At 69.2% G+C, this 55,663-nt stretch carries 55 protein-coding genes, 1 tRNA gene and 1 pseudogene; 29 read left to right on the plus strand and 28 right to left on the minus strand.

The genetic code is table 11. The features are described from left to right. Positions 1-183 precede the first annotated feature (183 nt). Positions 184-795, minus strand: a pseudogene (locus ABZX22_RS33215) (transposase); the annotation flags it as partial. 34 nt (positions 796-829) lie between these two features. On the opposite strand from ABZX22_RS33215, the gene ABZX22_RS33220 reads away from it, so the two are divergent. The 3 genes from ABZX22_RS33220 to ABZX22_RS33230 all read left to right on the plus strand — a co-directional run bounded on the left by ABZX22_RS33220 (position 830) and on the right by ABZX22_RS33230 (position 2,918). Then, on the plus strand, positions 830-1,186 hold the full coding sequence (locus tag ABZX22_RS33220) for a replication initiator (protein ID WP_354916856.1): 357 nt from the start codon (positions 830-832) through the stop codon (positions 1,184-1,186). Between the two features lie 45 nt (positions 1,187-1,231). After that, the gene (locus ABZX22_RS33225) at positions 1,232-1,831 is read left to right on the plus strand and encodes a DUF6461 domain-containing protein (RefSeq protein ID WP_354916859.1); all 600 of its coding nucleotides are present in this window, start codon (positions 1,232-1,234) and stop codon (positions 1,829-1,831) included. 346 nt (positions 1,832-2,177) lie between these two features. Continuing rightward, complete coding sequence (locus ABZX22_RS33230; RefSeq protein ID WP_354916862.1) at positions 2,178-2,918, plus strand: restriction endonuclease; 741 nt, start codon at positions 2,178-2,180, stop codon at positions 2,916-2,918. A 577-nt stretch (positions 2,919-3,495) separates the two neighbouring features. On the opposite strand, the gene ABZX22_RS33235 is transcribed toward ABZX22_RS33230, so the two are convergent. Beyond that, entirely contained in the window at positions 3,496-3,681 is a 186-nt protein-coding gene (locus ABZX22_RS33235) for a helix-turn-helix domain-containing protein (protein WP_354916865.1), read from the minus strand. A gap of 1,856 nt (positions 3,682-5,537) precedes the next feature. Here ABZX22_RS33235 and ABZX22_RS33240 point away from each other — a divergent pair. Together ABZX22_RS33240 and ABZX22_RS33245 are read left to right on the plus strand one after the other, a co-directional pair. Next, entirely contained in the window at positions 5,538-6,662 is a 1,125-nt protein-coding gene (locus ABZX22_RS33240; RefSeq protein WP_354916868.1) for a DUF4365 domain-containing protein, read from the plus strand. 330 nt (positions 6,663-6,992) lie between these two features. Further along, entirely contained in the window at positions 6,993-7,649 is a 657-nt protein-coding gene (locus ABZX22_RS33245; RefSeq protein ID WP_354916871.1) for a hypothetical protein, read from the plus strand. Between the two features lie 207 nt (positions 7,650-7,856). Here the strand turns inward: ABZX22_RS33245 and ABZX22_RS33250 are convergent, their stop codons facing one another. Both ABZX22_RS33250 and ABZX22_RS33255 read right to left on the minus strand, forming a co-directional pair. Continuing rightward, entirely contained in the window at positions 7,857-8,687 is an 831-nt protein-coding gene (locus tag ABZX22_RS33250; RefSeq protein WP_354916875.1) for a hypothetical protein, read from the minus strand. A gap of 438 nt (positions 8,688-9,125) precedes the next feature. Next, positions 9,126-9,956: a hypothetical protein gene (locus ABZX22_RS33255; RefSeq protein ID WP_354916878.1), complete on the minus strand. Its 831-nt coding sequence runs from the start codon at positions 9,954-9,956 to the stop codon at positions 9,126-9,128. Between the two features lie 190 nt (positions 9,957-10,146). Between ABZX22_RS33255 and ABZX22_RS33260 the strand changes: the two genes are divergently transcribed. Beyond that, positions 10,147-10,920: a L,D-transpeptidase gene (locus ABZX22_RS33260; protein ID WP_354916881.1), complete on the plus strand. Its 774-nt coding sequence runs from the start codon at positions 10,147-10,149 to the stop codon at positions 10,918-10,920. 685 nt (positions 10,921-11,605) lie between these two features. On the opposite strand, the gene ABZX22_RS33265 is transcribed toward ABZX22_RS33260, so the two are convergent. Further along, entirely contained in the window at positions 11,606-12,574 is a 969-nt protein-coding gene (locus ABZX22_RS33265) for an aminoglycoside phosphotransferase family protein (RefSeq protein ID WP_354916884.1), read from the minus strand. Positions 12,575-13,090: 516 nt separating this feature from the next. On the opposite strand from ABZX22_RS33265, the gene ABZX22_RS33270 reads away from it, so the two are divergent. Beyond that, positions 13,091-13,885, plus strand: coding sequence for an inositol monophosphatase family protein (locus ABZX22_RS33270; protein WP_354916887.1), 795 nt, complete (start codon positions 13,091-13,093; stop codon positions 13,883-13,885). A 77-nt stretch (positions 13,886-13,962) separates the two neighbouring features. Here ABZX22_RS33270 and ABZX22_RS33275 read toward each other — a convergent pair whose 3' ends face one another. After that, positions 13,963-14,727, minus strand: coding sequence for a neutral zinc metallopeptidase (locus tag ABZX22_RS33275; RefSeq protein WP_354916890.1), 765 nt, complete (start codon positions 14,725-14,727; stop codon positions 13,963-13,965). A gap of 232 nt (positions 14,728-14,959) precedes the next feature. Here ABZX22_RS33275 and ABZX22_RS33280 point away from each other — a divergent pair, with 232 nt between their 5' ends. Genes ABZX22_RS33280 through ABZX22_RS33295 form a run of 4 tightly spaced genes read left to right on the plus strand, consistent with a single transcriptional unit; the run spans position 14,960 to position 18,855 of the window. Next, on the plus strand, positions 14,960-17,452 hold the full coding sequence (locus ABZX22_RS33280; protein WP_354916894.1) for a nitrate- and nitrite sensing domain-containing protein: 2,493 nt from the start codon (positions 14,960-14,962) through the stop codon (positions 17,450-17,452). After that, entirely contained in the window at positions 17,449-17,880 is a 432-nt protein-coding gene (locus ABZX22_RS33285) for a roadblock/LC7 domain-containing protein (RefSeq protein WP_354916897.1), read from the plus strand. The genes ABZX22_RS33280 and ABZX22_RS33285 overlap by 4 nt, the downstream gene beginning before the upstream one ends. Next, positions 17,877-18,275: a DUF742 domain-containing protein gene (locus ABZX22_RS33290; protein WP_354916900.1), complete on the plus strand. Its 399-nt coding sequence runs from the start codon at positions 17,877-17,879 to the stop codon at positions 18,273-18,275. The genes ABZX22_RS33285 and ABZX22_RS33290 overlap by 4 nt, the downstream gene beginning before the upstream one ends. Then, positions 18,256-18,855, plus strand: coding sequence for an ATP/GTP-binding protein (locus tag ABZX22_RS33295; protein ID WP_354916903.1), 600 nt, complete (start codon positions 18,256-18,258; stop codon positions 18,853-18,855). The genes ABZX22_RS33290 and ABZX22_RS33295 overlap by 20 nt, the downstream gene beginning before the upstream one ends. Before the next feature lie 91 nt (positions 18,856-18,946). Here the strand turns inward: ABZX22_RS33295 and ABZX22_RS33300 are convergent, their stop codons facing one another. Then, on the minus strand, positions 18,947-19,165 hold the full coding sequence (locus tag ABZX22_RS33300) for a hypothetical protein (protein WP_354916906.1): 219 nt from the start codon (positions 19,163-19,165) through the stop codon (positions 18,947-18,949). Between the two features lie 142 nt (positions 19,166-19,307). On the opposite strand from ABZX22_RS33300, the gene ABZX22_RS33305 reads away from it, so the two are divergent. The 3 genes from ABZX22_RS33305 (at position 19,308) to ABZX22_RS33315 (ending at position 21,604) form a co-directional block, all read left to right on the plus strand. Then, the gene (locus tag ABZX22_RS33305; protein ID WP_354916909.1) at positions 19,308-19,544 is read left to right on the plus strand and encodes a hypothetical protein; all 237 of its coding nucleotides are present in this window, start codon (positions 19,308-19,310) and stop codon (positions 19,542-19,544) included. Positions 19,545-19,733: 189 nt separating this feature from the next. Then, on the plus strand, positions 19,734-20,957 hold the full coding sequence (locus ABZX22_RS33310) for a sensor histidine kinase (RefSeq protein ID WP_354916912.1): 1,224 nt from the start codon (positions 19,734-19,736) through the stop codon (positions 20,955-20,957). Next, positions 20,945-21,604 carry a response regulator transcription factor gene (locus tag ABZX22_RS33315; protein WP_354916915.1) on the plus strand — a complete coding sequence of 220 codons (660 nt, stop codon included), beginning with the start codon at positions 20,945-20,947 and terminating at the stop codon, positions 21,602-21,604. Before ABZX22_RS33310 ends, ABZX22_RS33315 begins: the two co-directional genes overlap by 13 nt. Before the next feature lie 89 nt (positions 21,605-21,693). Here ABZX22_RS33315 and ABZX22_RS33320 read toward each other — a convergent pair whose 3' ends face one another. Further along, positions 21,694-22,182, minus strand: a complete 489-nt coding sequence (locus ABZX22_RS33320) for a YcxB family protein (RefSeq protein WP_354916918.1) — start codon at positions 22,180-22,182, stop codon at positions 21,694-21,696. 66 nt (positions 22,183-22,248) lie between these two features. Between ABZX22_RS33320 and ABZX22_RS33325 the strand changes: the two genes are divergently transcribed. Next, entirely contained in the window at positions 22,249-23,307 is a 1,059-nt protein-coding gene (locus ABZX22_RS33325) for a pentapeptide repeat-containing protein (protein WP_354916921.1), read from the plus strand. A 130-nt stretch (positions 23,308-23,437) separates the two neighbouring features. Here ABZX22_RS33325 and ABZX22_RS33330 read toward each other — a convergent pair whose 3' ends face one another. Then, a complete protein-coding gene (locus ABZX22_RS33330) occupies positions 23,438-25,057 on the minus strand; it encodes an amidohydrolase (protein WP_354916924.1) in 1,620 nt (539 codons plus the stop codon). Between the two features lie 175 nt (positions 25,058-25,232). After that, positions 25,233-26,612 carry an APC family permease gene (locus ABZX22_RS33335; protein ID WP_354916927.1) on the minus strand — a complete coding sequence of 460 codons (1,380 nt, stop codon included), beginning with the start codon at positions 26,610-26,612 and terminating at the stop codon, positions 25,233-25,235. Between the two features lie 117 nt (positions 26,613-26,729). On the opposite strand from ABZX22_RS33335, the gene ABZX22_RS33340 reads away from it, so the two are divergent. Continuing rightward, the gene (locus ABZX22_RS33340) at positions 26,730-27,326 is read left to right on the plus strand and encodes a TetR/AcrR family transcriptional regulator (RefSeq protein WP_354916929.1); all 597 of its coding nucleotides are present in this window, start codon (positions 26,730-26,732) and stop codon (positions 27,324-27,326) included. Here ABZX22_RS33340 and ABZX22_RS33345 read toward each other — a convergent pair whose 3' ends face one another. Both ABZX22_RS33345 and ABZX22_RS33350 read right to left on the minus strand, forming a co-directional pair. Then, positions 27,327-27,740 (minus strand): TIGR03668 family PPOX class F420-dependent oxidoreductase, encoded by a 414-nt coding sequence (locus ABZX22_RS33345; protein ID WP_354916932.1) that lies wholly within the window; start codon positions 27,738-27,740, stop codon positions 27,327-27,329. Positions 27,741-27,748: 8 nt separating this feature from the next. Next, positions 27,749-28,822, minus strand: coding sequence for a DUF3800 domain-containing protein (locus tag ABZX22_RS33350; RefSeq protein ID WP_354916935.1), 1,074 nt, complete (start codon positions 28,820-28,822; stop codon positions 27,749-27,751). 286 nt (positions 28,823-29,108) lie between these two features. On the opposite strand from ABZX22_RS33350, the gene ABZX22_RS33355 reads away from it, so the two are divergent. Further along, a complete protein-coding gene (locus ABZX22_RS33355) occupies positions 29,109-30,164 on the plus strand; it encodes an SDR family NAD(P)-dependent oxidoreductase (protein ID WP_354916938.1) in 1,056 nt (351 codons plus the stop codon). Beyond that, complete coding sequence (locus ABZX22_RS33360) at positions 30,161-30,937, plus strand: MBL fold metallo-hydrolase (RefSeq protein ID WP_354916941.1); 777 nt, start codon at positions 30,161-30,163, stop codon at positions 30,935-30,937. Before ABZX22_RS33355 ends, ABZX22_RS33360 begins: the two co-directional genes overlap by 4 nt. A gap of 39 nt (positions 30,938-30,976) precedes the next feature. Here ABZX22_RS33360 and ABZX22_RS33365 read toward each other — a convergent pair whose 3' ends face one another. After that, positions 30,977-32,209 (minus strand): ATP-binding protein, encoded by a 1,233-nt coding sequence (locus ABZX22_RS33365; protein ID WP_354916944.1) that lies wholly within the window; start codon positions 32,207-32,209, stop codon positions 30,977-30,979. Next, positions 32,206-32,865 carry a response regulator transcription factor gene (locus tag ABZX22_RS33370; RefSeq protein WP_354916947.1) on the minus strand — a complete coding sequence of 220 codons (660 nt, stop codon included), beginning with the start codon at positions 32,863-32,865 and terminating at the stop codon, positions 32,206-32,208. The genes ABZX22_RS33365 and ABZX22_RS33370 overlap by 4 nt, the downstream gene beginning before the upstream one ends. 124 nt (positions 32,866-32,989) lie before the next feature. Here ABZX22_RS33370 and ABZX22_RS33375 point away from each other — a divergent pair, with 124 nt between their 5' ends. Continuing rightward, positions 32,990-33,475 carry a hypothetical protein gene (locus ABZX22_RS33375; protein WP_354916949.1) on the plus strand — a complete coding sequence of 162 codons (486 nt, stop codon included), beginning with the start codon at positions 32,990-32,992 and terminating at the stop codon, positions 33,473-33,475. 49 nt (positions 33,476-33,524) lie between these two features. Here ABZX22_RS33375 and ABZX22_RS33380 read toward each other — a convergent pair whose 3' ends face one another. Together ABZX22_RS33380 and ABZX22_RS33385 are read right to left on the minus strand one after the other, a co-directional pair. Beyond that, a complete protein-coding gene (locus ABZX22_RS33380; RefSeq protein WP_354916952.1) occupies positions 33,525-34,574 on the minus strand; it encodes a hypothetical protein in 1,050 nt (349 codons plus the stop codon). Positions 34,575-34,646: 72 nt separating this feature from the next. After that, positions 34,647-35,084 (minus strand): hypothetical protein, encoded by a 438-nt coding sequence (locus ABZX22_RS33385; protein ID WP_354916955.1) that lies wholly within the window; start codon positions 35,082-35,084, stop codon positions 34,647-34,649. A gap of 222 nt (positions 35,085-35,306) precedes the next feature. Between ABZX22_RS33385 and ABZX22_RS33390 the strand changes: the two genes are divergently transcribed. Both ABZX22_RS33390 and ABZX22_RS33395 read left to right on the plus strand, forming a co-directional pair. Next, entirely contained in the window at positions 35,307-35,843 is a 537-nt protein-coding gene (locus ABZX22_RS33390; RefSeq protein WP_354916959.1) for a peptidylprolyl isomerase, read from the plus strand. 113 nt (positions 35,844-35,956) lie between these two features. After that, on the plus strand, positions 35,957-36,817 hold the full coding sequence (locus ABZX22_RS33395) for a rhomboid family intramembrane serine protease (RefSeq protein WP_354916962.1): 861 nt from the start codon (positions 35,957-35,959) through the stop codon (positions 36,815-36,817). Positions 36,818-36,853: 36 nt separating this feature from the next. Here the strand turns inward: ABZX22_RS33395 and ABZX22_RS33400 are convergent, their stop codons facing one another. After that, on the minus strand, positions 36,854-37,099 hold the full coding sequence (locus ABZX22_RS33400; RefSeq protein ID WP_354916965.1) for a cell division protein CrgA: 246 nt from the start codon (positions 37,097-37,099) through the stop codon (positions 36,854-36,856). 131 nt (positions 37,100-37,230) lie between these two features. On the opposite strand from ABZX22_RS33400, the gene ABZX22_RS33405 reads away from it, so the two are divergent. From ABZX22_RS33405 to ABZX22_RS33415, 3 genes are read left to right on the plus strand one after another with little or no spacing between them, the layout of a single operon-like run. Further along, the gene (locus ABZX22_RS33405) at positions 37,231-37,851 is read left to right on the plus strand and encodes a class E sortase (protein ID WP_354916968.1); all 621 of its coding nucleotides are present in this window, start codon (positions 37,231-37,233) and stop codon (positions 37,849-37,851) included. Position 37,852: 1 nt separating this feature from the next. Then, the gene (locus ABZX22_RS33410) at positions 37,853-38,011 is read left to right on the plus strand and encodes a hypothetical protein (protein ID WP_354916971.1); all 159 of its coding nucleotides are present in this window, start codon (positions 37,853-37,855) and stop codon (positions 38,009-38,011) included. Then, a complete protein-coding gene (locus ABZX22_RS33415; RefSeq protein ID WP_354916974.1) occupies positions 38,008-38,574 on the plus strand; it encodes a gamma-glutamyl-gamma-aminobutyrate hydrolase family protein in 567 nt (188 codons plus the stop codon). Before ABZX22_RS33410 ends, ABZX22_RS33415 begins: the two co-directional genes overlap by 4 nt. Before the next feature lie 382 nt (positions 38,575-38,956). On the opposite strand, the gene pknB is transcribed toward ABZX22_RS33415, so the two are convergent. From pknB to ABZX22_RS33450, 7 genes are all read right to left on the minus strand, one after another. Beyond that, positions 38,957-40,798, minus strand: a complete 1,842-nt coding sequence (gene pknB, locus ABZX22_RS33420) for a Stk1 family PASTA domain-containing Ser/Thr kinase (RefSeq protein ID WP_354916977.1) — start codon at positions 40,796-40,798, stop codon at positions 38,957-38,959. 82 nt (positions 40,799-40,880) lie between these two features. After that, positions 40,881-42,338 (minus strand): serine/threonine-protein kinase, encoded by a 1,458-nt coding sequence (locus ABZX22_RS33425; protein ID WP_354916980.1) that lies wholly within the window; start codon positions 42,336-42,338, stop codon positions 40,881-40,883. Continuing rightward, complete coding sequence (locus ABZX22_RS33430; RefSeq protein ID WP_354916983.1) at positions 42,335-43,792, minus strand: penicillin-binding transpeptidase domain-containing protein; 1,458 nt, start codon at positions 43,790-43,792, stop codon at positions 42,335-42,337. Before ABZX22_RS33430 ends, ABZX22_RS33425 begins: the two co-directional genes overlap by 4 nt. Continuing rightward, positions 43,789-45,138 carry an FtsW/RodA/SpoVE family cell cycle protein gene (locus ABZX22_RS33435; protein WP_354917108.1) on the minus strand — a complete coding sequence of 450 codons (1,350 nt, stop codon included), beginning with the start codon at positions 45,136-45,138 and terminating at the stop codon, positions 43,789-43,791. The genes ABZX22_RS33430 and ABZX22_RS33435 overlap by 4 nt, the downstream gene beginning before the upstream one ends. A 30-nt stretch (positions 45,139-45,168) precedes the next feature. Then, on the minus strand, positions 45,169-46,446 hold the full coding sequence (locus tag ABZX22_RS33440) for a Stp1/IreP family PP2C-type Ser/Thr phosphatase (RefSeq protein ID WP_354916986.1): 1,278 nt from the start codon (positions 46,444-46,446) through the stop codon (positions 45,169-45,171). After that, positions 46,443-46,913, minus strand: a complete 471-nt coding sequence (locus ABZX22_RS33445; protein ID WP_354916989.1) for an FHA domain-containing protein — start codon at positions 46,911-46,913, stop codon at positions 46,443-46,445. The genes ABZX22_RS33440 and ABZX22_RS33445 overlap by 4 nt, the downstream gene beginning before the upstream one ends. A gap of 17 nt (positions 46,914-46,930) precedes the next feature. Then, positions 46,931-47,671, minus strand: a complete 741-nt coding sequence (locus tag ABZX22_RS33450) for a DUF3662 and FHA domain-containing protein (protein WP_354916992.1) — start codon at positions 47,669-47,671, stop codon at positions 46,931-46,933. Between the two features lie 162 nt (positions 47,672-47,833). On the opposite strand from ABZX22_RS33450, the gene ABZX22_RS33455 reads away from it, so the two are divergent. Further along, positions 47,834-47,916: transfer RNA gene (locus ABZX22_RS33455), tRNA-Leu, on the plus strand. Between the two features lie 297 nt (positions 47,917-48,213). Here the strand turns inward: ABZX22_RS33455 and ABZX22_RS33460 are convergent. Then, complete coding sequence (locus ABZX22_RS33460) at positions 48,214-49,233, minus strand: hemolysin family protein (protein ID WP_354916995.1); 1,020 nt, start codon at positions 49,231-49,233, stop codon at positions 48,214-48,216. Beyond that, a complete protein-coding gene (locus ABZX22_RS33465; RefSeq protein ID WP_354916998.1) occupies positions 49,230-50,561 on the minus strand; it encodes a hemolysin family protein in 1,332 nt (443 codons plus the stop codon). Before ABZX22_RS33465 ends, ABZX22_RS33460 begins: the two co-directional genes overlap by 4 nt. A 242-nt stretch (positions 50,562-50,803) precedes the next feature. On the opposite strand from ABZX22_RS33465, the gene ABZX22_RS33470 reads away from it, so the two are divergent. Continuing rightward, the gene (locus ABZX22_RS33470; RefSeq protein WP_354917001.1) at positions 50,804-52,042 is read left to right on the plus strand and encodes an LCP family protein; all 1,239 of its coding nucleotides are present in this window, start codon (positions 50,804-50,806) and stop codon (positions 52,040-52,042) included. A 65-nt stretch (positions 52,043-52,107) separates the two neighbouring features. Here ABZX22_RS33470 and ABZX22_RS33475 read toward each other — a convergent pair whose 3' ends face one another. Then, complete coding sequence (locus tag ABZX22_RS33475) at positions 52,108-52,767, minus strand: GPP34 family phosphoprotein (protein WP_354917004.1); 660 nt, start codon at positions 52,765-52,767, stop codon at positions 52,108-52,110. Between the two features lie 66 nt (positions 52,768-52,833). On the opposite strand from ABZX22_RS33475, the gene ABZX22_RS33480 reads away from it, so the two are divergent. The 3 genes from ABZX22_RS33480 to ABZX22_RS33490 all read left to right on the plus strand — a co-directional run bounded on the left by ABZX22_RS33480 (position 52,834) and on the right by ABZX22_RS33490 (position 55,059). Next, a complete protein-coding gene (locus ABZX22_RS33480; RefSeq protein ID WP_354917007.1) occupies positions 52,834-53,424 on the plus strand; it encodes a DM13 domain-containing protein in 591 nt (196 codons plus the stop codon). Between the two features lie 10 nt (positions 53,425-53,434). Then, entirely contained in the window at positions 53,435-54,040 is a 606-nt protein-coding gene (locus ABZX22_RS33485; RefSeq protein WP_354917010.1) for a TenA family protein, read from the plus strand. 140 nt (positions 54,041-54,180) lie between these two features. Beyond that, positions 54,181-55,059 carry a DNA-formamidopyrimidine glycosylase family protein gene (locus ABZX22_RS33490; RefSeq protein ID WP_354917013.1) on the plus strand — a complete coding sequence of 293 codons (879 nt, stop codon included), beginning with the start codon at positions 54,181-54,183 and terminating at the stop codon, positions 55,057-55,059. Positions 55,060-55,065: 6 nt separating this feature from the next. On the opposite strand, the gene ABZX22_RS33495 is transcribed toward ABZX22_RS33490, so the two are convergent. Continuing rightward, positions 55,066-55,386 carry a rhodanese-like domain-containing protein gene (locus tag ABZX22_RS33495; RefSeq protein ID WP_354917015.1) on the minus strand — a complete coding sequence of 107 codons (321 nt, stop codon included), beginning with the start codon at positions 55,384-55,386 and terminating at the stop codon, positions 55,066-55,068. Between the last annotated feature and the right edge of the window lie 277 nt (positions 55,387-55,663).

The following is a 55,663-nucleotide window of genomic DNA, read 5'->3' on the forward strand; positions in this document are numbered from 1 at the left end:
TATAAATCTGAGGCGTTAAATTCCCTTATCTGCTATTTGTCCGAATATGATGAGTGGGGCAAGGCATCGAGTGCGAAGTCGAGATGCCTCCGGCGGGGGCACTCCGGCTCCGGGATGATCATTGGTCGTATCCTGAAGGCCGTAGCTAGTGCGGTGACCATGAACGTTCGCCGGGTCGGGTGATCACGCGGCCCGGTGCGCTGGTCGTCCCCAACGTCGTTGTTTCTCGCTGCGGATGCGGGCGCGTTCACGACGTTGGGCGTCCAGCACGTCAGGGTGGCGAGCATTGGCATTGCGCCAGCGCAGATAGGCCTGGAGCTTGCGGGTCTGCACCGTGTGGTTGGGATGGTGGGAGTTGCTGATCACGAAGGTGCGCACCGGGCCGAACTGAGCCTCGATGGGGTTGGCCCAGGAGGCGTAGGTCGGGGTCAGGCACAGCTCCACCCGGTTGGCTGCGGCCCAGGCGCGGATGGCGGGGGTGGTGTTGGCCGACAGGTTGTCCAAGATGACGTAGATCGGGGCGCCATCTGGGCGGGCTTTGCGGATGCTCTTGAGCGCGGCCAGCGTGTTGGCGCCGCTCTTGCGCGTCCGGACCACGCCCCACAACTGGTCATCGCCCAGGCTGTAGCAGCCGTGGAAGTAGCGCACGCCATGTTCGCGCCGGTAGGTGGCCGGCCACCGCTCGGGGCGGGCCTCGGGTGCCCAGCCGGAGCCGGGCTGCGGCCGGATCGACAGCGGCCCGAACTGGTCGAAGGCGAAACACCTGTTGGGGAAGCGGCTGGTCACCTCCTCGATGCCCAACCTCACCCACCCACATGCCATAGCCGGAATGATTTCTCGGCTCGACGATCCCCACTACGCCCGCTGGGCCGCCCAGATCCGCCGGACCGGCGGCTGCCGCCAGCCGATCCACCTGCGGGGCAAGGTCCAGCACATCGACCAGATGACCAGCGAGCTCCTCCACTCCTACAGCACGCACCTGGAGCCGAATGGCGTCCTCCGTGTCCCGTGCAAGACCCGGCGAGCGACCCGTTGCCCGGCCTGTGCCGAGGTCTACCGGGCCGACACCTACCAGTTGATCCGCGCGGGCCTGGTGGGCGGCAAGGGCGTCCCCGAGACGGTCACCAGCCACCCGTGCCTGTTCGTCACCCTCACTGCCCACAGTCAGCAATCCCCTCGTCGGTGAACTACCGGCGCCCGTTGTGTCGGTCGCTCCTGCGAGCATCGCGTCATGATCGCGACTCCTGACGACTACGCCTGGCTCGCCGAAGCGGCGGACAATTGGTGCTTCACCTACGTCCGCGGCCTGACGCCCGAGCAAGTGGTGATCCGGCGCGGCGGCCGCCCGGAGGGCTTCACGCCCATGACGTACGACGAATTGGGCGATGCCGCCTTCTCTAATTTCTCCGGACCCGGAGCGTTCATCGGCGTGACGACCATCGGCGACTGGGCGTTCGTCATCGAGCCCGACTGGAACGGCATCGCCGAGGGGGTGATCATGCCGCTGTCAGCGGGCACCCGCCTCGTCTCCCACTACCTCATGACAATCAAAGCCCTCGACTACTTCTACTGGATCGAGGACGGCGAGCTCCGGTTCTGCTTCGTCGCCCAGGAGGGCTACATGGAGAAGGTGCCGGACGAGCTCGTAGAGACCATGGGACAGATCGATTCCGTCCATTCCTCCTTCCCCAACCTTCACGACGGGCCGGCGTTCCTCCTGGCCGAGCGCCTCACCGGGATCACGCTGACGCCGCAGCTACTGGAGGAGTCCACCTATCTGTGCGGCGTCGTCCCCGAACCCCGGTCTTGGAGGATGCCCAGCCCGTGGTGAGCCGGATCCAGCGGGTACAGCCCTGGCCGGTCAAGATCATTAAAGCTCGCGGGCTGCGGATGAGAACTTTCTCTACGTCTTCAAGCCGCCGCCCGATGGGCGGCGGGCGGCCGGGCGGTCCGGGCGGGCGTGCGGCCTCTCCGGGCCGGTCCCGCCCGGCCACCCCGCCGCACCACCAGCCGCGCGGATCGATAGAGGAAAAGTTGCTCAACGAGCTGCACAATGTGCTGACGTGGTCGCAGGGGCCAGCTTGGCATGTCTGCCGCACTTGTACGGGTGCATGGGAGCACAAGATGCGCATCGCAGGGCAGACATAGGGACCAGTTGCATCACTACGCTTTGGGGCGTGGCCATCATTCTTCCGTTCGACAATCTGGACGACACAGAGTTCGAGCAGGTCTGTTTTGATCTGCTACATGAACTGGGGTTCATAAACCTCGACTGGCGCAAGGGCACTGGTCTCGCTTCCAGCCCTGGCGACTCTGGCCGAGATATCGTCGCTCAGCCACCTCGCGAGGAGTTGGATGGCCACCAGTACTACGAGACATGGTTCGTTGACTGCAAGCACTACAAGCGAGGCATACCACCGGAGAAAGTAACAGGCCTGCTGGCCTGGACGGGCGCTGAACGCGCAGACGTAGCACTGATCAACGCCAGCAACTACCTATCCAATCCCTGCAAGGATTTCCTGAAGCAACACGAGAGAAACAACAGACCGCCCTACCGCATTAAGTACTGGGAGCGCCCAAATCTAGAACGTCTATTAGAAGGTCGAGACGAGTTCATCCTTCGCTACCTGCAGTCATCCATGCGTACCGAATCCGAAATCATCCAGGCCGAGCAGGAGTTCTTCGATCGAATTTGGTACGACCGGTCGATGTCGAGCCAAGACTATCGAACGGCAAGAGGTGAAGACCTGTCAGAAGATATCAGACAAGGGATGCTTCGAAACCGTCGCAGGGTCGAAGAGACTTACGGCAGGGAGAGCCTCGGGCCATACAGTGATTTTGAATGGGGGATGATCAACGGAAAGCTCTCGGCTCTACGGTGGGTGATGGGCGATGATTGGGATTTTCTCGATACATAGCAATATCGTGTGCCCTGGTATCGGAATTGCAGATCGCGAAGGTCCAGCTAAGAGCCCTTTCCCTCAGTCTGGCCTCGGCCTCCCGGATACGGCGCATATCGCCCACAAGCCACTCAGACATTCATCCTGTACCGGATAATAGTCTCGCCACTTGCATTCCGAGAGGGGAGTAAATCTGAGTGCGATCCGTTTTCTTCCGTCAGTTCTAGGTTCTTGGCTGCTGGGTCCAGGCCGTGACGATCGCTGACTTCGGTTCTCGCTGTTGCGGGCTTGGGCGATCGACTGCCGCGCGGCTTCCGTTCCTCGGGCCTGGCGGCCCTGCGGTACGGGTCCGCTTGCCACCGGGCATGCGAGTTCTCGCCGCTGCTGTACAGAACAGAAGAACAGCAAAGCAACCTCACGAGTCCGTCCGACGCCAGGCACCTTCAACCTGGCCAAACCGGAGACGCGTTCGCCATAGTGCCCATTCCTACGGATCAGGAGGTTCGGGTTTCGAGCACATCCAGCTGTGCACTACGTACGCAAGTCGCCGACCGAAGTCTATAGTGAGCACTATGTCTAGCGCCCGAATAGGCGATCAGCGCCGACTCGCGGATACGGACGGGCCGGCCGTACTTGACAACAGCCCCGTTTCGATCCGCGAGATCGTCGGCTGAGTCACGCCAGCTCGTGATGCCGGATCCTTGCCGGTGAGGCCGGCATCCTTGCGCAGTCGTCGGAGCAACTCACCCAGCGCCCGCAGGCGGTCCCGACGATCGTCCACACCCAGCGTTCTACCACCAGCAAGACGACCAGTTCAGATGCTGATCCAGATCACTGCCGAGTTGTTCTCATGGGGTATCAAGCGGCGGCGCTCTGCGCCGCCACGCGGCCCGAGCTCGCAGGCCGCACGCTGCGCGTGCGGCCTGGCGGGCCGTTCTCGCGCACGGCCCGCAATTCGGGCCGCACTCATGGCGGATGCCCCTTACGCGCCAGAGGCTACCCGGCTTGCGCTCCCACCTGTAGCTGTCGCACACTGGGATCCGGCCGGAAGGCGGCCTGTCCGACACCTCCGCCCCAACTTGGGTGTCGCCACGGATAAAGAAGCCCTCGCTCCACCTTTCAATCGACCTTCGAACGCGCCAAGCAGGCGCACTGATTAGTTGTCGAGCGCTGAGGGGCGGAAGTGCTTGGGAACGGTCGTGCAATGCCTGCTAAGGGACGAATCGCAAACAGGGTCCGTACTCGACGCCTTTTCACAGGCGAGCCCGCATGTTACGCGCGCGAGCAACTCCTTAAGCGTCACTCTCTACTGCCTTCTGCAATCGGCACACAGGCTCAACTTGAGTCGAAGGTGATGATGCATCTAGGCGTGGGCCGCCAGTACTGGGCCCACCCTCTAGGGATCGCTAGCGTACTGATCGACTCACGAGGGCTGATCCTCACTCTGGACACGCATACAACCCTGGCTGGAAAGCGTTTCGAGATGAACGAACACGCTCTTCAGCTCCTACTGCCATGTGCAGAAGTCGGAATTCAAGTCAACGGTGCACTAAATCTGCGCGTAAAATACGCACGAGGGAACGACCTCTACTTGACGCTAGCCGGGCGCGGCGGTCAAGTAATACTCCGTGGGGCACATCCAACCGATTGGCGTCGTGTAATCGATCGACATCATGAGTCGTGTGTTCAAGCCGACCTAATACCGCTCTGGGATCTCCCCGGCCAATCGGATTACGAGAAGAAAGACGAGCTAGCCTATCCCCGCGTCACAGGGCACAGCGAGAGACTAGCCTGGCTAGGGTCTGGACTCCTTCGGAGAGTCGCACTGTTTCACAACCTCAGCACTGCCTATTCCACTAGTTCATGGATTTCGGACGACTGGATCTTTGAGCTGGACGCTTGCTTTCAGGTAGGAAACAACTACGCCCCCATACTCAACAGTCTGACAGACGGGATATGGGGTCTTGGCCTCAAGATAGAAGACTTCACCTGTCAGTGCGATCTTCCCTGGGAAGAATCCAAATACGCTATTAAAGCCTGCTACTACTACCTCTCCCACCCCGACCTGGATAAATGTGGGAGACTGCAACTTAGATTTCGCACACTTGGGCCAGGGCATACCGGTGCCGATCGGGATGATTTCATAGAGGTTGGAGCAGATCCTGTATGGCTCGATAAGGTGCTTCCTCCCACCAAGGGGACAGGAGCGTCTCAATGAGCTGGGAAAATCTTACGCTCATGGTCATCGCCGGTGCAGGCCTAGTCACTCTGCTTTTGTCTCAGGTTCGCGACATCCTGATCAAGGTCGGCGAAGTACTTGACGCCTGGAAGGCGCTACGGTCCAAGGCAAGGCCCAAGAATAGGACACCTTAAGCCACCATGCCTTCCTCGGGGGTGCTCCGGCTCCGGGGGTGGCGGCAGCTCGAGGAGCGAGGTCTGTGTGAGGGGCTGTCGCATGCCCAGGTCAGCGGCTCCACGAGGCATGATCCATGCGAAGCCCAAGCTGACAGTGCAGGTTCGTCACCCATTCCATGAAAGGCGCCTCGGGCGGAAGTAGCTTCCGACAGTCACAGGCGAGGGGGGTCCCGTAAAGCAGTGACATGTTCCCTCAGGAGCATTCGCGGCACCGTCCTGTCGGTGGCGGTGATTAGAGTCATCTCGCGATGGACGAGGGGAGAAGAGTTGCCGAATATTCCCAGGAGTCGCAGGCCAGGCCGTGCCGCCGTCAATGCTCTTCGCACGCTACTGGAAGAGCATGATCATGTCGTTCAGGAGATCGACGGCCAGAACGACTTCGGTGAAGACCTGCACGTCACCTTCACCGAGAGTGGACGCGTCACGGGCGACATGATCAAGATTCAGGTCAAAGGAGGGAACTCCTGGCGCAGGATAGAGGGTTACGGCGTTCCGGTCGGTCACCACGCCGACACCTGGGCCGATGGCAATGTGCCCGTGTTCTGTGTCGTCCACGACCCGGAGGCTGGTGCCCTGTACTGGGCCAATGCCACGGAACAACTGCTTCAAGCCCGTCGGAAACGAGCGACACTTACAACTATCAGGATCGACTCCACCGATCGGCTGGATGATGCTTCCCTCGCCGCTTTCGTCCTGCAGGCTCGACAGTACGCGAACCGCTACCAGGGTAATCAGGCGCTGCGTATACGGCTGGGCGAGATGGCGGGTGTTGAGTTCGGGGCGTCCGACCTCGTAATGCACTTTGTCAACCGCTGGGGCGAGGACCTGATCTTCTGGCAGCGTCGAGGCGAGGGGTACGCGAGGTTGCTCCATTGTGACCTCGATTGGGAGCCGCGCTGTATCTGGCCGGAGGTTTTGCGGTTCACTAGCTCTTTCCGATCAATTGGGGCTGCGCCTACGGTCGCGGACGTGATCCTCAACATGGCGGAGGCCTTCTGGCTGGCTGCCTGCTTCGAAGCAACCGATTGGGCTCGTGAGCCCCTACCCGGGCACGAGCCGGCCGAAGCTGGGACCGGGATTCGGGGCGAGTACGGCTTTTCGGCGCGCGTCGGATGGCCGAGCGATAAATTGACCCCCCGGAGAGAACTCGTTACGGCCAAGGAGCTCGTGGCGGGTGACCGGATCTACTGGCTGAGCCAACGCTGGAAGGAACGGGGACGGCTCGTCTCCGAAGTCTGGGACTCTACTGAGGTGCCCGGCGCCGTCTGCGTCCGCTTCGATCAATTGATGCTGGGGGACACCTTCTGGCCAGACGAGCGCTTCGCTCGGCTGAATCGGGAACGTTAGACCCGATCAGCGGTCCTCGTCCTGCCTTAGTCCTATGGGCGAACCCGTTCGGCATCGCCGAACTCTGGTCCGAAGGCTGTGACTCCCTGAAGCCTGGGTGGATGGGGAACGTACTGAACGGCTGTGATCCGAGCTGTCCAGGTAGCGGTTTGGCAAACGGCCACTCGCTGGTCGGCATGCCGGCCAGTCGCTCCCGTTTGCAAGCAGGATGTCAGGAGTTCGAATCTCCTAGGCGCCACTCACAGAAAAGCCCAGGTCAATCAGAAAATCGTGGCACGACCCTGCATGATGGCGCTTGCAGTGTCAGGGTCGTGCAGTAGATATCTCCTCATGAAGAACGTGCACGAGGTGGCTGCTGCCCTGCCTTCCGTCGAGATTCTGCGCGACCACTGCCGCGCACTGGCCATGGTGGATGCGATACGGATCCCGGAGTGGGAGTACCGCGAGTACTCTTTCGATGCTCACTGGGCGCCCGGGGAAGAGATGGCCTCATGGCGTAGTGGTGCCGGCGATGACTACTCCATCGTGTTCTGCCCTGCCGGCGTTTACATCCGCGGATTTGATCACGAGTCGCCCGTCTCGCCGTTCGCCAGCGATGACCTTCGCCCCTGGCCGGGTGTGGTCGACGACGTTCCCGAGGTGTTCAGGCCGCAACTCGAGGAGGTGGCGTTCACGCTCGAGGACGTCCCCCTCATCACCTGCTGCCTGTGGCGGAGCACATCAGACGACGGCTGGCGCACGGGGCGGGTCACCTACGAGAGGGACGGCTCGGACCAGATGTTCGACCTGCTGATTGATCGTTCACCGGAGGCTTACGTGGCATGGGCGGCCACTGACGAGGAGGCGCCGCCCGTGCCGGTGGAGCCGGTCGCACATATCTTCGCGCTCCGGCCGCTGACAGAAGAGGTCGTCAGAGCGCTTAACCCGGAAATCGGCCTGCGCAACGTCCGGGCCGACCTCCAGGAGATCGGCTATCCGTCTGCGTAGCATGAGTACGGTTGCGCCGTGAGGGCGGCGCCGTTATCTGGCACCGCCCTTCCCCGACCAGCAAAGCCTCTGGCCGGGCGCTCCGGCTCCAGGATGGCTGAGCTGGAGGCCTGATCGTCCCGTGCGCCACCACCGACCCGGGACAGCCGAGCAGACAAGGGCCACAGGGGCAAGGTCGTTCGTCCCGTGGGACGTTCCGCTGTGAGGCTATTCGCCAGAAAGCGAAGGCGGCGAGGGGGCTTCAGGACTCGGTTTCCCCAGGTCCTCCCACGTCACCACCTCGTCGGCGGGTGGAGGAGTGATGTGGGTCTTGGTGCCCCAGCCGGTCACGCGAGTATCGAAGACATAGGAGTACGTGGTTTCACCCCTGTCTCGGGACGTTCTTCTCCATGTACCCACGGCCCTGCGCACCAACTGGTCCTCGCCGAGCCAGAGCTTCCAGGCGACCTTGATTTCCGCGTCCCTTCCACGAGGCTTGCCATCGAGCCCGAAGGGGAATGCGAGAGAAGCCTTGTGGAGCTCACCGAAGGTGATGGTGCCTTGGTGGAGCGTGGTCCGCGTGCCGTCGTAGACGCCTGCGGGGCGCTTGACTTTGGTGGTGGCCAGCACTGCCTTCAGCGCCACGGGGTTGGCGATCTCGATCCAACCGGCCTTCAACGCGGGGCGGATCGCCTTGTTCTCATCGAGGAGCCAGCCCTTGACCCGCGCCAACGTCTTGTCCTTGCGATAACTGCGGCCCGTAAAGGTGATGATCCGTTCAGGATTCCACCTGACCTCAGAGTCGAACGTGATGTCGGTGGAGATGATCTTTTCCTTACCGAATTGGGCGACACCCTTCTCCCAGAACTTCACCCTCTCGCCCTCGACTGTTGTGGTGTGAACGTTCGACATCTTCACACCTCGGTTCTCGACGAGCTGGCGCTTGAGCGCGCCGACAGGGTCCAGCGGCGCGATCCGGGCATGCGCCGAGGGGCCGGAACCGGCGACCACGGGCGACAGGGCCAGTGTGATGGCCGTCGTAGCGATCCATCGCCTCATCAGTAGGTGTCCTCCTGCTCATACCCTGGCTCTCGGCCACGAGCTGCCGTGATCTTGGCACACCGAAATCTCGCGCGAATCACGTTGGGCGGGCGAGGCTGTCGCCGGGCCATTCAGGGAGGTCAACCACGGTCAATCGGAGGTGCTCCCGGAGCCGAGCCTGCCCGGTCGAAGTCCATATCCAGCGTGATCATGACGATTCACAAGCAGGATGTCAGTGCCCGTTGCGTGACGATGGCTTCTTGAGCGTTCCTCTGGAGAGGTGGTCGCGCTTGTCGTTCGATCTCCGGGTCATCGACGGCGACTTCGGTTCGCTGTTCCTTCTTCGACGTGAACGCGATGTCCGCGGATCCGGCGGCGCATGCTCGTCTGGAGCTGAGAGACGACAGAGGGCCCGGATCGTGGTGATCCGGGCCCTCCGTCGTTCGGTGTCGCGTGTCAGCCGGTGACCGGGATGTCGGTCTTCACCGGCGTCGGGGTGGGCGCGGGCTTGGGCTGGTCCTGCGTCTCCGGGACGGTCTCGTCCCACTCGAGCCAGTCGCTGGTCACCGTCTCGCGATCTCCCTTACCCGGGTGGGTGGGGGCCGGCGTGTTGCTCGGCGTCGGCGTCGAGGTGGAAGTCCGCGAGGGAGTGGGGCTCACCGTGGGGGTCACCGTGGGGGTCACCGTGGACGTCGCGGTGGGTGTGGAAGTCGGAGTCGTGGTCGGAGTGACCGTCGGGGTGGGCGTCTGGGAGGGGGTCACCGTCGGGGTGGGCGTCTGGGACGGCGTCACCGTCGGGGTAGGCGTCTGGGACGGCGTGGGCGTTCCGGAGGGGGTTCCCGTCGGGGTAGGGGTCTGGGTGGGCGTGGGCCCACACTTGACCCAGAACACCTTGTGCTTGGGCGCGCCGTGCTTCCCAGCGAATGTCCAGAACAGCTTGTAGTGCCCGTTCGGCAGGGTCATGTCGACGGTACGGCCATGCCCGTCCTCGTCGAGCACGAGGGTGCCGCTCTTCACAGTGGTCCGGTCACCCGTGGGCGGCCAGGACTTGATCTCCCAGCTCACCTGCTCGGCCGCGTCGAAGTTGAAACCGACCAGGTAGAACACGCAGACGCGCGGCTCGTTGCGCTGGTCGTTCTCCGGCGTCGTCCACTTGTGGATCTTGACGTCGCCGTTGTCGCCGGGCGGCTTTCCCTGGACCGCTCCCGCTGAGGCCGTATGGGAGACGGCGAGCACTGCAAGCGCCGCCACTGCGAGCATGAGCGCCGCTGCAATCCAGCGACGCACTGAAGAGAGTCTGGGGGGTGTCACGACCGCACCTCGGGATGTATGAGAGAGCTTGAGCCTCATAGGACTCATCTGTGTAAAAATGTCACACCCACTGGCCCGGCGTGTTCAACCGTTCCAAACCGTTATCTAGCTCGCCAGATGGTTACGCGTTCGTGTCGTATGTGTCATAGCACTTCAGGAGCCGATCGTGCCGCTCGCTGCCCCCCGCCGACTCATTGGCGCCGCCCTCGTCGCCATGAGCGTCGTCGCCTCGTCCCACGCCAGCGTTGCCGCATCGCCCGTCGCCGCAGGCGCCTCGGTCACGGCGGCCGCACTTCCCGCGGCCACCACGTTCACGGAGCTGAGCGGCCTCCCGCAGGACACCGACACGTACGGCAAGCTGAGCGGCCTTGTGGTCCATCCCGCACGCACGGTGGCCGTCTATGCCCAGCCCGGCGGCACACCCGCGGCCACCCTTCCGGCGAAGCAGCTCGGCAGCCAGACCTGGGTCCCAGTGGTGGAGGCGCGCAAGGGCTGGTACCGCGTGCTCCTGCCCAGCAAGCCCAACCACGTGACCGGCTGGATCAAGGCCACAGGCCTGAAGAAGGCGCGCAGCCGCTACCGCGCCGTCGTGAAGCTGGGCACCAGGCAGCTGACCGTGATGAACGCGAACAAGAAGCTCGGCACCTGGACGGTGGCTGTCGGCGGCCCTGAGACGCCCACCCCGGTGGGCAGGACCTTCATGCTGGCCCTGATGTCGCCGAAGAAGAAAACCTACAGCCCGCTGGTCCTGCCGCTCGGCACGCACTCGGCGACGCTCGACACCTTCGGCGGCGGTCCCGGTACGGTCGCCTTCCACGGCTGGCCGGACCGGAAGGTGTTCGGCAAGGCGGTCACGCACGGCTGCGTCCGGGTGCCTGCTTCCGCGCTCAAGGTGCTGGCAGGACTGCCCTTGGGGACTCCGGTTCTGATCGCTCCCTGAGGATGAGGTCGGCGGCCGCCGGGGTCCTCCCGTGCACCTGCGCGAGCTCGTGCATGTGGCGGAAAGAGACGACGGCGGCGTCAGCGACGGTCAGCACGCTCGTGGCCGTGAGCGTCGGTCCGGCGTCAGACGGTCAGCACGCTCGCGGCCGTGAGCGTCGGCGATCGTCTGGCCGGCGTCGCGCGTGGAGTGCTGGTGGATGAGCGTGGCCCGGCCGCTGTCATGTCCCATGCTCGCCTGGCGATCGGCGGGACTCGCGCCGGACGGCTGAGCCACGCCGGCCCGCGAGGTCAGATTCTTCTCGTTAAGGGCAGGTCACGGGCGGGAGCCGCGCGGAAGTCTTCCCGCCTGACTTGCCGTTGGGCAGTCTCCGGAGCTCAGAGCTTGGTCCAAGCCCGGTGTCGCGTACGACCGACCACGTTGATGATCGAGGTCACGAAGCCGATCCCGATGCCGGTCCACATGTGCCATGACGGCCATGGCTTGCTGAGATCCGATAACGCCAAGCTCAGTCCCGATGCCACCCACCCAAGGTCGAAGATCGTCAGAAACAGGCAGGATCTGTACCAGAGAGATCGCCGATATTCGTCCACGCGGCAATGTCCCACGCATGGATCACGGTCAACAAGGGCCCTCCTGCGTGGGCGCTCGGTCCCGGGATGATCGCGAGGCAGCCCCGCCTGGGTCACTGTCCGATGCCCCACAACACCTGGGCGAGTTCGGTCAGGTCGGTGATCTCGCGGAGGTCCAAAGGGGTCTTCTCGAACACCTCGAAGTCGTGCAGGAAGGTGTAGACGAGCATCTCCTCGGCGAAGCCGGCCGAGACCGGCCAGTTCGCGTGGCGCAGCGCCGTGGCCAGCAGTTCGCGATCGGCGCGGAAGGTGTCCAGGTGCAGTCGCACCAGGCCGTAACGAAAGTCGGCCGCGTACACGTCGTTGAAGTCGAGCAGCCCGGTGAGCGCCGTGCGCTCGGGGGCGACGAACAGGTTCTCGCCGTGCAGGTCGCCATGGACGAACTCCGGCGTCACGCCGCCGAGCAGGTCATCGACGTTGGGCAGGAAATCGTCGACCGCGTCGAGCAGCCGGGGGGACAGGTATCCCCAGGCGCGATGGTCGGCGACCGTCTGCATCCTGCGTTCGCGCAGCACGTCACCGAAGGCCGCCGAATCCGGGCGCAGGCTGTCGGCGCCGGTGAGCGGGACCTCCCGGAGCCGCCCCAGCAGCGTGCCGACCTGCGCGGCCAGCTCCAGCTCGGTCGCGCGGTCCGCCTCTGCGACCACCTGCCGCCAAGAGTGTCCGGTGACCTCGGACAACACGAGGAACGGCCACCGCCAGCCGGGGGAGTCCCGCAGCAGCTCGCCACGCCCGAGCAACTGGGGAACGGGCAGCCCGCGCCCGGCGAGCACCTCGTAGGCCTCGGATTCGCAACACAGGCTGGCCGGGCCACACCAGTATTCGCCGTACAGCTTCACCACAATGCCGTTGTCGCCGACCAGCACCGGGTTCGTGCTTTCGCCCGGGATCCGGAAGGTGCTCGGTTGGGGGAAGCCGAGCGATTTCAGGCCGTGCCTCGCCCAGGGGGCCCAGAACGCGAGGTCGTTCCGCCGGGCGGCGTACGACTCAGCCGACTGGATTTCGCGCAGGTCGGGGAGCATGGCCATCAAATTAGGGGCTCCGGCGGCCGGTGAGGAACCCGTTTTGTGCTCCGGCGGACCGGCGTCACATCCTGCGTGGTGCTGCCCTTCAGGTGTTACCGGCCCGAGGGCAAGGGGGTGAGAAAACGATGCGTCTGTCATTCGTCGGCGCGAACAAAACCGCACTATGGGTCGCCGGCGAGCCAAGCCGGGGACTGGGCCGGCGTGAAGTGGTGGCCCACCAGATCGCCGAATGTCACCGCACGGGAAACGGTCGGCTGCCGGGTTAACCGGCGGGCGCAGGATCCGATATCCCGGCCGGACCACGAACCGGCGGGCGCAGGATCCGATATCCCGGCCGGACCACGAATGACCGTATGGGGTGCTGGACGTGGGCAGACGCGCGCTCGTGCTCCTTTCTCGGGGCGACAATCCGCGGGCGCTCCCTGTCCGCCGCGAGATTCACGGTTCCCGTACGAATGGTCGGTGAGCCATGGTGGGCCCATCCCGGAATGGCGCGGGGCTATGGTCGGGGTCATGTGGATCGACAAGGTGACCGAGATACTCCTCGACGCCGCCGAGATCGCGATCAGCCCCCGGTTCCGGGCGCTGGCCGATGGCGAGGTGGCCGAGAAGTCGCCCGGCGAGGTGGTCACCGTGGCCGACCGTGAGGCTGAGGAGCTGATCAGCCGTGGGCTGCGCGGCGTGGTGGATGCCCCGGTCGTCGGTGAGGAGGCGACCGCCGGTGATCCTCGGCTGCTCGAGGCGCTGCGGGAGGCGCCGGCGGCCTGGCTGGTCGATCCGCTGGACGGAACCTCGAACTTCGTCGCCGGTCGTCCCGAGTACGCGGTGATGGCGGCGCTGGTGCGCGACGGGGAGACGGTCGCCGCGTGGATCGTACGGCCGGCCGACGGCCGCGTCTATGTCGCCGAGCGAGGGTCAGGGGCCTGGCGGGACGGGGTTCGGGTGCGCAGGGAACCCGCTCCCGCCGATCCGGCCGCACTACGCGGGGCGGCACTCACCAGGTTCCTCGATCCGCCGGCGAGAGCACGGGTGGAGGCGGCAGCGCCTCGGTTCGCCGCTCTGGGACCGGGCACAGGCTGCGCGGGCGTGGACTATCCCCGGCTGCTGGACGGCGAGCAGGATTTCGTCCTGTTCCACCGGACCCTGCCGTGGGACCACGCCCCTGGTGTCCTGCTGCTGACCGAGGCGGGCGGTTTCGCGCGCCGTCCCGATGGCAGTCCTTATCGGCCGGCCGATCCGCGCCCCGGCTTGCTCAACGCCGCGGACGTGGACTGCTGGAACCTCGTGCGGCCCCTCCTGCTGGTCTGATCTGCCGGGATTGTCAGGTCGGCGCAATGCGTCACCTCTGTGCGTTGACGACCGACCCGCATGGCTCGCGAGGGTGGTCAGGCGACCTTGGACGAGGAGGCCGTCCAGGTGTTGCACACCTGCGGGGACGTCGCACGGAAGCCCTTGTCGAGCCAGGCGGCGATGTTGTGTCCCTTGCCGTGGGTGACGTCGCCGCTCTTCCGCATGATCTCCCGCAGGACTTCCCAGTCCTCTTCGTCGCGATCCTTCAGGGAGTCCCAGACGCTGCCGATGAACATCCCGCTCAAGCATTCCGCCTGCAGCTCGACGCGGCGGCTCTGCTCGTTCAGTTCCTTCTTGTTCCGGTACGGATGACGGTCGTAGGCGCGGTCGATCCCGGTGAGGTACTGCACATGGTGCCCGTACTCGTGCGCGACCAGACGGAACAGGTACAGGTCGGATGGGTCTTCGAGCAGGGAATCGTCCAGCAGCACGAGGAAGCGCTGCTCGGCGTAGCAGTAGGTGGCCGAGGCGTTGCCCCAGGCGTCTCCGCAGTACTTGCGTGGTTTGGTGATGAATCCGATCCTGGGCCTGGTGAAGGGCAGGCCCGCCCGCTTGAAGTGCGCGCCCCACGACCGGTTGAGACAGTTCAGCACCGCGATCAGGTACCGCTTGGCGGCGGCGGCGTCGTTCGGCCGGACATCGCGCTCCGCGCACCGGCTCGCCTGGAGTTCGCCCGTACGGTACAGCTCGTTCGCGGTCAGCGCGCGATCCTTGATGGGGTAGGCGGACGCCGCGGGTGCGGTGCCGGATAACAGCAGGCAGGCGAGCACGGTCGCGGCGAGGAGGGGAGCAGGACGCATGATCGGCATCCTAGAGGGAGACGGAACCCCGCTCGGTGGCCGCCGAACAGGCCCTCACGCGGGCAACCGTCTCCCGCGTCCGCGCGAGATCCGACCGGCCGCCTGACGCAGAGCCGCCCCGGCGGAACCCCGCCGCCCCGCCCGCGCACGCGGCCGGGCCGGTGAGGCGGGGGCTTTCGACGCAACTTGCCGTATGGCTACTATCGGGCCACCTCTTTTGGTGATTTTCGTCATGGCCGCACCGATCGGTGAGGAGAGTGTCCTGCACGTGGCTGGATGGGGCAGGGTCGGGCGACGACGAACGGGAATCGGCGACGGGACCGGGTTATCGGGGCCGACCGGCAGCGGGCCGCGGCGACTGGCCGGTGCCCGCCGGCTGCCGTTGCGTACCGTGCTGCTCATCGTGGTGTTCGTGCCGAGCGTGACCTTCGCTCCGCTGCTGGCGTCGGGCATGTTCCAGCTGTCCAGCCAGTGGCGGGCGGAAAAGGCACAGATGGATCTGGCCACCACGACTGTCGGCAGACCCGCGGCCAACCTGTTCCTCAGCCTCGACCAGGAGCGGCGGCTCACCGCGGAGGCGCAGGCCGACCCCCGTGGCGCCGCCCGCGACAAGCTGGCCAAGCAGCGCGCGGTGACCGACCGGGCCGTGAGCGCCTTCCGTCCGCTGACCTCCCTGGACACCGTCAAGGGACCGGACGGGCTCTCCGAGGCCATCGCCCGGACCGTACGCGACCTCGGTCTTCTCGACCAGCAGCGCCGGGCGGTCGACGACGGCTGGTCCAGCCCGCAGAAGGCGTTCGACTACTACAGCGGCGTCCTCGAGTCGGACCTGAGCGTCCTGACCGTTCTCAGCCACACCGACCACGGGGAGGTGAACAGCAAGGCGGAGACGCTGATCGACCTTTTCTGGGTCGTCGACATGCTCGGCCGCGAGGACGCCGTCCTGGCCCGTGGCTGGGAGAGCGGGCGCCTGACCAGGGAGGAGTACGCCCTGGTCACCGACGCCATCGGCACCAGGAAGCACCTGCTGCGGTCCCGGGTGATCCCCCATCTCCTCGACAACGAGAGCCGGTACGCGACGCTGACGACCAGCAAGGCGTGGGAGACCATGACCGCTCTGGAGGGGCGGCTGGTCGCTTCCGGGGTCGGCGCCGAGAGCGACAAGGTGACGCTCCGCGAGGTCGGTCCCGCGTGGCGCTCGTCGGTGGACACGGTCAGCGCGCAGCTGCTGCAACTCCTCAGCCTCCGGCTCGACAACGTCAGCGCGGTCGGCTACGGCCACGCCGACCAGCTCTTCGTGATCTTCATCAGCATCACCAGCGTGGGCCTGCTCGCCCTGGGCCTGGTGATCGTCACCAGCTGGCGCCTCACCGCCATTCTCCGCCGGCGCATCCTCCACCTGCGCGAGGACGCCCACCACCTCCAGGAGCGGCTGCCCGACGTGGTCGCCCGGCTGGAGCGCGGCGAGGACGTCGACGTGGACGCGGAAGTACGCACGGTCGAGCCCACCCCCGACGAGCTCGGCGAGCTCGGGCAGGCCCTCAACCTGGCCAGCCGCAGCGCGGTGTTCACCGCCGTACGGCAGGCCGAACAACACCGCGGCTTCCAGCGCATGCTCCAGCGCATCGCCCGCCGTACCCAGATCCTCATCGGTCTTCAGCTGAAGAAGCTGGACGAACTGGAACGCAAGCACGAGGATCCCGAGGTGCTGGAGGGCCTGTTCGACCTGGACCACCTCACCGCCCGGCTGCGCCGCTACGAGGAGAACCTGGTGATCCTCGGCGGCGGCCAGCCGCAGCGCCGCTGGCGCAAGCCGGTACGGCTGCTCGACGTGCTGCGCGCCGCGCAGGGCGAGGTCCAGGACTACCGGCGGATCTCGATCGACGTCGAGGGCGAACCCTGGGTGGCCGAGCGCGCGGTGGGACCGCTGGTCCACGTCCTGGCGGAACTGATGGAGAACGCCACCACCTTCTCCAAGCCGCTGACCCCCGTCGAGGTGCGGGCCGCACCGGTCAGCCGGGGCATCGCCGTGGAGATCGAGGACCGCGGCCTGGGCATGGAACCCGAGCAGTACACCGCCGCCAACGCCCTGATGAAGTCGCCGCCGCAGCTCGATGTGATGACCCACGCCGACGACGTGCGTCTCGGCCTGTACGTGGTCGCCCGGCTCTCCGCGGGGCTGGGTCTCCAGGTGGAGCTGCGGCCGTCGGCCTTCGGCGGCACCCGTGTCATCGTGCTGCTCCCGGAACCGCTGGTGGTGGACCGCCCTCGTGCGGTCCCCGGGCCGGTCGCGCTTCCCGAGGAGGTCGCGCAGGACCCCACCGGTCCGCAGCCGTACCCGCGGGAAGGTGCGGCCGGTCCCCGCCCGCCCCACGAGGACGCGCAGTTGCCGACTCGCTCCAGAGGGCGCGCGATGGCCTCCGTGACGACGCCCGCCGGCGCATCACCGGATCGGGACGACGCGCAGCCGCCGGCCGACCGCAGGCCGCTGCCCCAACGGGTGCGCCAGGCCAACCTGGTCACCGAGCTCAGGCTCCCGGCGGACCGGGATGAACAGCCCGACCAGGAGAGCTGGGCCCTCCGCGACCAGCCCCGCCGATCCAGTGCCACGATCGGGGCGTTCCAGAGGCAGTCCCGCAGGCGCCGGACCGGTGAGGACGCCGCCCAGCCCGGGCCGAACGGAACCCCCGACCCCAGTTCCCCTACGACGGAAGATCGAAGATGACGCAGCGCACCACCGCCACCGACACGGACCTGGACTGGCTCCTGGACGGCCTGGTCGATCAGGTCGCGGGCACCCGGCACGCCATCGTGCTGTCCGACGACGGCCTGGTGATCAGCCGGTCCCGGACCATCGAACGCTCGGACGCCGAACGCCTCGCCGCGATCGCCACCGGCCAGCAGAGCCTGGCTCGTGGTGTCGGACAGCTTTTCAGCGGCGGACCGGTTCACCAGGTCATCATCGAGATGGCCGACCTGTGGCTGTTCGTCACAGCGGCGGGCCGCGGCACCCATCTGGCCGTGGTCGCCTCCCAGGAGGTCGACGCCGAACTGATGACCGTCGCGATGCACACCCTGGTCCAGCAGGTCGGCCAGAAGCTGGGGACCGGCACGCGTACCCCGCGGCCCGACGATGCGGGGAGACACGGATGAAGCACTGGACGGAGGGTTTCGACGACGATCACGCCGACGAGACCCTTGTCCGTCCCTACACGATCACCGGCGGGCGGACCCGCTCCGAGCGTGACGATCTCGCGCTGATCACCCTGGTGACGACGATGTCCGAGGTCTCTCCGGAGACCGGTCGCGGCCTGCGGAGGATGCAGCCGGAGCACCGCACCGTTCTCGCGCTGTGCAAGCGGCCCCTGGCGGTGGCCGAAGTCGCCTCCGCGCTGAACCTCCCGGTGTCGGTGACCAAGATCCTCATCGGTGACCTGATCGAGGCCGGTCAGCTGCGGGCCCGGCCACCGCTGGCCTTCGCCCAGGCGAGCGGGCTTCCCGACATGGCAATCCTCGAGGCGGTGAGGGATGGGCTACGCAAGCTCTGACCACGGGGGCGCTGCTCCCCTGGCGGTGAAGATCCTGATCGCCGGTGGTTTCGGCGTCGGGAAGACGACCCTGGTCGGCGCGGTGAGCGAGGTTCCTCCCCTCCGAACGGAGGAGTACCTGACCCACGCCAGCGTCGGCGTCGACGATCTGGAAGGGGTGGGCGACAAGGCCACCACCACCGTCGCGCTGGACTTCGGGCGCATCACCATCAGCGGCGAGCTCGTGCTCTACCTGTTCGGCACCCCCGGCCAGGAACGCTTCTGGTTCATGTGGAACGACCTGGTCAACGGAGCGATGGGCGCGGTCGTCCTGGTCGACACCCGCCGGCTGGACGTGAGCTTCGCGTCGATCGACTTCTTCGAGAGCCGCGGCATCCCCTTCGTCGTCGGTGTCAACTGCTTCCATGGCGTCAGGGACCGGACCCCGGAGGAGATCCGCAAGGCGCTCGATCTCGATCCGCAGGTGCCGCTGGTGCTCTGTGACGCCCGCGACCGTACGGCGGGCCGCGACGTGCTGCTGGCGCTCATCGACCACCTGATGGCCGGTCAGTCCCGTACGGCACCGCACCCCGTGGCCTGACCGGCGCCCGCTCGGGGCTCACGTTGTACGGTGCGGAGGAGAAGGGCGGACGCCATATGGGAGACGAGCAGATCACGACCATCGGCCGATGTCATGGATGCAAGCGCACCTTCGGCTTCATCCCCGCGACTGTCACGACCGCCACGATCGACCCCGAGACCGGGCTTCCTCCGGACATGACGGTGTTGGGCACCCACCGCGAGCCGACACCGGAAGCCCTGGCCAGATCCGTCAAGGCCCCCATCTGCCCCGACTGCGTGACCAGGGCGAAGCAGTTCAGGGATTCGATGCGGCCGACGCCGTTCGACACATGGCCACCAGGCAACCCGGATCGTGACTGATCCGCGGTCCTGACGGCCGCGACCGAGCCGCGCCTACTACAGCGGGCTGTACCGTCCATCCGGCGGCTGGCGTTATTCTTCCGGACGGCGGGCGCTTCTAGCGTGGGACTCATGAGCGATCTGTACCGAATTGACCCCGCGATCCGCCCGTCGCACCGCCCTCGGACGCGGCGCCGTCTGCTCCGTGCCCTGCTCTGGGTGCTGGTGGTGGTCGGTGTGACGGTGAACCTGGTGTCCAACATCGCCATGGCCGGCGATGTGACGCTGGTCGGGCTGGCGGGTGGCGTGGCCGGCGTGGCGGGCATCGCGGGCCTGATCGCCCTCGCCGTCGCCGGACGCCGTTCGTGACCTCTGTCGTCAGCCTGCACCGGGTGACCAAGGCGTACGGCGAGGTGGCGGCGCTCGCCGAGGTCTCCCTCGCCTTTCCCGTGGCGGGTTCGTGGCGGTGACGGGGCCGTCGGGCTCGCGCAAGAGCACGCCCTGGTGTTGATAGTGTGCCTGGCCATGGAGCTTCCTGCCCGAAAGATCCTTCGTTAGGTGGTACTGACGTATCTGTGGCGGTGCATCCGCTACCACCTGGTGCTGCTGCCCTCCGCCATGGCGACGGTGATCGCCCTGCCGCTCCTGGTGATCGCCGTGCTGGCTCCGGGCGGTCTGGTGGCGGTTCCGCGCATGATGGCGATCCTGCGCAGGTGGGCCGAGTGGAACCGGGGGCGGGCGGCGGCGCTCCTCGGCGTCCCCGTGTCCCCGAGGGAAGCACGCCTGCCGAAGGGCGTCGGCGCCCAGCTGCGGGAGCTGCTCCGGAGTCCGGAGAGCCGACGCGACCTGCGGTGGGCCGTACGGCACGTCGCGACGGGCATTCCTGCCGGACTGGCCGCCCTGACCGTCGTCGGCCTCGTCGTGAACGCCGTCCTGGAGGCGCCGCTGTGGTGGCTGTTCCCCGCCGACGACCCGCTGCGGCTGATGGTGGCGTTCCCGGTGACGGGATGGTCGCAGGCGCTCGGCCTGGGCCTGGCGCAGATCGTCGTGGGAGCGGCGCTCACCTGGCGGATCGTGCCGAAGCTGGCCCGCATGCACGCCGACGCCTGCCTCGCCGCGCTGGCGCCGTCCTCGGAGGACCGGCTCGCCGCGCGGGTCGACGAGCTGACCGAGAGCAGGTCGGGCGTGCTCGACGCGCACGCCGCCGAGCTGCGCCGGATCGAGCGCGACCTGCACGACGGCACCCAGGCCAGGCTGGTGGCCATCGCGATGCGACTGGGCGTGGCCAGGGAGGCGCTCGGCGACGACAGCGGGACGGTCGGCAGGCTGCTCAAGGAGGCCCATGAGGGTACCGAGGCGGCGATGGCCGAGTTGCGCCAGGTGATCCGCACGATGTATCCGCCCATCCTCGCCGACCGGGGGCTGGCCGGCGCCCTGAACGCCGTGGCGGCCCAGGCGGGCCTGCCCGTCGAGGCGGACCTGGACCACCTCGGGCCGGTCCCCGCCGCGGTCGAGACCGCCGCCTACTTCATCGTGTCCGAGGCGATCACCAACGCCACCAAGCACAGCGGTGCCACCCGGGCGACCGTACGGCTGGCCCGGAGAGACGACACCCTCCACGTCGAGGTCGCCGACGACGGGCGGGGCGGCGTCGACGAGAGGCGTGGCACCGGCATCGCCGGCATCCGTAAGAGAGTCGCCGCCTTCGACGGGGCCGTGGGCGTCGACAGCCCGCCGGGCGGCCCCACCACCATCACCGTGGAGCTGCCGTGCGCGTCGTGATCGCCGAGGACAACGTCCTGCTGTCGGCCGGGTTGGAGCTGCTCCTGGGCAGCAAGGGCATCGAGGTGTCCGCGGTGGTGCCGGACGCGTCCGGCCTGGCCGACGCCGTCGCCACGCACCGGCCCGATCTGGTCATCGTGGACGTACGGCTCCCGCCGTCCTTCCGGGACGAGGGCATCAAGGCCGCCGTCGCGCTCCGCCAGGCCGACCCCGCCCTGCCGGTCCTGGTCCTTTCCCAGTACGTCGAGCGGCTCTACGCCCGCGAGTTGCTCGCCGACGGCTCCGGAGGAGTGGGATACCTGCTCAAGGACAGGGTCAGCCGGGTGAGCCAGTTCATCGAGGATCTCCGGCGGGTGGCGGCGGGCGGCACGGTCATGGACGCCGAGGTCATCTCCCAGCTCATGATCGGCCGCAGGAGCGGCCTCGACATGCTCACCGGCCGCGAGCGGGAGGTGCTGGCGCTGATGGCCCAGGGCCTCAGCAACACCGAGATCGGCCAGCGGCTGACGGTCACCGACAACGCGGTGCACAAGCACATCGGCAACATCTTCGCCAAGCTCGGCCTGCCGCCTTCAGACGGCGGCCATCGCAGGGTTCTCGCCGTGCTGACCTTCCTCGACAACGAGCGACCGCCTTCTCCGGCCTGACCGGCGCCCGTGGTACAAACCGCGTGAAACGCAACATCCACGACCGGGGGAGCGGGCCACCGGGGTCCGGCTGTCTCCCGCTGACGACGTCAGGCCCTCGCTGACCGGCGTGCTTCCTCTCTGACCGCGAAGAGCCCGTCGAGTTCGGCCTGCTGCCCGTCGCTGAACGCGCGTCTCGGGAGGAACCCCGTGAACTGCCTGTTGACGAAGAACAGCCAGAACTCGGGAGTGGTCTCGATCCGGCTGAACAGGGACCACCGCGTCGCGGTGGTGGACTGGTCGGTTCGCGTCTCGTAACCGTCGCCGGTCACCCGCAGCGTCGTGGGGACGCAGAGGTAGGTGAGCTGCCGCTTCGCCATCCGGCGGATCACCACGCTCAGCACGAGGGGGAAGGCGACGGCGCCCGCGAGCATGCCGGCCCCCATCCCGACGGCGCCGACGGCGAGGCACGCCAGCCCCGACGCGGCCAGGACCAGCGGCACTGCCAGGGAGACGAGCTTGAGCTGCCGCATCACGCCCTGCTGGAGCGCTCGTGACACGTCGTCGGGTGTGGGTTGGTAGCTGATGGTGAAGTCCATGGTGCAGACCATCATTCGGGGTCGTGCGGGGACTCGCAAGATCGCCGTGTCTGATTGTCTATGGGCATGACACGCTCGAGGATGACGCGCTGGTTCGCCGCACACCCGTCGGCGGCCAGGTCGCTGCTGGGGCTGTTGGCCGCCGCGGCCCTGGTGGGCGCCGTCGTTCTCGTCCTGGGGCCGTTGTCGTGGCTGATCGCGGGCGACGCCGTGAGCGCGTTGACGGGCAAGGAGCAGGCGGATGCGATCAACGCGGTCCGCCAAACGGTGCTGGCGGCGCTCGGTGGCGCCTCCGCCCTGATCGCCCTCGGTTTCACGGTGCGTACCTACTATCTTTCGCGGCGCGGACAGGTGACGGACCGGTTCGGCAAGGCGGTCGGCCAGCTCGCCTCCGACAAGCTCGAGGAGCGGCTGGGCGGTGTTCACGCGTTGGAACACGTGATGTCCGAATCGGCGGTCGATCACACGGCGGTCATCGGTGTCCTGTGTTCCTTCGTCCGGGCGCGCACGATGCGCGAGAGGAACGCGGAAGGGGAATACGTCGCCGAGGACGACGATCCGGAACTCGCCTGGATCGAGTTGCCCGCTGACGTCGACGCCGCGATGACCGCCCTGGCCCGCAGGCCCAGGAGGGACGAGCCGAACCGGCCCGATCTGCGGGCGGCGAAGCTCGTCGGCCTGTCCGCGCGGAGCATGGACTTCTCCGCTCCACCCCGGTTGACCAGGATGTTCCTCACGTCGGCGGATCTGCGGCGGGCGGACCTCCGGGGCGCGGACCTGCGCGGCACGATCGCCTCCGCCGCGGACCTGCGACACGCTCTGCTGCACCGGGCCGACCTGCGGCGCGCCTCGTTCAGCGGCGCCGATTTCCGCGGGGCCCATCTGAACGGCGCGCTCCTGGCGGGCGCGATGTTCGAGGGCAGCGACCTTCGCGACGTGACCGGACTCACCGCCGGGCAGCTGTCGGAGGCCTATGTCGACACGGAAACCCGCTTCTCGCCTGAGCTCGCCGACGATCCGTGGGTTCAGGCGCGGCTGGCCGACTGCGTCGAGTGGACCGAGGCGCATGACGACCCGTGGGCCTGTCCGCCGCCCACGCGATGGCCGTCCGCGGCGGACACCTGAAAGACCGCCCCTGGCCGCGGAGCCGCCCCGGCGGAACCCGGGGGCGGCCCCTCGGCAGAACCCGGGACGGTCCCACGGCAGAACTCCGGGACGGCCCTGCCCACGGCGCCGGGTGGGGCCGTCCGCCCGGTCAGCTCCGCTGGTGGACGACCTCCCCGCCCACCACGACGAGGTCCGCCCGGACCCCCGGGATCTCCGCCACCGGGATCGCGAACAGGTCGTCCGAGAGAACCGTGAAGTCGGCCAGCTTGCCCGGGGTGAGCGAGCCCCTGTCGTGGTCGCAGAAGTTGGCGTAGGCCGACCCCAGCGTGTACCCGCGGATGGCCGTCTCCAGGCTGACCGCCTCCTCCGGCATCCACGCGGGTCCACCCGCGAGCCCCTGCCGGGTGACGGCCGTGTAGATGCCGACCATGGGGTCCATCTCGGCCACGTTCCAGTCGCTGGAGAAGGCCAGGACGGCGCCCGCCTCGTGCAGGGAGCGCATCGGCCACGCCTTGGCCCAGCGGGCCGGCCCCACCGCCTCCGCCCAGTCGCGTCCCGGCCCGGCGATGTCGGGGGAGCAGTGCCGGGGCTGCATGCAGGCCACGACGCCGAGCTCGGCGAAGCGCGGCACGTCGGCCGGGTCGAGGCATTCCACGTGGACCACCTGGTGGCGGGCGTCGCGCGGGCCGTTCACGCGGCGGGCGTGCTCGACGGCGTCGAGGACCGTGCGGATGCCCCGGTCGCCCGTGGCGTGGACGAACGCCTGGAAGCCCGCCGCGTCGAGCGAGGCCAGCAGGTCCGCGAACTCGCCCGGCGGGTAGAACGTCTCGCCCCGGTGGTCGCCGTGCCCGCAGTACGGCTCCAGCAGCGCGGCGGTGCGCGGCTCCACGACGTCGTCGATGTAGAGCTTGAGCGGTCCGACGCGCAGCCGGTCGTCGTCGTAGGCGGCGGCCGCCCGCGCGAAGTCGGCCAGGTCGGCGGCGGACGTCCCCCGCGGGTGGAACAGCGCCGCGATCAGGCGGGAGCGCAGCCTGCCCTCGGCGCGGGCGCGCTCGAACAGCCGCAGGTCGTCCAGGGAGTTCTGCGGCTCGACGATGGTCGTGATGCCGTGTCCGGTCGCCATGTCGAGGCTGGCGAGCAGCCGGGCGTACTGCCGGTCGGGGCCGGCCCACGGCACCCCGAGCGCGGCCAGCGCCCGATGGCCCTCCCGGGACAGCCCGCGCACGGCGAACTCGGTGACGAAGCCGGTCGGCGTGCCTGTGGCGTCCACCTGGGCCACGCCGAACGGCAGCTCGGTGTGGTCGCGGTCGATGCCGAGGCGGCGCAGGGCGGCGGTGTTGGCCCACAGCGTGTGCACGTCGTAGCCGAACACGATCGTGGGGACGGCGCCGGTGAGGGCGTCCAGGTCGGCGGCGCGGGGCGGGCCGGGGACGGCCGTGTAGTCGAAGCCCTCGCACTCGATCCAGGTGGCCTCGGGGTGCTCGGCCCGCCACGCGCCGATCCTGCGGCCGATCTCGGCCAGGTCAGCGGCCCCCGCGAGCTGCACGCACGCGTCGTCGGAGCCGAGCCGTACGTGGTTGTGCGCGTCCACGAAGCCGGGCAGCACCAGGCGGCCTCCGGCGTCGACGGTCTCCGCCGCCGCGGGCGCGTCGGCGTCCGCGCCGACCCACACGATCCGGCCGTCCCGTACGGCCAGCGCCTGCGCGCGGGGCAAGGCGTCGTCGACGGTGTGGATCCTGGCGTTCCGCACGGTCAGATCGGCGGTCATCGTTGTCCGTCCTCCTCGACGGGTAGTCATGCGAGGTCAGCCCCCGGAGACGGTGGCGCCCCCGGTGGGTGGTGCGGCGAGGTCGCAGGGGGTCGGTGGCGCCCCGGTGGGTGGTGCGGTGAGGTGGCAGGGGTCGGTGGCGCCCTGGTGGGTGGTGCGGTGAGGTGGCAGGGGGTCAGTCCTCGGGCACGGTGACGACCCAGTGGGTGGCGTGGCGAGGTCGCAGGTAGAGCAGGTAGTAGGCGGCGAACAGCGCGACGACGCCGCCCGCGACGACCAGGTCGGTGACGCTCTGCTCGAGCAGCGCGTAGCCCAGGGCCGCGATCACGACCAGCGGCGGAAGCGGCCACAGGGGCATGCGCCAGGCCCGCTCCTCCCGGTGCCGTGCCGTACGGGAGCGCAGCGCGGCCGCGGCGAGCAGCAGTGAGACGACCGTCACGATCACCGAGGTGAGGCCGAGCAACTGCTCGATGTCGAGCAGCGCGGCCATCGCCACGCCGGGCAGCCCGATGGCGAGCGTCGCCACGTACGGCGAGCCCCAGCGCGGGTGGATGCGGGTGAGCGCGGCGCCGACGGGAGCGGGCCAGGCGCGGTCGCGGGCGGAGGCGAACACGACGCGGCCGTTCTGGAGCACCATGACCAGGACGGCGTTGCAGATGGCGATGGCGATGCCCAGGTTGACCGCGGTGGCCACGCCGTCGCCGGCCCAGGTGCGCACGTAGTCGGAGAAGGAGCCGTTGACCAGGTCGTCGAGGGAGCCGACGCCCAGCACGGTGGCGATCACCGGCACGATGATGACGACGGCCGCCAGGCCGAGCGACCAGAACACCGCGCGGGCGATGTCGCGGCGCGGTTCCTTGATCTCCTCGGCCAGGTAGGTCGCGGTGCCGAAGCCGTTGACGACGAACATCGCCACGGTGAGCCCGGCCATCAGCACGGCGATCCCGAACGGAGAAGCGCCGCCCTGCCCGTCGGGCACGACGGGGGACAGGAGGACCTCCGGGCCCCGCTGGGCGTGCGTGAAGCCGAGGGCGGCGACCACGCAGGCGGCGACCACCTCGATGGCCAGGAAGACGCCGGTGATGAGGGCGTTCGACCGGATGTCGAGCACCGCGAAGGCGGTGGCGGCGAGCATCACGACGGCGCCGGCGCCGGCCCGGTCCACCGCGAGCAGGTCGCTCAGGTAGTCGGCCGTGCCCAGCGCGATGATCGGCGGGATCACGATCAGCAGGGTGATGGACAGGCCGAAGGTGAGCCAGCCGCACAGCCGGCCGAGCATCGCCGTCACCATGGCGTACTCGCCGCCGGAGCTGGGTCTGAGCGTGCCGAGTTCGGCGTAGCAGCAGCCGACGGCGATCGAGACGGTCACCCCGGCCAGCAGGGTGAGCACCGCGCCGCTGCCCTGCCCGGCGAGAACCTCGGGAACGATGATGAACAGCGAGGACGCGGGCGTGATGCACGACAGCGTGAGCATGACGGCGCCGAACAGGCCGAGCATGCGGGCGAGAGAGGGAGGGGCGGGAGCAGCGGCGGGGGCCGTTGGCGGCTGGATCATGGGCGCTCCTGGGCCGATCTTTGAATGCCGTTCAAACTGTTTGAATGGCATTCAAAATGCACTGCCGTAGATTGGTCCGTCAAGGACTCGTCAACGACCGTTATCGCAAGGTGAGCTATGGCGCGGGGGCATCGCCGGCTGGACCGGCCACGGGAACAGGTGCTGGAGGCGGCGATGGCCGCCATCGCCGAGCACGGCCTGGCCGACCTCACGATGGCCGGGCTGGCCCGGCGGCTGGGCACCAGCGGAGGCCACATCCTCTACTACTTCGGCAGCAAGGATCAGGTGCTGGTGGAGACGCTGCGCTGGAGCGAGGAACGGCTCGCCCCCCGGCGCGCGGAGATCGTCGAGCGCGCCGCTCCGGCCGGTGATCGGCTGGCCGGCTACATCGACCTCTACCTGCCCAGCGGCACCGCCGATCCGCGCTGGCTGCTCTGGGTCGACGTGTGGAGCCGCACGCTCGCCGTTCCCGAGCTGCGGGAGACACAGGCCGAGCTGGACCGGCGCTGGCACGAGGATCTGGTGCGGGTGGTGGACGACGGCGTGCGCGCGGGCGAGTTCGTCGCCACAGACGCGGAGGCCTTCTCGGTACGGCTGCGCGCGATGCTCGACGGGTTCAGCACCCAGATCGTCATCGGCGTGCCGGGCGTGGACCGCGCCGCCTTCGCCGCGCACGCCTTGGACCACTGCCGCCGGACGCTCGAAGCCCGCTGATCATCCGGCGGCGGACCAGCCGCTCCACCGCTCCACCGCGATCGTGACCACGGGCCCCTCGGGCGGCCGGGACCGGTAGGGCGCGTAGCGTTCGGCCAGCCGGGCGATCCAGCGCGCGCTCTCGGCCGGGTCGCCCACGATCGCCGCCCTGCCGTCCGCGCGCGCCCACCACAGCCGCGACCAGTCCTCCTCGTAGTGGTCCACCAGCAGGCTGACCCGCTCGTTGACGGCGATGTTCCGCAGCCTGCGCAGGTCCGTGGACCGCTTCGGCTTGTGATCGACCGCGAACGCGATCAGGTCGTCGTGGGCGGCGAACACGATCGGCACCAGGTGCGGCACCCCGCCGGTGTCGGCCGTGGCGAGCGTGGCGGTCCGCGCCGTCATGAATCTGTCCCTGGCCGAGAGCGCGTCCATGGAGGCATTCAACCAGCGCGGGCCGGCCCGAAGCCGTCCATCCAGATGGAGGCCGGGGCGATGTATGGGCGGAGCAGTTCGGTGAGCTCGGCGTCCCCGCGCCCGTCCAGCTCGTCCTCGGCGATCTTCCTGGCCGCGCCGGCGAGCAGGTCGGCGACCTGGATCCGGGGATCGGTGCGGGAGTCGACGAGCCTGACATCGGCCAGCCGGCCATGCGCGGAACCTCGGCGGACGACCGGATGTGCCCTGAGCTGGGCGATGCGCTCGTCCGTCAGCATGGTCTGCCGGTCGTGCACGATGGACAGGACGCCGTCGCCCTCGGCCCAGCGGTCGACCGCCTGGACGATGGCCGGGACCAGCGGGTCGAGCACGGGCATCTGCGGCGGATCGCCGAGCAGCCGCGCCCTGAAGGCCTCCACGAGGGGTCGCGCCGCGGCGAGCCGGTCCATGACGGCCCCTGTCGGGCCGCCGACGCCGGCCGTCCGCAGGGACTCGACCAGGTGGAAGACCTCCTCGACGGACACGCCGGGACCCCGGCCGTTTCTGGTGCGCAGCAGGTCGTTGCAGGCCGCCAGGAACGCGGTCCAGCGCGCGTGGCCGAGCGCGCCCTGGCCCTCGCGGTAGAAGGCGGCGGCCAGGTCGGCGGGATCGTCGCCGTCGGCGGGAAGCAGTTCGATCACGGTGCGGACGACGAAGAACGCCTTGTCGATGAGGTAGACGTGGGCGTTGCCGAGGAGCGGCCCCGAGGGCCCGAGCAGCCACGCGCGGGCCTGGCGATGCTTGCTCCGGAGCAGGATGAACGCCTTGTACTCCGTCGTCGGTGACGGCGCCCGGTCCCGCACCGCTCGCATGCACGCGGCCGCCGACTCGACGTCGAGTCCCAGGCCCGCGTGCGCGAACACCTTCGTGTTGCCCCCGACGAGCTTCTCGCCTTCCGACCCCGACTCGTCGCAGGCGATCTCACGGTGTGGCCCCTGCGGCGCGCCGGTGGACGGGCGCGGTCGCGGCCGGCCGCCGGCAGGAGACCCAGCCGACAACCCAGCGGGCAACCGGTCCGTCCGCCCAGGATCGGGTCTGATCACGCATCGGACATTACGCAGCCGCCGTGACCGGACGAAAGGTGTTTTCCGGCCGGGCGGAGAGTCATAGCGGCAAAGGTCGAGGAAGCGCCGTGTGTCTCCGTTGACCCTTAGGAGGGGCCTGAATAAATTCCGACCCGTTCTGCGGCCGAGGGGGAGCGGCCGATCGGTGGCGGGGGTGGCCGGCCGATACCCGGGAGGGCCTGAGGAGCGCGCCGGACCGACCGGACCGACCGGGTCGCCGGAGGAGGGTGCAACGAGGGTGGGGGGAGTTCGGGTGCGGAGTGCGGTGCGTTGCTTCGGTGAACGGCTGGTGCCCTTCGACGAGCCGGTCGAGGAGAGTCGCGCGGTGGTCGAGCCGTCGCCTGGCGAACTGCTCGCCGCCGCTCGCGGAGCCGTCGCCGAGGGGAGACCGCTGCTCGTCGCGGCGCGGACCGACGCCTACGCGGGATTCCTGCGCACGCTCTGGCTCGAGCACCCGGAGCTGGCGGTCGCGCTGGTGATGACGAACGGCCGCGTTCTCGCGCCCGAGCGGCCCGTTCCCGGCTACCACGAGCTGGTCGTCGACGAAAGGGGCGGGACGTGGCGGCGGGAGAGCGTGCCGGTGGAACTGCCGGCCGAAGGGCGGATCCCCCTCGATTCCGGCGATGTGGTGCTGGTCAGCGGCGGCGGTAAGGGGTTCGGCCATGAGTGCGCGAAGGCGCTCGCCGGCGCCACGGGCGCCAGGCTCGCTCTCCTCGGCAGGTCCGAGCCGGACGACGATCCCCTGCTGGCCGCCGCTCTCGCCGACCTCCCGGGGGAGCACGCCTACGAACCCGCCGACCTCGGCGACTCCGCGGCGGTGGCGCGTGCCGTACGGGCGTTGGAAGGGCGGCTCGGGCGGGTGACGGCGATCGTGCACGCGGGCGGCGTGAACCGTCCCGCGCGGTTCACCGAGCTGACGGACGGAGAGATCGCGCTGCACGTCGCGCCGCGGGTCGGTGGGTTGGACGCGTTGCTGGCCGCCGTGGAGCGCCCCCGGCTGGTGGTGACGTTCGGCTCGGTGGCCGGCAGGTACGGCAAGGCGGGCGCCGCGCACGTCGCGCTCGCCACCGGGCTGATGCGGGAGCGGCTGGGCGAGTTGCGGACCGAGGCGCTCAGCGGGGAGGGCGGCCGCGACGGCGTGCCGACGCGGTTGCTCACCGTCGAGTGGGGCGACGAGGACGCGACGGGGCACTGCGCCCTGCTCCTGCGCCTGCTGGCCGTCCCGGACCTCGCGGGCACCTTCTCCGTCCGCGCGGCCTCCGGCCACGAGGAGGCCGGGCCGGCACACGAGCCGCTCGTATCCGCCAAGATGAGGACATGAACGAGCAGTGGCTGGAGATCGGCGACCGGGTGTTCGTCCGTCGGCACGAGTCCTACGACCTGAACGTCGGCCTGGTCGTCGGTGACGGCCAGTGCCTGGTCCTCGACACGCGGGAGTCCCACCCCAAGGCCGCCGACCTGATCGAGGCCATCAGGAGGATCACTCCCGACCCGTGGACGGTCGTCAACAGCCACGCCCACTTCGATCACTATTTCGGCAACGCGCTGTTCGTGCCCGCCGAGTTCTGGGCGCACGCGCGGGCGGTCGAGGAGATCAAGAGGGACGGCGAGGGCACCAGGGAGCGGGTGGCGGCCGGCCGGGATCCCGAGGCCGCCGACGTGGAGATCGTGGTGCCCGACCACACGTTCACCGACCGGGCGACGCTGGACATCGGCGGCAGGCCGGTGCACCTGCGGTACTTCGGCAGGGGACACACCGACAACGACATCGTCGTGCACGTCCCGGACGCCGGTGTGGTCTTCGCCGGCGACCTGGTGGAGGAGGGGGCACCGCCCGCCTTCGGCGACGCCTACCCGCTCGACTGGCCGGGCACGCTGGCGGCGTTGCTGGCCGAGCTGCCCGAGCAGGTCATCGTGCCAGGGCACGGCGCGGTGGTCGACCGCGCGTTCGTCTCGGCCCAGCTGAACGACCTGGCGGTCACGGCCGATCTGGCCCGCCGGGCGCACGTCGAGGGCCTGCGCGACCTGGTCTCCCAGATGCCCTACCCGGAGGCGATCGAGCGGGCGTTCCTGCAGCTCGACCGCGACGCCTGAGCCCGGCGGCCGGGGCGGGTCCGACCCGCCCCGGCCGCGTCAGTCCCGGTGCGCAGGGAACCTCGCCACGAACTTGCCGTCCCGTACGGCGAGCGTCCCGCCGTGCAGCGTCGCGATGTCCCTGGCGATCGACAGGCCGAGCCCGGCCCCTCCGCCGTCCCTTGCCCTGGCCTCGTCCAGCCTGGTGAAGCGGTCGAAGACGGCCTCCCGGTGCTCGGGCGGGATCCCCGGCCCGTCGTCGAGCACCTCCAGGACCGCCTCGCCGTCCTTCTCGTACGCCCTGACCTCGACCGCCGTCGCGGCGTGCCGTACCGCGTTGTCCACCAGGTTGGTGACCAGCCGCGAGAGGTGGCCGCGCGAGCCGCTGACGACCACGTCGGGGCTGATGTCGAGGGTGACGGCCGCCCCCGGGCGGGCGCTCCGCTCGGCGACGACCTGGCCGAGATCCACCTCCTCCCTCCGCAGCGGCTCGCCGGCGTCGAGCCTGGCCAGCAGCAGGAGGTCGCCGGACAGCCGTTGCAGCCGTTCGACGTCGGCCAGCGCCTCGGTCGACAGCTCGGTGGGCTCGGCCAGCTCCATCCGGGCGCGCAGGGTCGCGATCGGGCTGCGCAGCTCGTGCGCGGCGTCGGCGACGAACTGCTTGTGCCGCTCGACCGCCGTCTCCAGCCGGTCGAGCGTGGCGTTCACCGTGACGGCGAGCCCGGCGATCTCGTCGCCCGATTCGGGGACTGGCACGCGCTGGTGCAGGTCGCGCGCGGTGATGTCGGCGACCTTCGCCCTGATCGCCGCGACGGGCGCCAGCGCCCGGCCGACGGAGAACCACGTCATCCCCGCCACCACGGCAAGCAGGAGCGGCACCCCCGGCAGCAGCAGCCCGTTCAGCGTCTTGAGCGCCTGCTCGGCGCCGGCCAGCGAGGCCCGGCCCCAGACCTCGACAGGACCCGTCTCCGTGTCGACCGCCATCCTGGCGACGGCGAACTGGCCCGGGGTCGCCGTCTCCCACGGCCCCACCGTCTCCCACGGGTCCACCGTCCTCGTGGTCGCGCTGACCTGGACGTCCGGGTCGGCGGTCAGGACGAGCTCGGCGGGCTTGGTGACGGCGGCCAGCGGCATCGCCGCGACGACCTTCCTGGCCGCCTCGGACCTGGCGCTGGCCTCCAGGCTGCCCTTCAGCGAGATGACCAGGACGGCCGCGGCGATGCCGAGCGCGACGGCGACGACGGCGGTGGCCGCGACCGTGGCGCGCAGCCGTACGGAGAAGAGGCTTTTCACGCCGCCTCCAAGCGGTAGCCGGCGCCCCTGACGGTCTCGATCACGCCGGGGCCGATCTTGCGGCGCAGCGCGCTGACGTACACCTCGACGATGTTGGGGTCGCCGTCGTAACTGAAGTCCCATGCCTGGGCGAGCAGCTCGCTCTTGCTGACCACCTCGCCCGCCCGGCGGGCCAGGCCGTGCAGCACCGCGAACTCCTTCGGGGTCAGCGCGATCTCGACGCCGCCCCTGCGGCAGCGCATGCCCGCGGGGTCGACGGTCAGGTCGCCCACGGTGATCGACACGGGCCGCTCCTTGCCGCCCCGCCTGACCAGGGCGCGCAGCCTGGCCACCAGGACGACGTAGGAGAAGGGCTTGGCGAGGTAGTCGTCCGCGCCGGTGTCGAGCGCTTCGGCCTCGTCGTAGACGCCGTCCTTCGCGGTGAGCATCATGATCGGGGTCCAGTTGCCCGCCTCGCGCAGTTTCGCGCAGAGCGCGTACCCGTTCAGCCTGGGCAGCATGACGTCCAGCACGATCGCGTCGTAGTCGTTCTCCGAGGCCATCCACAGCCCGTCGCGGCCGTCGTAGGCGACGTCGACGGCGAAGCCCTCACCCGCCAGGCCGCCCTTGACCAGGTCGGCCAGCCTCTTCTCGTCCTCGACCAGTAGAACTCGCACAGGGCTCAGCGTGCCTGACTCGACCTAAAGCCAACCTGAAGATCATTTCGGCGGCGTTCAGGGTGCCTTCAGGTTGCGTGGGCGAAGCTGCGTTCATTCCGTTCGATCAACGAAGGAGAGGGAAGTGTTCAAGCGACGTATCGCCGCTCTCGTTGCCGTGGGTGCCGTGCTGCTGGCCGGGGGGCTGGCCGGATCGGCCAACGCCGCCTCAGGGGAACCGCCCGCCAAGCCGCCCGCCAAGGGCACCTGCGTGACGAGCGACGGCAGGACCCTCGAGTTCGTCGACGCCATCCCCGCCACCGAGATCGAGCACGCCGAGAAGGGCGAGGTCCGGCTCTCCGCTGACGTCGACGCGACCGGTGCCGTGGCGCGCGCCGCGAAGGTCGCGCCCGACGGGGAGACCGTGACGGTCACGACCCCGCCCGACGGCGCCCCGCACGTCCAGGGGTGGAGCGAGGTCACCGAGGCCGTCCCCGCGACGCCCGCCACCGAGGCCGAGCGGAAGGACGCCCCGATCCAGGCCGCCGAGATCACGGAGAGCGCGGTCGCGATCGCCCCCGCGGACGACGAGAACGCCAAGGCCGTGACCATCGCCTGCCGCGCCGAGTAACGGGGCGCGGCCCTGCCGTACCGGCGATGGGGGTCCGGTACGGCGGGGCTCAGGCGAAGGACGGGTGCGGGCCCAGCGCCCAGTACTCGAAGAGCCCGTGGCCGACCTGCCCGTCGTACTCGAAGCGCGCGACCGCGTCGACCATGCCCCACATGCGGCCGGCGTCCTCGGGCAGCGTGTAGGTCACCCCTTGGACCACGGGCTGGCTTCCCTGGTACATGCCGTGCTTCCAGTCGGGCTCCAGGCCGTACCCCGTGCCGACCATGAGATGGACGGGCAGGATCGGCGTGCACCGCACCTCGATCTTGTCGAAGGTGATCGTGGCCGACACGACGTCGCGGGTGCCTGGGGCGTAGACGGGGTGGTAGCCGGGGCGGCCGAGATACTCCTCCCGGCCGTCCGACCACACCCTGACGGCCTCCTCCAGGACCCTGCGGCCCTCGTGGTCCTCCTGCACGATGCAGAGGATCGCGTGGTCGTCGAACTGCATGGGCGCGTACAGCCAGTAGAAGGTGCCCGGGTTCTTGACCTGGATGCCGGGCGGCTCCGGCTCGCCCACCGGCCTGATGCCCCAGGAGCGGTCTCTGGTGCCCTGCCATCCGTCGACGGGGATCTCGTCGTCGCCGACCACGATGGTGCCGCTCCAGCGGCCGGTCTGTGCCAGCCGTACGGAATCGAAGATCACCCGCTCCTGCCAGCGCAGGAAGTGGCGGGGTTCGAGCGTGGCCGGGATCGTGCCCGTCCACGTGAGGTCGAAGGACAGGCCATGCTCGTTCGGCTCCAGAATCACCCTGAGCCGCTTGAGCCCTTCGATGACCTCGATCCTGAACGGGCCGACGGAGGTGTCCATGCGGTCGCCGCCCAGCTCCCGTGACGCCCGCACCACCCGGTGCAGGTCCGGACGGCGGGCACAGGCGAAGGCGTCGGTGACGCCGAGATTGGGGTACTGCCCGAGCCCGACGATGAGCATGAGCTCGTCGGTGCCGGCATGGCAGTTGAAGTAGTAGCGATCGTAGAAGTTGCGATCGGAGGTCGCCACGTGGCGCATGACCTGAGGGGCCTGGTGGACGGGGAAGTCGTCGAGCGGTGACAGGCTCATGCGCTGGTTGTAGCAAGCGCTTGGTTAGAGGTCAACGCGGCCGCGCGCAGGGGCGCGGCCGCGTCGCACCCGTCAGGTCGTCTTCGGCGCCGCCTCGTCGACCTTCTCGGCCGTGTTCTCCGCGTGGGATGACACCTTGTCGGCCGCCTTGTGTGCCCGCTCGCTGACCCAGCGAGAGGCGTCAGTGGCGGACTCCTTCATGTGGTCGGTCCACTGCTGGGCGTTGCGGCGGTAGAACACGAACCCCATGGCGCCCAGTGCCACCCCGGTCATGAGCACCATGACCGGCCACCGGCGGGACCTTGCCGGTGTCGGGTCGATTCTGCTGGCCGCCTGGCTCAGCATCGCGCTGATCCTCGGGGCGAGCTGATCCTCGACCCGATGGGCGGCATCCTCCAGTTTGGGTGCCGCCCAGTAACGGGCATCCTCGATCCGATGTGCGGTGACCGTCTTGGCCTGGTCCGCCATCGGGGCGAGCCGGTATCCGGCCCGCATGGCCTGAGCCTTCATGCGGCCCAACCACGTCGCGGGAATCTCTACCACGACGTGGCGCTTTCTCAGTGTCAGGGACACGACAACCTCCCCTGTCGTTGGGGCCCCGCAGCGTGACCTTCCCGGTACAAGGCGGCTCAATCATGACGAGCCGTGGGAGGATGCATGAGTGGCCCCAGCGGCCTTGACATGCAAACCATCACAGAATGATCCCTGTGCACAGAGGGGGGCAGCTGTCTCGTGGCTGAGAAGCTGATCGCAAACCTGCAGACCAACCGCGGTCTCATCAAGATCGAACTCTTCCCGAACAAGGCGCCGAAGACGGTTCGCAACTTCGTGGAGCTCGCCGAGGGCACCAAGGAGTGGACGCACCCCGGCACCGGCGAGAAGAGCACCGGACGCTACTACGACGGCACGATCTTCCACCGCGTCATCGACGGATTCATGATCCAGGGCGGCGACCCGCTCGGCCAGGGCATCGGCGGCCCCGGTTACGAGTTCGACGACGAGATCCACCCGGAGCTCGTCTTCAACAAGCCGTACCTGCTGGCCATGGCCAACGCGGGCGTCCGCTTCGGCAAGGGCACCAACGGCTCGCAGTTCTTCATCACCGTCGTGCCGACGCCGCACCTCAACCGCAAGCACTCGATCTTCGGCGAGGTCGTCGAGGGCCAGGACGTCGTCGACGCGATCGCCAAGACGCAGACCGGCCGTAACGACCGCCCCACCGAGGACGTGATCCTCGAGTCGGTCACGATCGACCGCGTCGAGGGCTGAGCGACGGGCTGGGCGGCCGCGCTCATCGGGAACGCGAGGCTGTCGCCCGCGACGGTCCAGCGCCGACCCTCCCGATGAGTAGGCTGGCGGTCAGTGGACGAGAAAGGCCCCTCATGACCAGCCAGCCGCCCAGCCCCCAGGAGACCGTGCCCACGTGCTACCGCCATCCTGGCCGGGAGACGTGGGTCCGCTGCCAGCGCTGCGAACGGCCCATCTGCCCTGACTGCATGCGCGACGCGGCGGTGGGCTTCCAGTGCCCCGAGTGCGTCGCCGAGGGCAACAGGACCGTACGGCAGGCACGCTCGACCTTCGGCGGCGGCGTCGTCACGACGCCCTACGTCACCTACACGATCCTGGGGCTCATCGGCCTGGTCTTCGCCGGCCAGCTCCTCACCGACAACAGGCTCGGTTCCGCCCTCATGATGAACACGGTCTACGTGGTCGGCGAGGGCGAGTACTACCGGATGATCACCAGTGCCTTCGCGCACTCCACCACGATGATCTTCCACGTGCTCTTCAACGCCTGGGCGATCTGGGCCATCGCGCCCTACCTGGAGCGAGCCTTCGGGCACGTCAGGTTCGCCGCCCTCTACCTGCTGTGCGCGCTGGGCGGCTCGGTGATGAGCCTGTGGTTCGACGACCTGCGCACGGCCACCGTGGGCGCCTCGGGCGCGGTCTTCGGGCTGTTCGCGGCGATCTTCATCGTGGGGCGCAGGCTCAAGCTCGACGTGCGCGGCATCGCGACCGTCATCGTGCTCAACCTGGTGATCACATTCGTGGTGCCGGCCGTCACGGGATTCGGCATCAGCTGGACCGCCCACGTCGGCGGCCTGGTCACCGGCGCGGTGCTGACCACCGCGCTGGTCTACGCCCCCAGGAAGCACCGCGCCCTGTATCAGGCGCTGGCCCTCCTGGGGGGCTTCGCGATCATGGTCGCGCTGACGGTCATCCGCGCGACGTCGTTGCTGTCCTGAGACTTTCCCCAGGCTGTGGAAAACCTGTGGAAAGTACTAACGCCAGCGGGTGGAAAGCACCACACCGAAGATGATGAAAGCGAACCCGACCAGCAGGTTCCAGTTGGCGAGATCCTTGAGCAGAGGCGCTTGAGGGGCCACGTAGTAGACCGCGATCCACAGGATCCCGACGATCCACGACAGGACCATGGTCGGCGCCAGCCACCGCGGGCTGACCTTGACCTCTTGCGACTTCTGCGGCGGCGTGTAGACCGCCTTCTTGCGAGTCTTCGGCTTGGGCACGGGATAACTCCTGCTGGCGGCCGGGGGCCATCCGGATAGTCCCCAGGCTCTCTGGTCTGCCCAGGATAGTCGCCACGCGCGGAACATGGCGATCCCCGGCGTCCGCCACGCCTGTGCATAACCTGAGCAGAGTGAGGGCACTGCTGCGGACCTGCGGGGAGCTGAGCATCACGGCCGGCCTGGTGATGATGTTCTTCTGCGCCTACCTGCTGTGGGGCACCAGCGCCTACACCCAGCGCCAGCAGCAGCTGCTCCAGCGACAGCTCGCTGAGGAGCAGGGCGACGCGACCGCCCACCTCGGCCGGATCAGGCTCGGCAACGCCCTGGCCCTGCTGCGCATCCCCAGGCTCGGCGACGACTACAAGTACGCCGTGGTCGAGGGCGTCGACGCCGAACACCTGAAGAAGGGCCCCGGCCACTACCCCGGATCGGCGCTGCCGGGAAAGATCGGCAATCTCGTCCTGTCGGGCCACCGCACCACCTACGCGGCGCCGTTCAACCGCATCGACGAGCTCCGGCGCGGCGACGAGATCATCGTGGACGCCCGCGAGGCCCGCTACACCTACCGGGTCATCTCACAGGACGTCGTCGAGCCCGACGAGGTGGACATCCTCGCCCCAGTGCCAGGAAAACCCGACATCACCCCCATCAGGGCGATGATCACGCTCTTGACCTGCCACCCCGAGTACTCCGCCGCCCAGCGGCTCATCGTCTACGGCGTGCTGAAGTCCACCGAGCAGAGGAAGGCCTGACATGTACGGCTGGATCTGGCGGCACCTGCCCGGCGGACCGCCGACGCGGCTTCTGGCGGCCCTCGTGCTGGTCGCCGTGGCGGGAGCCGTACTCTGGTATGTCGTCTTTCCTCTTCTCGAGCCCGCCGTGACGCTGGATGAGGTGACCGTCCGCAAATGATCCTGGTGGTGGACAACCACGACAGCTTCGTCCACACCATCGTGCAGTACCTGCGCTTCCTGGGCGCCGTGTGCGAGGTGCGGCCGCGTGACGTCGTGCGCGTGGAGGACGCCGACGGCTTCGCCGGCGTCCTGGTGAGCCCAGGGCCCGGCACGCCCGAGGCGGCGGGAGTCAGCGTGCCGCTGGTACGCCACGCCGCCGCCACCGGCAAGCCGCTGCTCGGCGTGTGCCTCGGACACCAGGCGATCGGCGTGGCCTACGGCGCGGTCGTCTCCAGGGCGCCCGAGCTCATGCACGGGCGCACGAGCGCCATCATCCACGACGGCAAGGGCGTGTTCGCGTCACTGCCCTCGCCCGTGACGATGACGCGCTACCACTCGCTCGCCGTACGGCCCGAGACGGTGCCCGACGAGCTGGAAGTGAGCGCGCGGACCGCCGACGGGACGATCATGGGCCTCCGGCACCGCACCGCGCCCATCGAAGGGGTGCAGTTCCACCCCGAGTCGGTGCTGTCCGAGCACGGGCACCAGCTACTGGGCAACTGGTTGTCGACCATCGTGTAACGCGGCGCCGCCACGGAACGACTTACGGGTGAACGTCCCCGCCGTCGCCCCCGAGCGGCGGGGACGTTTCCCCTTCCGGCCCCCGGGTGAACGCCCCGGCGTCCAGACTGCCCCCGAGCGGCGGGGACGTTCCCCATTCCGGCCCCGGGCCGCCCCCGGGCGACGGCGGCGTTCCACGCCGATCCCCAGGCGACCGCCCTGGCGTCCGGCCGCCCACGGATGTGTTCCCGGGTCCCAGTGGCGTTCCCGAGCCGCCAGCGCGGTCCTGGGGCCGTCACGACCGCCTACCGGCGTTCTCCACGCCGGGCGGCGGCGATCACGAGCGTGCAGGAAAGGAAACGGCCCCCTCGCCCCGGAAACCGGGTGAGGGGGCCGTCCTGGGTCACGGGCCGAGGTCTGGCGGCTCGCCGGTGTCGCCCGGATCCTCGGTCGCCGGGTCGGACGGGATGTCCGTCGGCTCCTCAGTCGCGGGGAACGACGGCTCCTCGGTCGGCTGCTGCTGCTCCGGCCCCGTCGAGACCACGATCGTGACCGTCGTCTTCTGGTTCTGCGAGCTGCCCGCCTCGGGGCTCTGCGTGATGACCGTGCCAGGCGGCTGCTCGCCCGGCTGCTCCACCACCTTCACCCGGAAGCCCTCGGCCTTCAGCTCGCTCTCGGCCTCCTCCTGCGTCTTGCCGACGACGCCGGGCACCGGAACCTGGGCCTTGGGCACGTACAGCTTGACCGAGCTGCCCTCCTCGACCTCCGTGCCGGACTTGGGCTTGGTGTCGAAGACCTTGTCCTGCTCCCTGGAGGAGACCACCGGCGTGATCACGCCTTCGAGACCGGCGGCCTTCAGCGCGTTCCTGGCGTCCTCCGGCGAGGAGCCGATCAGGCCGTCGGGCACGGCGATCTTCTTCGGGCCCTTGGACACCTTGAGAGCGATCGAGGCGCCCTCGTCCACCTTGGTGCCGGCGTCGGGCTCGGTGCTGATGACCACGCCCTTCGGCACCTCGGCGTCGTTCTCCTCGGTGACCGTGAACTTGAGCTTGAGCGCGGTCAGCTCGGCCTCGGCGTCCTTCTGCTTCTGCGTGGCCAGCTGCGGCACGGTGACCTGCTTGGCGGCCGTGCTGCTCCCCGAGGCGAGGAACTTGTAGCCGACGAACACGAACGCGCCGATGATCAGCAGCGGGACGAGGATCCAGGCCGCGGTCTTGGCCGCGGTGTTGCCGCCGCCACCGCCCGCGCGCCGCCTGCCGCCGCGGCTGGGCTCGCCCTCGCCGTACTCGTAGGGCGGGATGGCGCCGGTGCGCTGCGTGGCGGGGCCGGCGCCCTGCGGGGCGGCCATCGTGCGGGTGCCGGGGCCGTAGTTGGCGACCATCGTCATGGTCTGCGCCTCGACCGGCATGCCGGACATCGCGCGCTGGATGTCGGCCCGCATCTCGCCCGCGCTCTGGTAGCGCTGGGCCGGGTCCTTGGCCATCGCCTTGAGCACGATCGCGTCGGCCCACGGGGGAATCTCGGGGTCGATCTGCGACGGAGGGATGGGCTCCTCGCGCACGTGCTGGTAGGCGATCGCGACAGGGGAGTCGCCGGTGAACGGCGGCTGGCCCGTCAGCAGCTCGTACAGCACGCAGCCGGTGGAGTAGATGTCGCTGCGGGCGTCGACCCGCTCGCCCCTGGCCTGCTCGGGCGAGAGGTACTGCGCTGTCCCTATCACCTGCGCGGTCTGCGTCATCGTGGCGGCCGAGTCGGCCATCGCGCGGGCGATGCCGAAGTCCATCACCTTGACGTCGCCGGCGCGGGTGATCATCACGTTGGCCGGCTTGATGTCGCGGTGCACGATGCCGCCGCGGTGGCTGTAGTCGAGCGCCCGCAGGATCCCGTCGACCAGCTCCACCGCGCGCTCGGGCAACAACCGCCGGTCGGCCCGCAGCAGGTCGCGCAGCGTGCGCCCGTCGACGTACTCCATCACGATGTACGGCACGGGCGTGCCGTCGGTGGCGTCCTCGCCGGTGTCGTAGACGGCGACGACGGCCGGGTGGTTCAGGGAGGCCGCGGACTGGGCCTCACGGCGGAAGCGGGCCTGGAAGGTGTGGTCACGCGCGAGGTCGGCGCGGAGCGTCTTGATCGCGACGATGCGGTCCAGCCGGATGTCTCGTGCGCGATACACCTCGGCCATGCCGCCGCGCCCGACGACGCCGTCGAGCTCGTAGCGACCTCCGAGTAGCCGAGGCTGAGTCATTTCCTGCACTGTCCCTTACCGTTCATCTTGGGTACCGGCCGGCTCGCGGGCCGCCAGTGTCCATCATCGACCCCGCGACGCATCACGTCTCCTCGTTCGGCGGGATGGTTTCGCCCGGATCGGGGGAGCCAGTTGGTGTCACTGTTGGCGTCGGGGTGGGGGTGGGCGTTGGTGTGGGCGTCGGGGTCGGGGTCGGGGTCGGCTTTGGCGTCTTCGTCGTCGTCGGCCGCTGCGTGGGAGTGGCCGACGTGCTTACCGTAGCTGACCGTGAGGGTACCGGCCGAGCGGTCTTCGGCGGAACCGTGGCGGGCCGGCGTGACGGTGTCTTGGTCCTGCTCGGCTTCATGGACGGAGTGCTTTCCACAGTTTGTGTGGGTTCCGTCACGTTGGGGGTTTCGCCAAGGCCGTAATTGGCGATAGCGAACGCCCCGAGCCCGACCGCCGCGGCGCAACCCGCCGTCGCGACCAGCACCGTGGTGCGCCGCCTGCGCCGCCGCACGGGCTCGGAGATCCGCGTGTGCGCGCCCCACCGCCCCGTGTCGTCCCCGTACGGCCCGCCCACGCCGGGAGGCACCGGCGTCGGCGTGCCGCCGTACGGCTCGGCGGGCTCGATGACCGTCTCGGGCGAGCCGCCGACCGGACCCTGGCCGGTCCGCTGGTCGACGCGGAACCCGGCCGGATCGGTCAGCATGCGCAGCTCGGTGCCGAAGTCGTCGGCGCCCAGCATCGTCTGGCGCAGCGCGAGAGCCCGGTCGGCCAGCTCCCGCGCGCTCGCGGGACGCCTCGACGACTCCTTCGACAGCAGCTCCATGACCAGGCCGCGCACCGGCGCCGGGATCGAGGCGTCCAGCGGCGGGGGAGCCGCGCTGAGGTGCTGGAGCGCGATCGCCACCTGGCTGTCGGCATGGAAGGGCGTGCTGCCGGCCAGGCACTCGTAAGCCACCACGCCGAGCGAGTAGAGGTCGGTCGAGGGCGTCAGCGGCAGACCCTGCGCCTGCTCGGGGCTGACGTACTGGGCCGTGCCGAGCACGGTGCCCGTCTGCGTGACGGGCGCGGCCTCCATCGCGCGGGCGATGCCGAAGTCGGTGACCTTGATCGTGCCCTCGCGGGTGACCAGCAGGTTGCCCGGCTTGATGTCGCGGTGGATGATGCCCGCCGCGTGCGCCGCCTGCAGCGCCTTGGCGGTCTGGTGGATCACGTCGAGCGCCACCTCGGGGCCGAGCGCGCCGTTGCGCGCCAGGATGACCGACAGCGACTCTCCCGGCACCAGTTCCATCACCAGGTAGGCCAGGTCGCTCTGCTCGCCGTAGTCGAAGACCTGGGCGATGCCGGGATCGGACAGGCCCGCGGTGATCCTGGCCTCGTTGCGGAAGCGGGCGAGGAAGGACGAGTCGGCCGCCACACCGCCCCGCATGAGCTTGACGGCGACCTCGCGGCCGAGCAGTTCGTCCTTGCCGCGCCAGACCTCGCCCATGCCGCCGACGGCGATGCGCGACACCAGGAGGTAGCGCTCGCCGAGCCGGCGACTGGGGGAGGTCACTTCGCGAGCACCGCCTCCATCACGGCCTTCGCGATGGGAGCCGCGGTCTGGCCACCGGAGGCCTCGGTGCCCGCGCTGCCGGACTCGACGATGACCGCCACCGCGACCTGCGGGTCCTGGGCGGGCGCGAAGGAGATGAACCAGGCGTGCGGCGCCTTGCCCGGCGTGGTCTGCGCGGTGCCGGTCTTGCCGCCCACCTCGACGCCCGGGATCTGGGCGCGGTTGGCGGTGCCGTTGTTGACGACGCTGACCATCATCTGCCTGAGCTTGGCCGCGGTCTCGGAGCTGACCGCCTCGGACAGTTCCTCGGGCTCGGCCTCGTCGATGGTGTCGTTCTTGGCGTCGGTGATCTTCTGCACCAGGTACGGTCGCATGACCTTGCCGTCGTTGGCGATGCCGGCGGCCACCATCGCCATCTCCAGCGGCGTCATCTGGTTGCTGCGCTGGCCGATCGAGGCCTGGGCGAGCGCGGCGGCGTCCTCCTTGGGGCCGACGTTGCTCTCGGAGACCTCCATCGGGACGGACAGCGGCTCACCGACGCCGAACTTCGCGGCCTGCTCGGCCATCCGGTCGTAGCCGAGGTCCATGCCGATCTTGCCGAACGGCGTGTTGCACGAGCGCTCCAGCGCGTACACCAGCGGCACCTGGCCGCCACCGCAGGCCGCGCCGCCCGAGTTGGGCAGGTCGGCGGTGGTGTTGGGCAGGTCGAGCACCTGGGGGGCCGGCACGATGGTCTGCCCGTCGCGGCTGGAGTCGTCCTCGAGGAACGCCGCCGCCGTCACCACCTTGTAGGTGGAGCCGGGCGGGTAGGTGCGGTTGATCGCCCGGTTGACCAGCGGACCGTTGGTCTTGTCCTTGTCGAGCTTGTTGTAGGCGGCGAAGACCGTCCCCTTGTCGGTGCCCGACAGCACGTTCGGGTCGTAGGTGGGCAGCGACACCATGGCCAGGATCGCGCCGGTCTTCGGGTTGAGCGCGACGACCGCGCCCCGCTTGCCGCTGGCCGCCAGCGCCTCGTGGCCCGCCTTCTGCGCCTTCGGGTTGATCGTCACCTCGACGTTGGCGCCGCGCGTCGGCTCGCCGGTGAACAGGTCGATGCTCCTGCGCAGCAGCAGGTCGGGGTGGCTGGCGTCGAGGTAGCCGTTGGTGGCGCGCTCGATCGCCGACTCGCTCTCCGGGGAGAAGTAGCCGGTGACGTGCGCGAAGACCTTCCCGTCCGGGTACTCACGGACGAAGCGGAAGTTGCCCTTCTTTTGCTCGACCGACTGCGCGAGGATCGTGCCGCCCGCGGTGATGCGGCCGCGCTGCACCTCGTAGCGCTCGAAGAAGTTGCGCTTGTTCCTGGCGTCGTCGTTCAGGCTCTCGGCCTTGAGGGCCTGCACGTAGTTGACGTTCAGCATGAGCAGCCCGAACATGACGAGACACGCCACGGCCGCGCGCTTGAGAGGCCCGTTCATCGCTGGAACACCTGCGTCAGTCCTTCGTCCTGGATCGCCTGGGGTGGGGGGCGTCGGGCGGCATCAGACATGCGTACCAGAAGGGCGATAAGGATCCAGTTAGCCAGCAGCGCCGAACCGCCCTGCGACATGAACGGCGTGACGAGACCCGTCAGCGGGATGAGGCCGGTGACGCCGCCGACGATGATGAAGATCTGCCAGGCGAGGATGAACGACAGGCCGCCGGCCAGCAGCTTGGAGAACGGGTCGCGGGCCGCGATCGCGGTGCGCAGGCCGCGCTCCACGATGAGCGCGTAGATGAGCAGCAGCGCCATCAGCCCGGTGAGGCCGAGTTCCTCGCCCACGGCGGTGAAGATGAAGTCGGAGAAGGCGAGCGGGATCTCCTTGGGGTGGCCCTGGCCGAGCCCCGTGCCCAGGATGCCGCCCGCGCCCAAGCCGTACAGCCCCTGCATGAGCTGGTAGCTGCCGCCGAACGGGCGGTCGTAGTACGCGGGGTTGGCGGGGTCCAGCCACACGTCGAACCGGTCGCCCACGTGGCTGAAGAGCTGGCCGGCGATGTAGGCGCCGCCGACGAACAGCAGCACGCCGATCAGCACCCATGAGGTGCGCTGCGTGGCGATGTAGAGCATCACGACGAAGCCGCCGAACAGCAGCAGGGAGGAGCCCAGGTCACGCTGCAGCACCAGGACGCCGATCGCGACGGCCCAGGTGATCAGGATGGGGCCGAGGTCGCGGGCGCGTGGCAGGTCGATGAACAGCAGCCGCCGCCCGGCCAGCGCGAGGACGTCGCGCTTGGCCACCAGGTAACCGGCGAAGAAGATCACCAGCGCCAGCTTGGCGAACTCGGCGGGCTGGATGCTGAAGCCGCCGACGCCGATCCAGATGCGGGCGCCGTTGATGGTCTTGCCGAGCCCCGGGGTGAGCGGGGAGATCAGCAGGACCAGGCCCACGAGGCCCGCGGTGTAGGTGAGACGTTGCAGGGCACGGTGGTCGCGCAGCACGATCAACGTCACGGTGAAGAGCACCACGCCGACGCCGGTCATGACGATCTGGTTGGTGGCGGACGCGCCCTCCTGCCCGGCCACCTCCAGCCGGTAGATCATCACCAGGCCGAGGCCGTTGACGAGGGTGACCAGGGGCAGGATGAGGGGGTCCGCCCACGGGGCGAACTTGGCCAGGACGAGGTAGGCGACCAGCATCAGGCCACCGAGGCTGAGGCCGTACGTCAGCATGCCGGCGGGGATGGCGCCGTCGACGGCCAGGCCGACGTTGGCGTAGGCCCCCATGACGATCGCCACGGCTCCGGCCAGCATGAACAGCTGGACGGCACGCCGCTTGGCGGGCATGGGGACGGGGGTCGCGACCACTTCGCTCACCTACTGGGACCTCGTCTTGGTCGGGGTTGATGACGGGGTGACCGAGGGCTTCGGCTCGGTGGCGTTGAGACTGAACGTCAGGCTGTTGATCTTCTCGAGGCCCTCGTCCTCGTCGGCGACCTTGATGCCGTCCTTCACCAGAGCCTGTTCGGTGGAGGACAGGTCGGAGACCTTGCGACCGGTGGGCTTGACCACCTCGAAGAACTGGATGGGGCCCACCTCCTGCTGCACTCCGCGATAAACGACCACCTCGTCGCCCCTTGCTCCGACGAAGTACTGGTCCTGAACCCATTGCCAGCCGAAGAAGCCGCCGACACCGGCGGCCACCCCGGCCACACCGAGCACGGAGACCAGCACGGGCCACACGCGACGGCGCCTGACGGCTCGCCCCGACGCCTCGGCGCCGTCGTAGTCGTCATCGTCGTCGGTGATCACCGGCTGGGGTGCGGTCGCCGCGCTCACTCGCCCCGCCGGCGCCCCGGGGGAACCCGCCCGGAGCCGGTTGGAGCCGGCCGCGCCGACCACCGCCGCCTCCGTGGGCACCTGTACGCCCTCGGTGAGGTCGACCACGTCGGCGAGCACGCAGGTGATGTTGTCGGGGCCGCCGCCTCTGTTGGCCAGGTCGATGAGCTGGCGCACGACCTCCTCGGGGTCGTCGATGTTGGTGAGCGTCGCGTGCAGAGTCTCGGCGCTCACCACCCCCGACAACCCGTCGGAGCAGAGCAGGTAGCGGTCGCCGAGCTGAGCCTCACGCAGGGTGAGGTCGGGATCGACCTCGCCGCTGCCGTCGAGGGCCCGCAGCAGGATCGACCGCTGCGGGTGCGTCGCCGCCTCCTCGGGGGTGATCCGCCCGTCGTCGACCAGCTGCTGGACGAGCGTGTGGTCGTGGGTGATCTGGTAGAGCTCCCCGCGTCTGAGCAGGTAGGCGCGCGAGTCGCCGACGTGCACCAGCGCGACCTGGGTGCCGTTCCAGAGCATCGCGGTGAGAGTGGTGCCCATGCCCTTGAGGCTGGGATCCCGCCCGACCATCTCGTGGAGCTTGCGGTTCGCGTCGCGTACCGCTGCCTCGATGGCGTTGAGCAGGTCACCCCCCTGTTGGCTCTCTTCCAGAGAGGCCATTGCGGCGATGGCGACGGAGCTCGCCACCTCGCCGTGTGCGTGCCCGCCCATGCCGTCGGCGACGGCGAGCAGGCGGCCGCTAGCGTACGCCGAGTCCTCGTTCCCTTCGCGGAGGAGGCCGACGTCCGAGCGGGCGGCGTAGCGGAGTGCGATGGTCATTTGCGCAATTCAATGACTGTCTTGCCGACCCGGATCGGGACACCGAGCGGCACAGGGGTCGGGCGGGTGACTTTCGAGCGGTCGAGATACGTGCCGTTGGTTGAGCCAAGATCTTCCACGATCCACTGACCGTCCTGGGGGAAGAGTCGGGCATGCCGGCTGGAAGCGTAGTCGTCGGTCACGACCAGCGTGGCGTCGTTGGCCCTGCCGATGGTGATGGGCGTCTCCGTGAGGCTGATGGTGGTGCCCTGCAGGGGGCCGCCCGTGACGACCAGCTGGCGTGGCTCCCCCTTCTTGCTCTTGGGTTTGGCGGCGGGCTTGGGGCTCGCCGCCTTGGGCCGGGGCGCGGCCGGAGCCGTACGTGAACCGAACAGGTCCGTCCGGATCACCCCGACTGCGGCAATGACGAAGAACCACAGCACCGCCAGGAAGGCGAGCCGGATCAGCAGCAGCGTGAGCTCGGACATGGACCGTTTGTCTACCTCTAATCGCGCCGGAACACCAGGGTCGTGCGCCCCAGGGTGACACGAGTGCCGTTCTGGAGCTCGATCCTGCGTACCGGCTGGCCGTTGACGAATGTGCCGTTCGTGGAGCCGAGGTCGACGAGCACGACCTGCGGACCCTCGACGCGTAGTTCCGCGTGGTGCCGGGAGACGCCTGGATCGACAAGACGAAGATCGCAGTCGGTGCCTCTCCCGAGCAAGGTCACCGGGGTGGTCAGCTCGTACGAGCGGTCGCCCTGCGGGTCGTCCTGCGTGGAGACCAGCAGTCGCGGCCGGCCGCCGAACGCCCCCGGCCGCGAGGCCGGAAGATCGCTCTTGGGCTGGCGGATCTCGTCCTGCTCGACCGTCGCTCCCCTGATGACGCCCGAGCGGATGCGGAACAGCCCGACCGCGAGGTCGGGGGCCGTCTCGAAACGGACCCGGACCGGTCCCACGAAGGAGTAGCCCTGTTCCTTGGCGTACTCCCTGGCGAGGTTGGCCAGCTCGTGGCTGATGCTGTCGGCGTAGACCTCGAGTCGCTCGGCGTCGGTCGTCGACAGCTCCACCACGAAGTCGTTGGGCACGAGCGTCCGGCCCTGAGCCACGATGGCGGCCCGCTCGTCCATCTCCCGCTGCACCGCGCTGGCGACCTCGACCGGCTGAAGGTCAGATTTGAACGCCCGCGCAAAGGCCCCCTCAACCAAGCCTTCGAGCCTTCGCTCGAAGCGCTGAAGGACTCCCACCGGGTACCTCCCCTCCTCCGTGCATATCGTCGCGGCCGCTGGGGTGCCGGTGGCTCCTGAGTCGCTCTCTTGCACCCAGCTCTTCTCTCCGCGTCTTGATGCGATCGTATCCGGGTTCGGTACCAGCGTCTGATCCGTGCTACTGTTTCTCCGCACCCACAAGGGCGGGTGGCGGAACGGCAGACGCGCACGGTTCAGGTCCGTGTGTCCGAAAGGACGTGAGGGTTCAAATCCCTCCTCGCCCACTCAGGTCCCCGATGTCATCGGTGGACCAACATTGACGAAACAGAGCCCCGGTTCGCAAGAGCCGGGGCTCGTTTTTTGGGTCACGGCCCGCGCCCGCTTGCGAAACGGTATCCGACCTCGCTTGCGAGCCACTTTCAACTCGCTTACACGACCATTTCGTCTTTTCGAATGTTTCGCTCAGAGCTGATTCATCGGGGGGATCGGCGCGTCGCGATGCGGCCGGCGGACTTTGCCCTCTTGTGACACAACTGTGGCCTGGCTCCCCCGGCGCCCATGGGGCGCCGGGGGGATCCGGCTCACGCGGCTCTGGTGTCCAGCAGCTCGCCGAGCAGGTCGCTCAGGCTCACCATGCCGATGACCGACTGGTCGGCCGCGACGACCAGCCCCAGGTGCGCGCGCGCGTCCTGAAGGGCCGCCACGGCCTCGGGAACCTGGGTGACGCACGGCAGGCGCGGCAGCGGCCGCGCCAGCTCCCCGGCGGCGGTCTCCGGGCGCAGTACGGCGTCGCGCGCGTGCAGCACGCCCCTGACGTCGGACCGCGTGCCGACCAGCAGCCGCAGGTGGCCGCTCTTGCCCGCGACCCGCCTGATCTCGCCGGAGCCCGCGTCGGCAGGCACCATGACGACCTGGTCGATCGAGACCATGAGCCGCTCGATGCCCTCGGCCTCCAGCCGCAGCGCCCTGGTCAGCAGGTCGTGCTCGTCACGGTCGAGCAGCCCCATCCGGCCGGACTCGCCGACCAGCATGGCGAGCTGGCGAGGCGTCCTGGTGGTGGCGAGCTCGTCACGGGCGTGCACGCCGAACACGCGCAGGATCAGGTTGGTGAAACCGTTCAGCGCCCACAGCAGCGGGCGCATCAGCCACGTGAAGGCGCGGAAGGGCGCCGTCAGCAGCAGCGCGGCCCTCTCGGGGTGCGTGAGCGCCCACGACTTGGGCGCCATCTCGCCGACGACCATGTGCAGGAACGTGACCAGGGCCAGCGCGATGGTCAGCGAGATCGGCACCCGCAGCCCCTCCGGCATGCCGATCCAGGCGAAGACCGGCTCCAGATAGTGCTCGATCGCGGGCTCGGTCACCATGCCCAGGCCGAGCGTGCACAGCGTGATGCCGAGCTGCGCGCCCGCCAGCATGAGCGACAGCTGCTTGCCGGCCTCGACCGCCGACTTGGCGACGAACCTGGTCAGCTTGCCGCCGCCGGAGGCGATCTCCTCCAGGCGGTGCCTGCGCGCGGAGACGAAGGCGAACTCGGCGGCCACGAACAGCGCGTTGAAGACCAGCAGCGCCGCGCTGAGCAGGAGCAGGACGAGCGGGTTCACCGGCCCACCTCCGCGGGGTGCGGGACGGGGGCCAGCCGTACCCACTCGGGGACCCTGCGCTGCAGCGACAGCACCATGAGCTCGGCCTGCGACTCCTGGGCGTCGTCGCTGAACGGGTCGGCGTCGGCGACGAGCTCCACGGTCACCCTGTCGCCCGGCTCGGCCATCCGGCCCAGCCTGGCCAGCACCAGACCGGCCACGGTGTCGTAGTCGTCGCTCTCGGGCAGCGCGATCCCCGTGGCCCGCTCGACCTCGTCCAGCCGCAGCGTGCCGGGGACGTCCCAGACGCCGCCGGGACGCTCGATTACGCCGACGGGCTCGGGGTCGTTCTCGTCGAGGAGCTCGCCGACCAGTTCCTCGGCCAGGTCCTCGACGGTCAGGACACCGGCCAGCCCGCCGTACTCGTCGATGACGCAGGCGAGGTCGTCCTTGGCGGCGCGCATCTGCTGCAGCACGAGCGGCAGCGGCAGCGAGTCGGGCACGAGCAGCGCGGGCCGGGCGATCGCGCGGACGGGGCCGTCCTGCAGCCCCGAGGCCAGCAGCTCGCGCACGCCCGTCACGCCCACCACGTCGCCGTCGGGGCCGAGCACCGGGTAGCGCGAGTGGCCGCACTCCCTCATCGTCTCGATGAGGTCGGAGATGGTCCGGTCGCCGCGCAGCACGACCACGCGCGGCCTGGGGACCATCGCCTCCTCGGCCGTCCGGTCGCCGAACTCCAGCGCCCGCTCCAGCAGCTCCGACAGCCGCGGGGGCAGCTCACCGGCCTGGGTGGACTCGGCGATGATCCTGGAGAGCTCCTCCGGGGTCGCGCCGTGCTCCACCTCCTCCACCGGCTCCACGCCGAGGCGGCGCAGCAGGCCGGTCGCCGCCGAGTCGAACAGCTTGATGAGCGGGCCCGCGACCGCCAGGTAGGCCACGGTCGAGCGGGCGAGGAACTTGGCCACCGTCTCCGGCTTGGCGATGCCGAGGTTCTTCGGGACGAGCTCGCCCAGCACCATCTGGATCACGGTCGCCACGAAGACGCCGATGGCCACGGAGAAGGCCGCCGGCAGGTCGCCGAGCAGCGGCCGGACGAGCGTGGCGATGGCGGGTTCGGCGAGGAAACCGACGAGCAGGGCCGTGACGGTGATGCCCAGCTGCGCGCCGGAGAGCATGAACGACAGACGCGAGGTGACCTGCAGCGCCCGCTCGGCGGCCGCGTCACCGCCGCTCGCCTGCTCGCGGAGCAGGCCCCTGTCGGCGGCGACGAAGGCGAATTCCTGGGCGACGAAGTAACCGGTCGCCGCGGTGAGAAGAAAGAGGGCGAGGATGCCGAGATAGGCGCTCATTTCGAGCTCGCAGAGGGTCCCGTGCGGATGCACGGGCTAGTACTCCATGGGTCCGGAGCGGACACGATCATCCTTTCGTTCGACGTCGTCCACCAACCGTAACGATCCAGGTCGCGTCAGATGTTTCCGGAGGGACTCCGGCTCTTGTCTGAGTACTTTTCCATGGGAAAACCTTGGCGAGCACTCTGCACTGGTGAGAGCCACGAAGTACCGTCGAACCATACCGAGGGGGAGAAAACGACGTGACCGAGGACGACCGCACCAGGGCCATGCGCTCGCCAGGCGACGGCCGCCCCCTGCCCAGGCGGCAGGAAGGTCAACCCCGTTCGGGCGGCGCGCCCGCGCACCATGTCCCCGGCGCCGAGCCCACCAGGGTGAACGAGCCGCCGTCCCCGCCCCCGCCGCCCTCCTCGTCCCGCGTGTACGGCAAGGCGCGCTCGGGCACCAGCCCCGTCCGCCCCCTGGGCAAGCCGCCGAAGGAACCCAGGGAGCCGCGCGGCCCCCGCGGCCCGCTGCTGGGCGGCCGGATCAAGGGCCGGACGATCCTGATGATCCTCGCCGCCCTGATCGCCGTCCTGCTGGTGCTGGGCGTGGTCGGGTTCTTCTGGATCAACGGGCGGATCCAGGGCATCGACGGCGTCCTCGACGACTACGACGGCCGTCCCGCCGACACCCCCGGCACCAACTGGCTGCTCGTCGGCTCCGACAGCCGCGAGGGCCTGTCGGCGGCCCAGCGCAGGAAGCTCGCCACCGGACGCGCGGTCGGCCGGCGCACCGACTCGATGATGCTGCTGCACATCCCCGAGGGCGGCGACCGGCCCACCCTGGTCAGCCTGCCCCGCGACTCCGCGGTCAGCATTCCCGGCCACGGGCGCAACAAGCTCAACGCGGCCTTCGCCATCGGCGGCCCCCAGCTGCTGACCCGCACGGTCGAGAACGTCACCGGCATCAGGATCGACAACTACATGGAGGTCGGCTTCGCCGGGTTCGTCGGCATCGTCGACGCGGTGGGCGGCGTCGAGATCTGCGTCAAGAACGCGATCAACGACCCCAAGGCCGGGCTCAAGCTCAAGAAGGGCTGCCAGGAGATGGACGGCGGCACCGCCCTCGGCTACGTCCGCACCAGGAAGGGCGGGGCGCTGCCCGACTTCGAGCGGACCAAGCGGCAGCGGCAGTTCCTCGGCGCGGTGGTGAAGAAGGCGGCCAGCCCCGCGGTGCTGATCAACCCGTTCACCTCGATCCCGCTGGCCATCGGCGCCACGGACGCGGTGCGGGTCGACGGCTCGACCGGAGCGTTCGACCTGCTGTCGCTCGGGCTCGCGATGGGCGGCGACCCGATCACGACGGTGGTGCCGTTCGGCGGCAACGAGAACGTCGCGGGCGGGGCCGCGGTCAAGTGGGACACCACGCGGGCCACCCAGCTGTTCGAGGCGCTGAAGGCGGACCAGCCGGTTCCCAAGGACGCGCTGGACAAGGGCTGACCCCGGGGCCGGTGCGCCCGCCGTCGTGACCACCCCGGTGGGGAGGGCGGGTGCCTCGCCCTGAGTCAGCCTGTGGAGCCGCCCGCTGCGGCGCCGATGGCGGCGCTGGTGGCGGCGATCATGATGGCCGCGTTGATGTCGGCGATGGTCTTGGCGACCGCCTCGCCGGCCCACTCGCCGTCGGTGATCTGCTTGATCCGTTCCTTGCTCGCCCCGGGGAAGGCCTTGCGGTCGAGCCTGCACGCGTGCATGACCGCGATCAGCACCGCCGTACGGGGCTCCGGGTCCGCGCCGGCCAGCGCGTTCGCCACCCGCTCGCGAACCTCGGCCTCCACCCCGCCGTCGGCCTCCGGCCAGCGCGTCGTGGGGAAGACGCCGAGCACCTTGCCCCGCTCCTGGGACAGCACGCCGGCGTCGGCGAGCTTGGTCAGCAGGCGGGTCTTCAGCTTGGTGGTGCCGATCTTGGAGACCCACCAGGCGGGCTTGCGCTCCTTGCCGTCCTCCGCGATTCGGGTCAGCGCGGCGTCGAGGTCCGGGTCGCCGGTGCCGGTGGCGTCCTTGACGGCGACCGTCTTCTTCGACAGCTCGATCCGGTCCTGGACGGCCAGCTCGGCGAGGACGGCACCGCCCAGCGCAGCGCCCAGTTCCGCGGAGCCGATCAGCTGCCTGCCGTCCTCCTCGCTGTGGGCGAGCAACAGGACCTCTTCGGCGATGGTGACACTCATATCCTCAAATTACGCCGTAAGGGGTCCGTAAGCGTCGTCAGGCGTGGGGCGTGGTCAGGTGGACCCATGAAGAAGCTCCTCCGCCATCCGCTGACCTGGATCGCCGCGGCGGTGGTCCTCGGGGTCGCGATGTACCTGTTCCAGCCGTGGCGGCTCTTCACCACCGTCGAGGTGGACGAGCCGTTCCCGGAGGCGGCCGTCACGTCCTCGGCGCCGCCCTCGCAGGACCGGCCGTCCCCGGACCGGCCGTCCCCGGATCGGCCGAGCCCTCGGGCGGGAGGTGTCCCGGCGGTGACGGCCCCGGCAACCACCATCCTCATGTCCGGAAATTTCGTGACCCATGAGCACAAGACGTCGGGTGTCGCGAAGGTGCTCAGGCTGCCCGACGGCAGCCGCGTGCTGCGCATCGAGCGCCTGGCCACCTCCGACGGCCCCGACCTGCGCGTATGGCTGAGCGACCAGCCGGTCACCGACTCCTGGCACAACTTCGACGACGGCAGGTACGTGGAGCTCGGCCATCTCAAGGGGAACAAGGGCAACGCCAACTACGCCATCCCCGCCGACACCGACCTCGGCAGCCTGACCAGCGTGTCGATCTGGTGCAAGCGGTTCAGCGTGTCGTTCGGCGCCGCCGCTCTCACCACGGAAAACCGGTAACTTGCCGCATATGTCGATTTCTGCGGAACTGCACGCCACCGGCCGGCCCCTGCTCGACGCGCAACTCGCGCACCCCACCGTCGTGGGCATCGGCAGAGGAGACCTCGAGGAGAAGGTCTTCAAGTCGTGGCTCGAGCAGGACTGGCTGTTCCTGCACGACTACGTGCGCGTGTTCGCCCGGCTGGCGTGGCAGGCACCCGCCGCCCACCTGGGCGACCTGGTCGACCTCGCGCACACCACGTACCACGACGAGCTCTCGCTGCACCGGTCGCTGTCGGCGTCGTTCGACGCGGACCTGGACGGCGCGCGGAAGGGCCCGGCCTGCGCCGCCTACACCGCCTTCCTGCTGGAGTCGGCGGCCGACTACGCCGAGGGCCTGGCCGCGCTGTACCCGTGCATGTGGGGATACTCCACCCTCGGCCGGATCCTCGCCGAGAACAAGCCGGAGGAGCCCCGCTACCGCGCCTGGGTCGACACCTACGCCGACCCCGGGTTCGCCGCGCTGACCGAGCGGATCGCCGGGATGATCGACGAGGCCGCGCCCGACCTCGGCAGGGCGAAGGAACTGTTCACCGAGGGCATGCGGCACGAGCTGGCCTTCTGGGACGTCCCCTGACCCCGGGCCCCGCCGTCCGGGATCGTGGGGGTCAGGAACCCGCCGCTTCCGTCGGGGAGCGGGGTCGGGAGCAGCTTTTCCCTGACGCGGCCCCGGCTCGTCCGAGGGCGCTCGCCGGGGGTGCGCTCTAGTCTGGAGGCATGCCGGAACTTCCCGAAGTGGAGTCGCTGGCCGGCTTCCTGCGCGAGCAGGCGGTCGGCCGTACGATCCTGGCCGTCGACGTGGTCGCCTTCCAGGCGCTCAAGACCTTCGACCCGCCCGTCACCGCGCTCGGCGGGCTGACGGTGACCGGCGTGGCGAGGCACGGCAAGTTCCTCGACCTCGACTGCGACGGCCTCCACCTGGTCACCCACCTGTCGAGGGCGGGGTGGCTGCGCTGGCGCGCCGACCTGTCGGGCGCCAAACCCGTGCGTCCGGGCAAGGGCCCGCTCGCGGTCCGGGTACGGCTGGCGCCCGACGACGACGGCCTGGCGCCCGGCTTCGAGCTGACCGAGGCAGGCACCCAGAAACGTCTGGCCGTCTACGTCGTCAAGGACCCGATGGAGGTGCCCGGCATCGCCTCGCTCGGGCCCGACCCGCTGGTGCCCGAGTTCACCGTCCAGGCGCTGAAGGAGATCGTGGGCGGCAACCGTACCCAGATCAAGGGTCTGCTGAGAGACCAGAAGATCATCGCGGGCATCGGCAACGCCTACTCCGACGAGGTGCTGCACGCGGCCCGGATGTCACCCTTCAAGATGGCGGCCACGCTGACCGACGCGCAGATCGCCGACCTGCACGAGGCGATCGTCACCACGCTGCGGGATGCGGTGGAGCGCGCCCACGGCCTGGCGGCCAAGGACCTGAAGGCGGAGAAGAAGTCGGGGCTGCGCGTCCACAACAGGACGGGGCAGCCGTGCGAGGTGTGCGGCGACACCATCCGCGAGGTGTCGTTCGCCGACTCCTCGCTGCAGTACTGCCCGACCTGTCAGACCGAGGGCAAGATCCTTGCCGACCGGCGGATGTCGAAGCTGCTCAAGTAGACGGCGTCAGGCGACGAACGGCGGCCGGCCGCTCTCACTGACCAGAGGCTTGCCCGCCAGCTCCCACGACTGCATGCCGCCGCCGACGTTGACCGCGTCGCGGCCGATGTGGTTGAGCCACGCGGCGGCGTGCGCGGACCGACCGCCGACCCTGCACACCACGTAGACGGGGCCGGAGGGGAGCTCGTCGACGCGGGCCTGCAGCTCGCCGAGCGGAATGTGGGTGGCGTCGGGGGCGTGGCCCGCCGTCCACTCCTCGGGCTCGCGGACGTCGAGCAGGAAGGCTCCGGCGGGCACGTCGGTGACGTCGATTTCGGGAACGGTCATGTCCCCATTCTCGCGGACCCGCCCCACCACAACCTCCCGGAACTGCGAAGAAAGCGCGGGCCGGGGTTTCTCGGGGAGGCCGGTGCCGGCGTCCGGTCGCGGTTGTAGGGGGCGCGGGCGGGGTCTTCCTGGGTGGCCGGGAGGCCGGTGCGGTGGTGTGGGCGGGTGGTCGGGGCTTCTTCGGGAGGGCCGGTTCGGTGGCGTGGCTTGCGGGAGGGGCGGGCGGGAGGGGCGGGGAGGCGGGGAGGGGGTGGTTGCCAAAAAGGAACGAGATGTA

It is taken from the genome of Nonomuraea sp. NPDC003804, assembly GCF_040610675.1.
Lineage (GTDB): Bacteria > Actinomycetota > Actinomycetes > Streptosporangiales > Streptosporangiaceae > Nonomuraea.

Coding starts and splice junctions, on each gene's coding strand:
- ABZX22_RS33220 (WP_354916856.1), top strand. CDS start 830: ATGATTTCTCGGCTCGACGATCCCCACTACGCCCGCTGGGCCGCCCAG.
- ABZX22_RS33225 (WP_354916859.1), top strand. CDS start 1,232: ATGATCGCGACTCCTGACGACTACGCCTGGCTCGCCGAAGCGGCGGAC.
- ABZX22_RS33245 (WP_354916871.1), top strand. CDS start 6,993: ATGAAGAACGTGCACGAGGTGGCTGCTGCCCTGCCTTCCGTCGAGATT.
- ABZX22_RS33250 (WP_354916875.1), bottom strand. CDS start 8,687: ATGAGGCGATGGATCGCTACGACGGCCATCACACTGGCCCTGTCGCCC.
- ABZX22_RS33265 (WP_354916884.1), bottom strand. CDS start 12,574: ATGCTCCCCGACCTGCGCGAAATCCAGTCGGCTGAGTCGTACGCCGCC.
- ABZX22_RS33270 (WP_354916887.1), top strand. CDS start 13,091: ATGTGGATCGACAAGGTGACCGAGATACTCCTCGACGCCGCCGAGATC.
- ABZX22_RS33275 (WP_354916890.1), bottom strand. CDS start 14,727: ATGCGTCCTGCTCCCCTCCTCGCCGCGACCGTGCTCGCCTGCCTGCTG.
- ABZX22_RS33280 (WP_354916894.1), top strand. CDS start 14,960: ATGGCCGCACCGATCGGTGAGGAGAGTGTCCTGCACGTGGCTGGATGG.
- ABZX22_RS33285 (WP_354916897.1), top strand. CDS start 17,449: ATGACGCAGCGCACCACCGCCACCGACACGGACCTGGACTGGCTCCTG.
- ABZX22_RS33290 (WP_354916900.1), top strand. CDS start 17,877: ATGAAGCACTGGACGGAGGGTTTCGACGACGATCACGCCGACGAGACC.
- ABZX22_RS33295 (WP_354916903.1), top strand. CDS start 18,256: ATGGGCTACGCAAGCTCTGACCACGGGGGCGCTGCTCCCCTGGCGGTG.
- ABZX22_RS33305 (WP_354916909.1), top strand. CDS start 19,308: ATGAGCGATCTGTACCGAATTGACCCCGCGATCCGCCCGTCGCACCGC.
- ABZX22_RS33320 (WP_354916918.1), bottom strand. CDS start 22,182: ATGGACTTCACCATCAGCTACCAACCCACACCCGACGACGTGTCACGA.
- ABZX22_RS33325 (WP_354916921.1), top strand. CDS start 22,249: ATGACACGCTCGAGGATGACGCGCTGGTTCGCCGCACACCCGTCGGCG.
- ABZX22_RS33330 (WP_354916924.1), bottom strand. CDS start 25,057: ATGACCGCCGATCTGACCGTGCGGAACGCCAGGATCCACACCGTCGAC.
- ABZX22_RS33335 (WP_354916927.1), bottom strand. CDS start 26,612: ATGATCCAGCCGCCAACGGCCCCCGCCGCTGCTCCCGCCCCTCCCTCT.
- ABZX22_RS33340 (WP_354916929.1), top strand. CDS start 26,730: ATGGCGCGGGGGCATCGCCGGCTGGACCGGCCACGGGAACAGGTGCTG.
- ABZX22_RS33345 (WP_354916932.1), bottom strand. CDS start 27,740: ATGGACGCGCTCTCGGCCAGGGACAGATTCATGACGGCGCGGACCGCC.
- ABZX22_RS33360 (WP_354916941.1), top strand. CDS start 30,161: ATGAACGAGCAGTGGCTGGAGATCGGCGACCGGGTGTTCGTCCGTCGG.
- ABZX22_RS33380 (WP_354916952.1), bottom strand. CDS start 34,574: ATGAGCCTGTCACCGCTCGACGACTTCCCCGTCCACCAGGCCCCTCAG.
- ABZX22_RS33385 (WP_354916955.1), bottom strand. CDS start 35,084: ATGAAGGCTCAGGCCATGCGGGCCGGATACCGGCTCGCCCCGATGGCG.
- ABZX22_RS33395 (WP_354916962.1), top strand. CDS start 35,957: ATGACCAGCCAGCCGCCCAGCCCCCAGGAGACCGTGCCCACGTGCTAC.
- ABZX22_RS33410 (WP_354916971.1), top strand. CDS start 37,853: ATGTACGGCTGGATCTGGCGGCACCTGCCCGGCGGACCGCCGACGCGG.
- ABZX22_RS33415 (WP_354916974.1), top strand. CDS start 38,008: ATGATCCTGGTGGTGGACAACCACGACAGCTTCGTCCACACCATCGTG.
- pknB (WP_354916977.1), bottom strand. CDS start 40,798: ATGACTCAGCCTCGGCTACTCGGAGGTCGCTACGAGCTCGACGGCGTC.
- ABZX22_RS33430 (WP_354916983.1), bottom strand. CDS start 43,792: ATGAACGGGCCTCTCAAGCGCGCGGCCGTGGCGTGTCTCGTCATGTTC.
- ABZX22_RS33435 (WP_354917108.1), bottom strand. CDS start 45,138: ATGCCCGCCAAGCGGCGTGCCGTCCAGCTGTTCATGCTGGCCGGAGCC.
- ABZX22_RS33440 (WP_354916986.1), bottom strand. CDS start 46,446: ATGACCATCGCACTCCGCTACGCCGCCCGCTCGGACGTCGGCCTCCTC.
- ABZX22_RS33445 (WP_354916989.1), bottom strand. CDS start 46,913: ATGTCCGAGCTCACGCTGCTGCTGATCCGGCTCGCCTTCCTGGCGGTG.
- ABZX22_RS33465 (WP_354916998.1), bottom strand. CDS start 50,561: ATGAGCGCCTATCTCGGCATCCTCGCCCTCTTTCTTCTCACCGCGGCG.
- ABZX22_RS33475 (WP_354917004.1), bottom strand. CDS start 52,767: ATGAGTGTCACCATCGCCGAAGAGGTCCTGTTGCTCGCCCACAGCGAG.
- ABZX22_RS33480 (WP_354917007.1), top strand. CDS start 52,834: ATGAAGAAGCTCCTCCGCCATCCGCTGACCTGGATCGCCGCGGCGGTG.
- ABZX22_RS33485 (WP_354917010.1), top strand. CDS start 53,435: ATGTCGATTTCTGCGGAACTGCACGCCACCGGCCGGCCCCTGCTCGAC.
- ABZX22_RS33490 (WP_354917013.1), top strand. CDS start 54,181: ATGCCGGAACTTCCCGAAGTGGAGTCGCTGGCCGGCTTCCTGCGCGAG.
- ABZX22_RS33495 (WP_354917015.1), bottom strand. CDS start 55,386: ATGACCGTTCCCGAAATCGACGTCACCGACGTGCCCGCCGGAGCCTTC.